This is a genomic window from Flavobacterium sp. 38-13, assembly GCF_001899155.1.
GTDB lineage: Bacteria > Bacteroidota > Bacteroidia > Flavobacteriales > Flavobacteriaceae > Flavobacterium > Flavobacterium lindanitolerans.
In genome coordinates this window covers 1-57,671 of record NZ_MKVG01000009.1, presented here as the reverse complement: position 1 = coordinate 57,671, position 57,671 = coordinate 1, and the positions used below count along the sequence as shown (strand labels likewise).

Annotated in this window: 53 protein-coding genes (1 of these 53 running past the window's edge); 24 read left to right on the top strand and 29 right to left on the bottom strand. The window is 38.2% G+C overall.

What is annotated here, in order from left to right:
• From BGO88_RS06415 to BGO88_RS06380, 9 genes are all read left to right on the top strand, one after another.
• Positions 1-2,758, top strand: part of the annotated coding region (locus BGO88_RS06415) for a DUF6443 domain-containing protein (RefSeq protein ID WP_286706338.1) (this coding region is incomplete at its 5' end). 521 nt of the annotated region lie to the left of the window's left edge; 2,758 of its 3,279 annotated nt are in view.
• Between the two features lie 12 nt (positions 2,759-2,770).
• Positions 2,771-3,613: a hypothetical protein gene (locus tag BGO88_RS06410; protein ID WP_286706337.1), complete on the top strand. Its 843-nt coding sequence runs from the start codon at positions 2,771-2,773 to the stop codon at positions 3,611-3,613.
• Positions 3,614-3,809: 196 nt separating this feature from the next.
• Positions 3,810-3,917, top strand: coding sequence for a transposase-like zinc-binding domain-containing protein (locus tag BGO88_RS17415; RefSeq protein ID WP_502686502.1), 108 nt, complete (start codon positions 3,810-3,812; stop codon positions 3,915-3,917).
• Positions 3,918-4,072: 155 nt separating this feature from the next.
• Entirely contained in the window at positions 4,073-5,419 is a 1,347-nt protein-coding gene (locus tag BGO88_RS06405) for an RHS repeat domain-containing protein (RefSeq protein ID WP_286706336.1), read from the top strand.
• A gap of 14 nt (positions 5,420-5,433) precedes the next feature.
• The gene (locus BGO88_RS06400; RefSeq protein WP_286706335.1) at positions 5,434-5,964 is read left to right on the top strand and encodes a hypothetical protein; all 531 of its coding nucleotides are present in this window, start codon (positions 5,434-5,436) and stop codon (positions 5,962-5,964) included.
• 193 nt (positions 5,965-6,157) lie between these two features.
• Positions 6,158-7,492, top strand: coding sequence for an RHS repeat domain-containing protein (locus BGO88_RS06395; RefSeq protein ID WP_286706334.1), 1,335 nt, complete (start codon positions 6,158-6,160; stop codon positions 7,490-7,492).
• Entirely contained in the window at positions 7,479-7,916 is a 438-nt protein-coding gene (locus tag BGO88_RS06390) for a hypothetical protein (protein ID WP_286706333.1), read from the top strand. Before BGO88_RS06395 ends, BGO88_RS06390 begins: the two co-directional genes overlap by 14 nt.
• A gap of 137 nt (positions 7,917-8,053) precedes the next feature.
• Entirely contained in the window at positions 8,054-8,629 is a 576-nt protein-coding gene (locus BGO88_RS06385) for a hypothetical protein (protein WP_286706332.1), read from the top strand.
• A 209-nt stretch (positions 8,630-8,838) separates the two neighbouring features.
• Entirely contained in the window at positions 8,839-9,399 is a 561-nt protein-coding gene (locus BGO88_RS06380) for a hypothetical protein (protein WP_286706331.1), read from the top strand.
• 31 nt (positions 9,400-9,430) lie between these two features.
• Here the strand turns inward: BGO88_RS06380 and BGO88_RS06375 are convergent, their stop codons facing one another.
• From BGO88_RS06375 to purN, 3 genes are all read right to left on the bottom strand, one after another.
• Positions 9,431-10,006: a DUF2199 domain-containing protein gene (locus tag BGO88_RS06375; RefSeq protein ID WP_286706330.1), complete on the bottom strand. Its 576-nt coding sequence runs from the start codon at positions 10,004-10,006 to the stop codon at positions 9,431-9,433.
• 66 nt (positions 10,007-10,072) lie between these two features.
• A complete protein-coding gene (gene rnhA, locus BGO88_RS06370; RefSeq protein ID WP_277017330.1) occupies positions 10,073-10,549 on the bottom strand; it encodes a ribonuclease HI in 477 nt (158 codons plus the stop codon).
• Between the two features lie 415 nt (positions 10,550-10,964).
• Complete coding sequence (purN, locus tag BGO88_RS06365; protein ID WP_286706329.1) at positions 10,965-11,528, bottom strand: phosphoribosylglycinamide formyltransferase; 564 nt, start codon at positions 11,526-11,528, stop codon at positions 10,965-10,967.
• 175 nt (positions 11,529-11,703) lie between these two features.
• On the opposite strand from purN, the gene BGO88_RS06360 reads away from it, so the two are divergent.
• From BGO88_RS06360 to rnc, 3 genes are all read left to right on the top strand, one after another.
• Complete coding sequence (locus BGO88_RS06360; protein ID WP_007137004.1) at positions 11,704-11,940, top strand: acyl carrier protein; 237 nt, start codon at positions 11,704-11,706, stop codon at positions 11,938-11,940.
• Between the two features lie 178 nt (positions 11,941-12,118).
• The gene (fabF, locus tag BGO88_RS06355; protein WP_056067585.1) at positions 12,119-13,372 is read left to right on the top strand and encodes a beta-ketoacyl-ACP synthase II; all 1,254 of its coding nucleotides are present in this window, start codon (positions 12,119-12,121) and stop codon (positions 13,370-13,372) included.
• 7 nt (positions 13,373-13,379) lie between these two features.
• The gene (rnc, locus tag BGO88_RS06350) at positions 13,380-14,120 is read left to right on the top strand and encodes a ribonuclease III (protein ID WP_056067583.1); all 741 of its coding nucleotides are present in this window, start codon (positions 13,380-13,382) and stop codon (positions 14,118-14,120) included.
• A 490-nt stretch (positions 14,121-14,610) separates the two neighbouring features.
• Here the strand turns inward: rnc and BGO88_RS06345 are convergent, their stop codons facing one another.
• The gene (locus BGO88_RS06345; protein WP_286706328.1) at positions 14,611-15,207 is read right to left on the bottom strand and encodes a hypothetical protein; all 597 of its coding nucleotides are present in this window, start codon (positions 15,205-15,207) and stop codon (positions 14,611-14,613) included.
• 174 nt (positions 15,208-15,381) lie between these two features.
• On the opposite strand from BGO88_RS06345, the gene BGO88_RS06340 reads away from it, so the two are divergent.
• From BGO88_RS06340 to BGO88_RS06325, 4 genes are all read left to right on the top strand, one after another.
• Entirely contained in the window at positions 15,382-15,777 is a 396-nt protein-coding gene (locus BGO88_RS06340) for a helix-turn-helix domain-containing protein (RefSeq protein WP_286706327.1), read from the top strand.
• Between the two features lie 145 nt (positions 15,778-15,922).
• On the top strand, positions 15,923-16,411 hold the full coding sequence (locus tag BGO88_RS06335; protein WP_286706326.1) for an IPExxxVDY family protein: 489 nt from the start codon (positions 15,923-15,925) through the stop codon (positions 16,409-16,411).
• A gap of 2 nt (positions 16,412-16,413) precedes the next feature.
• Positions 16,414-17,844, top strand: a complete 1,431-nt coding sequence (gene pyk, locus BGO88_RS06330; protein WP_056067573.1) for a pyruvate kinase — start codon at positions 16,414-16,416, stop codon at positions 17,842-17,844.
• Between the two features lie 114 nt (positions 17,845-17,958).
• Entirely contained in the window at positions 17,959-18,732 is a 774-nt protein-coding gene (locus BGO88_RS06325; RefSeq protein WP_056067571.1) for a Bax inhibitor-1/YccA family protein, read from the top strand.
• Positions 18,733-19,170: 438 nt separating this feature from the next.
• Here the strand turns inward: BGO88_RS06325 and BGO88_RS06320 are convergent, their stop codons facing one another.
• The 4 genes from BGO88_RS06320 to BGO88_RS06305 all read right to left on the bottom strand — a co-directional run bounded on the left by BGO88_RS06320 (position 19,171) and on the right by BGO88_RS06305 (position 23,447).
• Complete coding sequence (locus tag BGO88_RS06320; protein WP_286706325.1) at positions 19,171-19,686, bottom strand: PAS domain-containing protein; 516 nt, start codon at positions 19,684-19,686, stop codon at positions 19,171-19,173.
• A 120-nt stretch (positions 19,687-19,806) separates the two neighbouring features.
• Positions 19,807-20,895, bottom strand: a complete 1,089-nt coding sequence (gene dinB / locus BGO88_RS06315) for a DNA polymerase IV (protein WP_286706324.1) — start codon at positions 20,893-20,895, stop codon at positions 19,807-19,809.
• A gap of 18 nt (positions 20,896-20,913) precedes the next feature.
• On the bottom strand, positions 20,914-21,363 hold the full coding sequence (locus tag BGO88_RS06310) for a GNAT family N-acetyltransferase (protein WP_286706323.1): 450 nt from the start codon (positions 21,361-21,363) through the stop codon (positions 20,914-20,916).
• Positions 21,360-23,447 carry a transporter-like protein gene (locus tag BGO88_RS06305; RefSeq protein ID WP_286706322.1) on the bottom strand — a complete coding sequence of 696 codons (2,088 nt, stop codon included), beginning with the start codon at positions 23,445-23,447 and terminating at the stop codon, positions 21,360-21,362. Before BGO88_RS06305 ends, BGO88_RS06310 begins: the two co-directional genes overlap by 4 nt.
• Positions 23,448-23,526: 79 nt before the next feature.
• Between BGO88_RS06305 and BGO88_RS06300 the strand changes: the two genes are divergently transcribed.
• Both BGO88_RS06300 and BGO88_RS06295 read left to right on the top strand, forming a co-directional pair.
• The gene (locus tag BGO88_RS06300; RefSeq protein ID WP_286706321.1) at positions 23,527-23,997 is read left to right on the top strand and encodes a CYTH domain-containing protein; all 471 of its coding nucleotides are present in this window, start codon (positions 23,527-23,529) and stop codon (positions 23,995-23,997) included.
• Positions 23,998-24,027: 30 nt separating this feature from the next.
• On the top strand, positions 24,028-24,963 hold the full coding sequence (locus tag BGO88_RS06295; RefSeq protein WP_286706320.1) for an alpha/beta hydrolase: 936 nt from the start codon (positions 24,028-24,030) through the stop codon (positions 24,961-24,963).
• Between the two features lie 5 nt (positions 24,964-24,968).
• Here BGO88_RS06295 and BGO88_RS06290 read toward each other — a convergent pair whose 3' ends face one another.
• From BGO88_RS06290 to BGO88_RS06250, 9 genes are all read right to left on the bottom strand, one after another.
• A complete protein-coding gene (locus BGO88_RS06290) occupies positions 24,969-25,277 on the bottom strand; it encodes a hypothetical protein (protein WP_056067557.1) in 309 nt (102 codons plus the stop codon).
• A gap of 3 nt (positions 25,278-25,280) precedes the next feature.
• A complete protein-coding gene (locus BGO88_RS06285) occupies positions 25,281-25,967 on the bottom strand; it encodes a GNAT family N-acetyltransferase (protein WP_286706319.1) in 687 nt (228 codons plus the stop codon).
• Positions 25,968-26,113: 146 nt separating this feature from the next.
• Positions 26,114-27,514 (bottom strand): efflux transporter outer membrane subunit, encoded by a 1,401-nt coding sequence (locus BGO88_RS06280; protein ID WP_101471108.1) that lies wholly within the window; start codon positions 27,512-27,514, stop codon positions 26,114-26,116.
• A complete protein-coding gene (locus tag BGO88_RS06275; RefSeq protein ID WP_286706318.1) occupies positions 27,504-30,674 on the bottom strand; it encodes an efflux RND transporter permease subunit in 3,171 nt (1,056 codons plus the stop codon). The genes BGO88_RS06280 and BGO88_RS06275 overlap by 11 nt, the downstream gene beginning before the upstream one ends.
• A gap of 6 nt (positions 30,675-30,680) precedes the next feature.
• The gene (locus BGO88_RS06270) at positions 30,681-31,832 is read right to left on the bottom strand and encodes an efflux RND transporter periplasmic adaptor subunit (protein WP_286706317.1); all 1,152 of its coding nucleotides are present in this window, start codon (positions 31,830-31,832) and stop codon (positions 30,681-30,683) included.
• Positions 31,833-31,858: 26 nt separating this feature from the next.
• Positions 31,859-32,338 (bottom strand): GbsR/MarR family transcriptional regulator, encoded by a 480-nt coding sequence (locus tag BGO88_RS06265; protein ID WP_286706316.1) that lies wholly within the window; start codon positions 32,336-32,338, stop codon positions 31,859-31,861.
• A gap of 129 nt (positions 32,339-32,467) precedes the next feature.
• A complete protein-coding gene (locus BGO88_RS06260; RefSeq protein ID WP_286706315.1) occupies positions 32,468-32,848 on the bottom strand; it encodes a septal ring lytic transglycosylase RlpA family protein in 381 nt (126 codons plus the stop codon).
• Between the two features lie 2 nt (positions 32,849-32,850).
• Positions 32,851-33,330, bottom strand: coding sequence for a septal ring lytic transglycosylase RlpA family protein (locus BGO88_RS06255; RefSeq protein WP_273238907.1), 480 nt, complete (start codon positions 33,328-33,330; stop codon positions 32,851-32,853).
• Between the two features lie 84 nt (positions 33,331-33,414).
• The gene (locus BGO88_RS06250) at positions 33,415-33,864 is read right to left on the bottom strand and encodes a hypothetical protein (protein ID WP_056067546.1); all 450 of its coding nucleotides are present in this window, start codon (positions 33,862-33,864) and stop codon (positions 33,415-33,417) included.
• 172 nt (positions 33,865-34,036) lie between these two features.
• On the opposite strand from BGO88_RS06250, the gene BGO88_RS06245 reads away from it, so the two are divergent.
• The 3 genes from BGO88_RS06245 to BGO88_RS06235 all read left to right on the top strand — a co-directional run bounded on the left by BGO88_RS06245 (position 34,037) and on the right by BGO88_RS06235 (position 37,492).
• Positions 34,037-34,450: a hypothetical protein gene (locus tag BGO88_RS06245; protein WP_056067544.1), complete on the top strand. Its 414-nt coding sequence runs from the start codon at positions 34,037-34,039 to the stop codon at positions 34,448-34,450.
• A gap of 75 nt (positions 34,451-34,525) precedes the next feature.
• The gene (locus tag BGO88_RS06240) at positions 34,526-36,766 is read left to right on the top strand and encodes a monovalent cation:proton antiporter family protein (RefSeq protein ID WP_056067542.1); all 2,241 of its coding nucleotides are present in this window, start codon (positions 34,526-34,528) and stop codon (positions 36,764-36,766) included.
• Positions 36,767-36,793: 27 nt separating this feature from the next.
• The gene (locus BGO88_RS06235) at positions 36,794-37,492 is read left to right on the top strand and encodes a DedA family protein (RefSeq protein WP_101471104.1); all 699 of its coding nucleotides are present in this window, start codon (positions 36,794-36,796) and stop codon (positions 37,490-37,492) included.
• A 53-nt stretch (positions 37,493-37,545) separates the two neighbouring features.
• Here BGO88_RS06235 and pgi read toward each other — a convergent pair whose 3' ends face one another.
• From pgi to uvrC, 9 genes are all read right to left on the bottom strand, one after another.
• The gene (gene pgi / locus BGO88_RS06230; protein ID WP_286706314.1) at positions 37,546-39,189 is read right to left on the bottom strand and encodes a glucose-6-phosphate isomerase; all 1,644 of its coding nucleotides are present in this window, start codon (positions 39,187-39,189) and stop codon (positions 37,546-37,548) included.
• Positions 39,190-39,246: 57 nt separating this feature from the next.
• Entirely contained in the window at positions 39,247-40,491 is a 1,245-nt protein-coding gene (locus tag BGO88_RS06225) for a M23 family metallopeptidase (protein WP_056067531.1), read from the bottom strand.
• A 19-nt stretch (positions 40,492-40,510) separates the two neighbouring features.
• Entirely contained in the window at positions 40,511-41,452 is a 942-nt protein-coding gene (locus tag BGO88_RS06220; protein ID WP_180326396.1) for a tryptophan 2,3-dioxygenase family protein, read from the bottom strand.
• A gap of 2 nt (positions 41,453-41,454) precedes the next feature.
• Positions 41,455-42,228: a DUF3108 domain-containing protein gene (locus BGO88_RS06215; RefSeq protein WP_101471102.1), complete on the bottom strand. Its 774-nt coding sequence runs from the start codon at positions 42,226-42,228 to the stop codon at positions 41,455-41,457.
• Positions 42,229-42,525: 297 nt separating this feature from the next.
• On the bottom strand, positions 42,526-43,686 hold the full coding sequence (hppD, locus tag BGO88_RS06210) for a 4-hydroxyphenylpyruvate dioxygenase (RefSeq protein WP_056067524.1): 1,161 nt from the start codon (positions 43,684-43,686) through the stop codon (positions 42,526-42,528).
• A 79-nt stretch (positions 43,687-43,765) separates the two neighbouring features.
• Positions 43,766-44,923 (bottom strand): homogentisate 1,2-dioxygenase, encoded by a 1,158-nt coding sequence (locus tag BGO88_RS06205; protein ID WP_286706313.1) that lies wholly within the window; start codon positions 44,921-44,923, stop codon positions 43,766-43,768.
• A gap of 243 nt (positions 44,924-45,166) precedes the next feature.
• Positions 45,167-46,804: an amino acid permease gene (locus tag BGO88_RS06200; protein ID WP_286706312.1), complete on the bottom strand. Its 1,638-nt coding sequence runs from the start codon at positions 46,802-46,804 to the stop codon at positions 45,167-45,169.
• Between the two features lie 97 nt (positions 46,805-46,901).
• On the bottom strand, positions 46,902-49,106 hold the full coding sequence (locus tag BGO88_RS06195) for a patatin-like phospholipase family protein (RefSeq protein ID WP_101471099.1): 2,205 nt from the start codon (positions 49,104-49,106) through the stop codon (positions 46,902-46,904).
• Positions 49,107-49,114: 8 nt separating this feature from the next.
• Positions 49,115-50,908, bottom strand: a complete 1,794-nt coding sequence (uvrC, locus tag BGO88_RS06190; protein WP_056067516.1) for an excinuclease ABC subunit UvrC — start codon at positions 50,906-50,908, stop codon at positions 49,115-49,117.
• 122 nt (positions 50,909-51,030) lie between these two features.
• Between uvrC and BGO88_RS06185 the strand changes: the two genes are divergently transcribed.
• Genes BGO88_RS06185 through BGO88_RS06175 form a run of 3 tightly spaced genes read left to right on the top strand, consistent with a single transcriptional unit; the run spans position 51,031 to position 52,803 of the window.
• Complete coding sequence (locus BGO88_RS06185) at positions 51,031-52,011, top strand: succinylglutamate desuccinylase/aspartoacylase family protein (RefSeq protein WP_286706311.1); 981 nt, start codon at positions 51,031-51,033, stop codon at positions 52,009-52,011.
• Between the two features lie 12 nt (positions 52,012-52,023).
• Positions 52,024-52,587: a 5-formyltetrahydrofolate cyclo-ligase gene (locus BGO88_RS06180; RefSeq protein ID WP_286706310.1), complete on the top strand. Its 564-nt coding sequence runs from the start codon at positions 52,024-52,026 to the stop codon at positions 52,585-52,587.
• A gap of 24 nt (positions 52,588-52,611) precedes the next feature.
• Positions 52,612-52,803: a hypothetical protein gene (locus BGO88_RS06175; protein WP_273238901.1), complete on the top strand. Its 192-nt coding sequence runs from the start codon at positions 52,612-52,614 to the stop codon at positions 52,801-52,803.
• On the opposite strand, the gene BGO88_RS06170 is transcribed toward BGO88_RS06175, so the two are convergent.
• From BGO88_RS06170 to ileS, 3 genes are all read right to left on the bottom strand, one after another.
• Complete coding sequence (locus BGO88_RS06170; RefSeq protein ID WP_056067509.1) at positions 52,800-53,423, bottom strand: lipoprotein signal peptidase; 624 nt, start codon at positions 53,421-53,423, stop codon at positions 52,800-52,802. The genes BGO88_RS06175 and BGO88_RS06170 overlap by 4 nt on opposite strands.
• 142 nt (positions 53,424-53,565) lie before the next feature.
• The gene (locus BGO88_RS06165) at positions 53,566-53,946 is read right to left on the bottom strand and encodes a TraR/DksA family transcriptional regulator (RefSeq protein ID WP_056067507.1); all 381 of its coding nucleotides are present in this window, start codon (positions 53,944-53,946) and stop codon (positions 53,566-53,568) included.
• 6 nt (positions 53,947-53,952) lie between these two features.
• Positions 53,953-57,354, bottom strand: coding sequence for an isoleucine--tRNA ligase (gene ileS / locus BGO88_RS06160; protein WP_286706309.1), 3,402 nt, complete (start codon positions 57,352-57,354; stop codon positions 53,953-53,955).
• Positions 57,355-57,671 lie beyond the last annotated feature (317 nt).

Genomic DNA, 57,671 nt, shown 5'->3' with positions numbered 1-57,671 from the left:
TTCCTATGTATTCCCTCCATTGGCAGACAACCCGGCCACTCAATTGGACGACCTGTGTTACCAGTACAAATACGACCACCGCAACAGGCTGGCCGAAAAGAAGCTTCCGGGCAGGGAGTGGCAGCTCATGGTCTACGACAAAATGGACCGCCTAGTGGCCACCGGGCCTACGCCTTCCCCTTTTACCGGCACATTAAAGGGCTGGGTGATTACCAAATACGACCCGCTGGGAAGGGTGGCCTATACCGGATGGTACCAGAATACCGATGCGCACACGCGACAGTACCTGCAAAACACGGTCGATTCCTGGCCCAACCAATGGGAAATAAGGACTGCCTCACAGGTAGTCGACAATATTTCCGTAGGCTATTCCAACAAAGCATTCCCTACAAGCGGGATGAAGGTGCTTTCCGTCAGCTGGTATGACGACTATGCCTTTCCAGGGGCGCCAACCGCTTTTCCGGACGTGGAAGGGCAGGCGGTGTTCTACAACAGCACCAAAGCACCGAAAGGGATGCCGACGGGTTCCTGGACTAGGGTGCTCCATGAGGATCCCTCACTCACGGCAGGGGAACTGGCCTATACCTTCTACGATGCCAAGGGAAGGCCCATCAGCACCAGACTGGCAAACTACCTGGGAGGGCATACCATAACCGACAGTAAACTGGATTTTGCCGGAAAGACGCAGTATACCGTCACAAGGCACCAGAGGACAAACCCGGATACGGAATTTACTGTACGGGAGGACTTTGCCTACGACCTGCAGGACAGGATCCTTTCCCATACCCATAAGATTAACAGCCTGCCTGCTGAACTGCTAGCCCTGAACAGCTACGACAAGCTCGGAAGGCTCTCCTCGAAAAAAACGGGCGGAAACGACCTGACGGGAAGCTCCTTCTACCAGAAGGTCGACTACGGCTACAATATCCGCGGGTGGCTCAAGGCAATCAATTCAATAGACAATTTCGCAACCGATGACGCCGGCACGGACCTCTTTGCCTTTGCCCTGCGCTATGACAATACCGAAGGCATCTATGATCCCTCACTTGTGCCGCTCTACAACGGGAACATTTCAGAAACGCACTGGATGTCCAGGAGCGACGGCAAGGAACGCAGCTATAGCTATACCTATGACGCACTCAACAGGCTCAGCAAGGCCGCCTACTTCAAGGACAGGAACTATACAAAGTCCTATGACGAGTCGATGGGCTATGACAAAAACGGGAATATCACGCACCTGGAAAGGTTCGGGGAGCTTGACTATGAGACCGTCTCCATACTGATCGACGATCTGGAATATACCTACCTGGCGGGAGGAAACCAGCTGCTGAAAATAAAGGACAATACGCTGCACCCGTCCGGATTCAGGGACGGGATAGACCGGGAGGCGGAATACAAATACGACACCTACGGCAACATGATTACCGACGACAACAAGGGCATCGTGGCAATCTACAACCACATGAACCTGCCCATCCAGATATCTTTTGTTACGGGAGAAAAAATTACCTATCTTTACGATGCGTCCGGAAAAAAACTCCAAAAGACCGTATGGAAGGGAAGCGACTACACCCCTACCGACTATCTTTCAGGGTTCCAGTACATACATGAAACGCTTGACCTTTTCCCTACCGCCGAGGGCTATGTGAAATACGTCCGCCCCTTGAGGGGAAGGCCGGAACAGTTCAACTATGTGTTTAACCATAAGGACCACCTGGGCAATATCAGGATGAGCTACGCGATGGATAAGGAAAAGGGGAAAATATACATCATGGAAGAGAACCATTACTATCCCTTCGGGCTGAAACATGAGAAGTACAATTCAGACAAGTACGAATATGTAGAAATCAGCAAGGAGGACGGCGGCTATTTGATCGGTATTGAGCCCTTGGGACCGCAGCAGAGAAGGTCGTATCAGTATAAGTATCAGGGTCAGGAACGTCAAGACGAACTCGGGCTTAATTGGGACAGCTTTAAGTGGAGAAATTATGATTATGCAATTGGAAGATTTATGAGTATTGACCCATTGAGTGAACAATATAACACGTGGTCGCCGTATGTTTTTAGCGGGAATCGTGTTATTGATTCAAGAGAATTGGAAGGTTTAGAGCCACATTCGGTTCATGATAATTTACAAGAAGCCGCAAGGAACTTTTCTGAGCAATACAATGGTTATTCAATAGAAAATAGTGTTGAAGTTGCTACTCAGTTTTATAAAACAGAAGATGGAAAATATTCATATGCTAGTCCTCTACAGTTTGGATCAGGATTGGCTAACCCAAGCCAATCTAATGATTTCCCTGTAGGTGCAATTCCTGTAGGTGATGGTCATACACATGGAAGCGAAACTGGAATGGTTGTGGTGCAAGAAAACGTTACAAGTGGTGGCCCACTAACAAGCGAAAAAAATCCGAAAGCAATGGCAAAGTTAACACTTAATGATTTTGGGAATGGACCTAATCAATATAAAGTTATAAATGGGGCTAATGGTCCGAGTGGCGATGATAGTCAAGTGGAGGCACATCCTACAGCGAAAAGTTCCAGTTTTGAGAGGTCGTATATATTTACTCCAAGTGGTTTAGTCTATTCTGGAGCCTTGAGTAAAGATGGAAAAAGTATAAATTATCAAGTGAATTACAATTTGTCAAAAACAAATCCAAGTCAAACGGATTCAAAACTTAATATCAATAATGTTCAATCAGATGAAAAACCTGCTTATATTCCATCGCAAGGAACATTAAATTTAGGTAAGCAATAAAATATATCAAATATGAAAAAAATATTGATTTTGTTATTGGTGTCAAACTTTGCTTTTGCCCATAAAGATAAAATGATTCAAAAGAATTATGGAAGTGTTGGCCTAACAACTTTCTCATCTGATTATGTTGAGGAAATGAATAAAACATTGATTATAGCACAATACACAGAATTATTAGCAAAGGAATTGAATTATACAGGAAAAATTTATTTGCTCTTTTCTGAGGAACAATTGAATCCTTCCTCCATCACATGCTGGATGGACAAAGAGGAAAGTTCACAAGCTGATGTAATTAACGTTATGTTTAGATTCAAAAGTTTCAGTATTTCAGGATGCCTGAATGTTATTGAAAACGCTTTAATTAATGCAAAGAAAATAGAAAGATTTAAGGGTCGAAATTTTGAAATCTATAACGGTAAAAGTTCATCAAAGATTACCAAAGTATTGGAAACCAAGCTATACCGACCAAATGAAGTAAAAGAACTTGAAAAACCATTATATAGTTATTTTGTTCAAAATAATAAATATCATCTAATCATAAAAGAGGATGGTAAAGAGAACAACATAGCAATTGTTGATAATATACTTGATTATCAAATTTTATCGCGAGATATAGTAATTGTTTTCACAAATTTTGATGAGTTTAAAATTTTTCAAACCAAAAATCCTGCAAGGACAGCTCTTATAGATACAATTCCTCGTTTCTATTGGCCTTACAATATTCATCTGTCTGGTAACAATAAAGTTTTAATAGAATTTTCCCAACATTCTGAACAAAAGAATAGGTTAATGATTTATTACTTGGATAAGAATTTGTTCATTCAGGACTTGGATAAGGAATTAGAGAAACATTAAAAAAACAATACTACCCTTTGATAATGTATCAAATTAGGGTATAGACTAAATTTTAAAATTAACCATTGAAGAACAGGATTTAGAGTAAAAACTAAATCCTGTTTTTTGTTACTTAGGTGTTAGTTTTTGAATGAAAATAACTGTTTGAAGCCTATCAAATAAGCTTTTGTTTTTACTACGTGTATTAAATTAGGGCATGGAAAAAGTATATTGTGCAAAATGCAATGGGGTTGCTGTTAAAAATGGCTTTCAATCAGCAATACAGCGATATAAATGTAAATTGTGCCAAAAGAAATTTCGGTAATATAGATGTATTGGCGAGTAATTTTTAAGCTACAAAGTCTTTAAAATCAAAACAACCTTCGGGTTGTTTTTTATTTTACAATGCATTCAATATAAAAAAACGGCTTCAAACCAGACTTGGCATTTCAGATGTGTTGATAAAATCAGCAACATAGATTGTGGACAAAAACAAAGACGCACTTCCATCACCTCAACCACATGAACCTGCCCATCCAGATATCTTTTGTTACGGGAGAAAAAATTACCTATCTTTACGATGCGTCAGGAAAAAAACTCCAAAAGACCGTATGGGACGGCAGCACGTCTACCCCTACCGACTATCTATCGGGATTCCAGTACATAAACGGCACGCTGGACTTTTTCCCAACTGCCGAAGGTTACGTCAAATGCTATCCGGCTGGAGGGGCCAGACCTGCACGCTACAATTATGCCTATAACCTTAAGGACCACCTGGGCAACATCAGGCTGACCTATGGGATGGACAGCGAAAAGGGCGGATTGGTCATCCTTGAAGAAAACCATTACTACCCTTTCGGGCTGAAACATGAGAAGTACAATTCAGACAAGTACGAATATGTCGAAATCAGCAAGGAGGATGGCGGCTATTTTATCGGCATCGAACCTTTAGGACCGCAGCAGAGAAGGTCGTATCAGTATAAATACAATGGCAAGGAGTTCCAAGACGAGTTGGGACTTAACCTGTACGACTACGGGGCCAGGAATTATGACCCTGCGATTGGTAGGTGGATGAATATGGATGCGCTAAGTGAAAAATATCCAAACATTTCTAACTATGTTTACGTCGCAAATATGCCAACGATAGCCTTTGACCCTGATGGTAATGAAATTATACTTTTTACATCTAGTGGAGCTAAATTGCAATACAGAAATGGCAATGCCTACCATTATGGAACTGATAAAATATACAAAGCAACTGGGAGTAGTACAATTGATAGGGTCATTAGAAGTTATCAAAAAATTGAAGCCTCAAATGACAAAGTTCTTGTAAGAACGTTACACCATCTTGAAAACAGTGATTTAAAGCATACAGTAATGGAAGGTCCTGAAGGATCGAATGGGGTTTATCCTGCACAAGGCTCAACATATATTGATGGCAGTGACGAAAGAACTGGCACTGATACTTATTTTGATTTATCACAAAAACGTAAAGATGTTTTAAAAGAAAATAATGGGGTGGAATTTACCGATTTAGACATTGTTGTTCATGAAATGGGGCATCAATATGATTATGATATTGGCAATATGGGGGATAGTGATATGAAATCATCGGCAAAATCACCAACAGAAATAAGAGCTGTTCATTTAGAGAATATAGCCAGGAAAATAGAAGGAAATAAGAAAAGAAAAACATATGGAGGAGAAAAAATTGACCCTACCAAATTAGACAATCCTCCTAGATTTTTTCCGCCAATATATTTTCCTGAAATTAAATTTTCCGAGAATATTTTCGATATTAATGGCAGACATCCTAGTGCTAATTAAAAAATATTAAAATAATGAAAAATGTATTATGTATTATAGCAATATTGGCTTTTTGTTTTTGTAGCAAAAAAAAAGACAAAAACTATTGTCAAGAGACAATAAAGACAACAGAAAAAATTACGGATAGTTTATTTAATGACTACGGAATTATGTTTGTAAAAATAGATGGGAATAAATTTGCATCAACTAATGACAATCATTTAAAACGATTTTATAACAGATATTTTTCTGACAAATACCCAAGTTTCAAAGCTTTTGCCACCGATGCTCTAGCAGAGAAAATTGTTTTTGAAGAAGACAAATTTAAAGGCCGAAACATAGTGATCTTTAATTTAGATAAAAGTATTGAAACTGAATATGGTCATTCTGGCATAACACATTTATTAAACAAGTATTGCGAAAAAGAGAGAGATGACTATGCTATTAAAAATCATAACTTGTCAGATGCAAAATTTTTCACAATATTATACTTTCTATTTATTAACGGTAGTAGAATTTCATTCGATGATGTTGGAGGATTTTATACAATAAAAGTTAAAAATTAGGGAGACAATGTATCCAGATGTGTTGGTAACAATTATCCCATCAGACAATTACAGATATTCAAGGATCTATGGTAATATCATAACTAAATTAAAACAACCTTCGGGTTGTTTTTTGTTTTATAATGCATTCAATCTAAAAAAAACGGCTTCAAACCAGACTTGGCATTTCAGATGTGTTAATAAAATCAGCAACATGGATTGTGGACAAAAACAAAGACGCACTTCCATCACCTACAACCACATTAACCTGCCCATCCAGATATCTTTTGTTACGGGAGAAAAAATTACTTATCTTTACGATGCCTCCGGAAAAAAACTCCAAAAGACCGTATGGGAGGGAAGCGACTACACCCCTACCGACTATCTTTCAGGGTTCCAGTACATACATGAAACGCTTGACCTTTTCCCTACAGCCGAGGGCTATGTGAAATACATCCGCCCCTTGAGGGGAAGGCCGGAACAGTTCAACTATGTGTTTAACCATAAGGACCATCTGGGCAATATCAGGATGAGCTACGCGATGGATAAGGAAAAGGGGAAAATATACATCATGGAAGAGAACCATTACTATCCCTTCGGGCTGAAACATGAGAAGTACAATTCAGACAAGTACGAATATGTCGAAATCAGCAAGGAGGACGGCGGTTATCTTATCGGAATCGAGCCGTTGGGGCCGCAGCAGAGAAGGTCGTATCAGTATAAGTACAACGGGAAGGAGTTCCAGGACGAGCTGGGGCTTAACTTCTACGACTACGGGGCGAGGAATTATGACCCTGCTATTGGAAGGTGGATGAATATTGACCCGCTAGCGGAACAAATGAGACGTTGGTCTCCATATAATTACGCCTACAATAATCCTATCTTCTTTGTTGACCCTGATGGAATGCAAGCCAAATGGAAGCCTGACAGAAATGGAAATTTGATAGCCGAAAAAGGAGACAATGTTGCTACTTTAGCAAAATATTTAGGAACAACTACAAAAAACATATCTAATAGTTTTAAGTTAAATTCAACTGGTAAAAATGTTCCTGAAAATTATCAGTTTACTGAAGGTAAAACAGTAGAATTGAACAATAACGTAACAAGAGCTATTAAAAGGTCGACTGGAGGTAGTGTTGAAGAAATTAATGCAGGAAAGGCATCACAAGACGTTAAAAATGATAACTATATATGCGATGAATGTGCACAAATGGCTACAAATGGGGAAGAAATAAATCCTGCCAATGCTGAAAAATACAAACAATTTCCAAATCCGATGGCCGTAGATAGTACTCCTGGTTTTTCACAAGTTGATAATTTTGACAATGTAGGTTTCAATCAAGGTATTGCTTCCATTGGCGGGCAGCATACCGTTTCTTTTTATGGAAAAAGTAAAGATGGTACAGTATACGTATTAACAAAAGACGGACGTCAGGCTAAACCTCAGATTCTTCCATTAAAGGAAGTTATCAGTGGCTTCAATAGTGACCAAGGAACAAATTTTACGATGAAAGATGTTAAATATTATAAAAAAAATGAAGACAAATAGAACATACCTTTTTCTCATATTTTTACTTATTGCCTGTAAAAAAGAAGGTAATATAAACGCAGAAGTTTACGAAAACAATGAAGTAGCTCAATATAAGGGACTGCTTTATACAACAAAGTATGGAGGTTTAAATTATTATATACCTGAACAAAAAGAAAGAGATAAAATATTTGAATCCAAAAATATTGACAGTATAATCTTTACTATTAATGATAAAAAATTTATAGCTAAATCTTTAAAACGTAAAAAGTATTCAAGGGAAAGAAATAACTCAGATTTCAGCTTTTTTGTCGATAAAGAAACTAATAAGATTGTTGCTGACACGGTAAGTGGTTTAAAAACTATTCTTCTCTTTTCTGAAAGAACTGATATGGAAGTATTAAAAGAAAATGGCTCTATTAAATTTGAATTCATAGAGAAATAATTTGGCAAAGTTAGATATCGGGACAAGTCTCAATAGCAGAATTGAGTCCTATTTTTCAAAAAATAGTGACCGAGAACTTGCTATTGAATTAAAAGAGATTTTATATCCTGACAACCCAAAACCAAAACTGTTGAATTATGCACCAAAAAAATAGCCTTTCAAGCATCATTTTATTTTTGATTATTATTGCCGTATCTTCCTGCCAGAAGAAAGACAATTCTCAAATTGAAATTTATACCATTACTTCGGCAAAAGAAACGAAAGAACCTGCTTATGATTCTTTAAGAAAAGAATTTTTATATGCTCCACAGTTTGAAGCAACGGAGGAAATGCTAGATAGTGTTCCGTTGATTATTAATGATGACATTATATGTCTTGACACTATTTCGGGACAGATAAAATTCTCAGCCAATGCAATTAATAAAATTGTCTCATTAAAACCCTCAATGAAAGAAGGAATAAAGTTTGCGATTTGCAAGAACAAAAAGCCATTATTTACAGGGTATTTTTGGAGCAGTTTGTCTTCTTATGGGAATATGTGGAATTCCATAGAATACAATCATACAGAGAAAGTAAGCCAGCCAACTAAATGGAGTATTTACAAAGGCAATGGCATTGATGCATCAAAACGTGAAAAAATTAGTTTTGCTAATTATAAGGAACTAGTTCAAATCCTAACAGAATCTGATAGGATAGGATGCAAAAGCAATTAATTTTAAAAATAATTTTAGTGAAAACCACCTTACTCAAGGTGGTTTTTTATTCGTCAGGATTGAGCCAGACCGTATTGAATTTCAAAACAAATTCCTTAATGATATTTTCTGCTTCCGTTTTAGATTTTTCTGGATTTTCATCTAGGTAAGTATTAGCGGTCGAAATCAATTCATCTATGAACTCTTCATTAATTTAAGCCTAAAAAACAATGAAAAGAATAATGTTAATATTCACAATAATTTTTGTAGTTTCTTGCCTCAGCCAGAAAACAGTAAAAAAGGATAATAAATGTAAAGTTCTAGAAACCGAAAATGAAATAGCATTTGACAGTTTATTTAAAAACATAGACACGACGGATTTATTTAAAAATAAAATCAAAGACTTTGAAATCCATAGAACAGGAGTCCTTTTGTGTCAATTTCTTCCTAATATGAAATACGGGAAATATACTTTAGTAAAAAAAGTTGATGATAAATTTTTCTGCTATAATAGTAACTCATCACATAACAATGAGGTCGACTTAAAAAACCCTGATATCCAATTGATTTCAAACAATATAAATTCAATAAGGAAAAAGTATTATTACGAAGAATGTGATGAATATATTTCAAATGATGCTTTTTACTTAATGTTTGTAAAAAAAGATGGAGAAATAATTGCTAAATACTTTTCTCATGGAAATATAAGTTTAAAAAAAACTGATGAGAATGTTAATCTAAATATGCTTAAAAGTGTTTTAGAAGTAATGTATAGAAATTCATTTAGGTAGCAACAGTTTAAGTAAGTACTAATCTTCTTTATCACCAAAATTTCCACCAAGCCTTTTTAGAAGTTAAGGCTAATTTGTTGTCTTTAGTTTTTTGAAGCATCACTTTAATCCTGCTCTCAGCTTCTTTTTTACTTATTCCATTATAGTAATCTTTTACAAACGGATGGTCAAAACTCTCATGAGGAAAAATTTCAGGCCTTTGATTCCCCTTTTTTGTTATAACTGTTGTCGGAATACTTTCAGGAAACTTATATTCAGGTATATCATTACAAAGCCAACCAAAATATTGCGTCTCATGATTATCATTATCAAAATTCTCCATATAATCTTGAAAACTTTTCTCGCTTAAAGAAACCCAAAGACCATATTCTAAACCCTCACAATGATCATTAACAAGCTGCGTCAATGTACAACGAATAAACCTATCTGTTTGATTTGGGTGATTGATTATACATGTATCACTTTTTAATTCTGCGATATTTTTCTTATCGTCAGCGGAAAGAAAATCATAATTATCAGGTGAAATAAATGTCAGCGCTGGCCAATTTTCATGTATGTCTCCACAACATTCACAAGTATACTTAATTGGGCCATTCATTTTATCCATCTATAATATATATTTGAAATCAACTATTCTAAACAATTGTGAGAAATCGGACAAATAGCCATAAACTCACAACAATCCCTTCTCTTCCCTCTCATAAAAAGTATCCACAGACAAATTCGGTAATCCTGATGCCATAACCGCCAACTGATCACAACGTTCGTTTTGCGGATGATTGTTATGCCCTTTTATCCATTTAAAATCAACCTGATGTTTTCTGTAAATAATCAGGAAGCGTCTCCATAAATCCGGGTTTTTTTTGTCTTTATAACCTTTCTTTTCCCAGCCAAAAACCCAGCCTTTGGTAACAGAATCCACTACATATTTAGAATCGGAAATAACCAATACTTTGGTATTTGGCAATTTGAGTTTTTCCAAACCTACAATAACCGCCAGAAGTTCCATCCTGTTGTTAGTGGTCAGGCGAAAACCTTCATAAAATTCTTTTCTGTAGGGCCTGCCCACCCATTCCATCACCACGCCATAGCCTCCGGGACCGGGATTTCCTTTGGCAGCGCCATCGGTATAAATATGTACTTGGTGCATAGTAAACTTTTTTAATCGGTGGTATCAGTTATTGCAACCAAAAACCAGGAATCCTTTTTACAGACAAAGGTATACTTAATATTTATTGGGTTATTAATTCCCTTTTTGTAACAAAAAATGCTATCTGTTTTCTTGTCTATACTAATTTCATACGGCTTACCGCTGCTTTTAGCGTTTTTATCAAAATGGATAATTTCAAAACTATCTTCATCCTTTCCATCATATCCAGCGGAAAGTCCTCATCGGAGTAATATTCCATAATTGGAAAATCCACATGTTTTTTTTTGGAACACACTATCATTAGTGAATTTTTCAAAAAAGGAATCGAAATCGGCATTACACGAAACCTGAGCCTTATTTCGGTTTCCGCAACCTGTAAGGCAAACCAAAACTAAAAGCAACAGGCATTTTCATTTTATGGACATAAAAGTTCATTAATTATTTGAGGAAAATGCAAATGTTCCAATTCCTGCACTTTTACCGCTATTTCTTCCGGGGTCGTACAACTGTCAACTGCGACCTCTGCCTGAAAAATCATAGCACCCTCATCATAATTTTCATTGACATAATGAATACTGATTCCGGAATGCGATTCCTTATTTTCTAAAATGGCCCTGTGGACATTCATTCCATACATGCCTTTTCCGCCATATTTTGGCAACAGTGCCGGATGGATATTGATAATTTTATTCGGATATTGAACTACAATGTCGGTTGGAAATTTCCATAAAAACCCGGCCAGCACAATCAAATCCGGATTAAGCGCCATCACCTGCTCCAACACTTTGCCCGTATTGAGTTCTTCTTTGGTAAAAACATAACAAGGCACTCCTAGTTTTTCTGCTTTTTCTAAAACTTTAGCATTCGGATTATTTGAAAAAACCGCTACCGTTTCGGCTGTTTTCTTATCCTGAAAATAGCGGATAATGTTTTCGGCATTGGAACCCGAACCCGAAGCAAACAGGATGATTTTTTTCATGGAAACGTCATTAATTATAGCACAAAAAAAAGAATAATAAATGATATTAAATAGATTTTGAAAGCCTTTGTGAAATATTTTTTTTAAATTAGTACTCACATTTATCAACTAAAACGTTGTTTTAAAATAAAGTTTTTTATTTTTGCCAACAATTAAATTCAAAAATTAAAAGATTATGTCAGACATTGCATCAAGAGTTAAGGCGATTATCGTAGACAAATTAGGCGTTGACGAAAACGAAGTTGTAACAGAAGCTAGCTTCACAAATGATTTAGGAGCTGATTCATTAGACACTGTTGAGCTTATTATGGAATTCGAAAAAGAATTTGACATTCAGATTCCAGACGACCAGGCTGAAAACATTGCTACTGTAGGTCAAGCAATTTCTTACATAGAAGAAGCAAAAAAATAATAACAATTGACATCCCGTGTTTTCTTTGAGAATTCACGGGAGTTATTATTTTTACAAAAGATTCAATTTGATTGCTTTCAATCATTAAGATATTATGCAATACCCCTGTCTCTTTTTTACGACTAAGAAGAAAGCATGGGTATTTTTTATATAAATTTATAACTATAAAATTTTAAGTATGAAATTAAGAAGAGTTGTAGTAACCGGTTTAGGTGCCTTGACGCCCATTGGAAATAACGTCCAGGAATATTGGAATGGACTTATCAATGGTGTTAGCGGCGCTGCTCCTATAACTTATTTTGATACCACTCATTTCAAAACTAAATTTGCATGCGAGCTGAAAAACTTTAATGCAGAAGATTTTATAGACCGCAAGGAAGCCCGCAAAATGGACCGTTATGCGCAGTATGCCATAGTATCGTCTGACGAGGCTGTAAAAGATGCCAATTTCGACTTTGACAAATTAGACAAAGACAGAGTTGGTGTAATTTGGGGTTCCGGAATCGGAGGTCTTGAAACATTCCAACAGGAAGTAATGGACTTTACGAAAGGGAATGGTACTCCAAAATTCAATCCTTTCTTTATACCAAAAATGATTGCCGATATAGCCGGTGGACATATTTCTATTAAATATGGCTTCAGAGGACCTAACTTCACGACAGTTTCTGCTTGTGCTTCCTCTACCAATGCGCTTATTGATGCTTTCAACTACATCCGCCTGAATCATGCTGATGTAATGGTTACCGGAGGTTCTGAAGCTGCTGTAACTATTGCCGGAATGGGTGGATTTAACGCTATGCACGCGCTTTCAACCCGCAACGACGATCCAAAAACAGCGTCAAGGCCAATGGACAAGGACCGTGAAGGATTTGTTTTGGGAGAAGGAGCCGGAGCTTTAGTTCTTGAAGAATACGAGCACGCTATTGCCCGTGGCGCTACTATCTATTGCGAAATAGGCGGTGGCGGAATGTCGGCTGATGCGCACCATATTACAGCTCCGCATCCGGAAGGATTAGGCGCTAAAAACGTAATGTTGAACTGTCTTAGAGATGCCGGTCTAAAGCCGGAAGATGTAGACGGAGTTAACATGCACGGAACTTCAACTCCGCTTGGAGACATTGCAGAATCGAAAGCGATCCAGCACGTATTTGGCGAGCATGCCTATACATTAAATCTGAATGCTACCAAATCGATGACAGGACACTTATTGGGAGCTGCCGGTGCTATTGAAGCAATTGCAGCCATTTTGTCTATCAAACACGGTATCGTACCTCCAACCATCAACCACTTTACGGATGATGAAAATATTGACCCAAAATTGAATTTCACATTCAATAAGGCTCAAAAAAGAGACATGAAAGTAGTAATGAGTAATACTTTCGGTTTTGGAGGACACAATGCCTGCGTTTTGGTTAAAAAACTAGAACTATAATATTCGGATGAACATCATCAGAAAAATATTTCCAAATTCCCGTTCTCATGAAGACGGGATTTTTTTTAGCGACATCTATAAAATACTAGGTTTCAAACCCATCAACCTTGAATGTTACCGCAGGGCTTTCACGCATCGCTCTTCCAACAAACTGGATGCTGACGGAAATCAGATTAACTACGAACGCCTGGAATTTCTTGGGGATGCCATGTTGAGCTCTGTAATTGCCGCTCACCTATTCAATCAGGTTCCTTCAGGAGATGAAGGCTATCTTACTAAAATGCGTTCTAAAATAGTAAGCCGCGAACATCTGAATGAGCTGGGGCGCGACCTGAACCTCATCCGTTTCATCGAAAGCAAAGTTCCGGCCCAACATTTTGGAGAAAACATTCACGGAAATATCTTCGAGGCGCTTATCGGTGCCATATACCTCGACAAAGGTTATACCTACTGCGAAAAATTCATCAAAAAAAGGGTTATCACTCCTTATGTGGATATTGCCAAACTGGAAGGTAAAGTTATCAGTTATAAGAGTCTTCTGATTGAATGGTGCCAGAAAGAAAAAAGAGCTTTCCATTATGACGTCTATGAAGATAATGGCATTGACGGACAGCGTTTCTTTGGAGTCAAGTTAAGTATAGACCATAAAGTAGTTGCAAAAGCCAGGGCTACTTCAAAAAAGAAGGCTGAAGAAAAAGCTTCCCAAAGAGCTTACTTTGCGTTTCAAGGAAAAATTAATGGTAAATAAAACAGGATTATTTATCCGACTTTCTTACCATGACAAAAAATAATATAGGAAAGAGAACCAATAAAAGGCAAAAACAAGACTATTAAAACAGAAAACAAAAACCTAAGCTTCACTTCTCTCCTAAATATTAGAATTAAGGAATATACCAAAAGCGATATATACAACAATAACAAAAAAAGAATTGTGTAAGAACTTACTTTTCCCATATCATTTTATTTAGTTATTAATTATCCCTTTTATATCTTGCTCTCACATTTTCTGCACTATCGAATTTTTATATATTCCACCACACAAAAAGATACATTCATTTTAAATGCCTCCAATACAACAAATAAAACCTTAGTAAACCACAGAAATACAATATACTTATACTAATTTTAACCCCAATATGAATGCCTTTTTCAAAAATGAAATGTGCAAATATAAATGTAGACAAAAGCAGTAATATCATGTAGGTTTTCATACTTTTCGAATTTATATAATACTAAAATTATTTATTACAACCACCCGCACATCCTAACAATATTACACTTGTATAAGTAGCCGCAACTGCTCCGCAAGCCACACACCCAAAACCAGCAGCTACACCCATCCCTATTATCACTCTACCTATCGTAGTATGAGCGCTCAATCCTTTTTCCACACAACTCCCAAAACAGTCACCCCACTTACTTTTTCCTTTTGCAGTCTTATAAACAGAAACTGTATTATTTTTAAAATCAAAACTACCGTTTATTAAAATATAATTCTCCAAAGCTTTAGCATCTTCAATTACCATTAAATATTTAGAATAATCATCTTTTGAGTATTGGACAGCGTAAACATTTATAAGATTTAAATCAAATTTGGAATATACTTCAACATGTGTAACATTATTAATAATGTCTTTTTCTAAACCCATTTGCTCCAAATATGTGGGCAAGTTTATTGGTCTCTTACTATCTGCTTTTAGAAGCTCACCATCCGATTTTATTTTGAAATCTTCTTTAAATACATTTAACTGCCTATTATAATCTTCAAGAGTTTGAGCTACACAAAATGCTGAAACAGACACATATACCAAAATACTAAATAATACTCTTTTCATTTCCAATTGTTTTAAATTTATAAAAATTTTAAAAAACACTATTTTTTTATAAAAACTATTTTTTATAAAATTAAAGAACGTAAACTTTCCATTTTGGAAAAAACAATGTGCAAATCGGAATAAACAATACAAACATGTATTTTTATCACATGTATATTAAAACAATTAAACGCCATGAAAATAGGAGAAAAGCTACGATTATTACGCAAACTGAAAGGGTATACACAAGAAACAATGGCAGGAAAGCTGCACATGGAGCGGCGTTCCTATGCTAATCTTGAAAATAATGTCACTAAAATTGACATGGAGAGAATGACTCAAATTGCAGAAGTCTACGGTATTGGGTTAGATGAATTATTAGCCTTTGACGAAAACAAGATTTTTGAAAAATGCTTTAATAAAAATATTGAAAGCTTTTTTTCGGTTGAAGAATTTAAATCCACCTCGATCGAAGAACGTGAATTTTTTATTCAGCAGATTCAACAATTATTAGAGACCATTGATAAAGTATTTATTGAAACAATTGAAAATCTTAAAGCTGCTATTAAAAAACAAAATAACACTGACTAAAGTTTGTTTTACTTTCCTCAATGCTAAATAATCATAAATCCCTTAAAACTATATCGTTTTCGTTGATAAATTAACGTTAACCTAATTGTATTTTGTATAATTCCTCAGTAAATATAGCTATATTTACGACTTATTTAATTTCAATATGGGCATCCATAAGTTACATCTTGACGAATTTGATGAAGTTGATTATGAGCTTATTGCTATCCACACTTCATTAGAAGATTTCAGATTGGCTTACTTCATCAATCAGCAATTACCTATTCTCTTAAGCCGAAGCAATGACGAGATTGGCATTACGACCAAAGATGGAGAAGCTGCGTTTACAAAATTCAGCTATGATGATGTGGCAAAAGACATACTTTGGAGTCTCGTCCAAAACAAAAACGAAATTATTACCTATAAAAAAAATAACACACAGGATCTTTTCCTGGATGAGAATGTAGAGATTGCCACAAAAGTATATCTGCTTCCTGAACTTAAAAAAGTGGATTACTTTTTGAAAATAGAAAACAACTGCAACACATTTGAAATCGAAGAGATACTGCAAAAACTGAATAAAATAGAATGGATCACAACAGTTTACGAAGTGGTTCCAGACAATATAAAATCTAAAAACAACTTAATTTTCTAATAATGTCGACAAGAAAAAAAACAAAGATCGTAGCTACATTAGGCCCCGCCTGCAGCACCAAAGATGTCCTTAAAGACATGATCGATGCTGGAGTAAATGTGTTTAGGATTAACTTTTCCCATGCAGATTATACCGACGTGAAAGCCCGAATAGATATGATCCGCGAACTGAATGAAGAATTTGGATACAACACCGCTATTTTAGCTGACCTTCAGGGCCCTAAACTTCGTGTTGGTGTAATGAAAGAAGACGTCATTGTAAGCAAAGGAGATATCATTACGTTCCAGACCGCCGAGGATGTTCCGGGGACAGCCGAAAGAGTCTATATGAATTATAAGCAATTCCCGGCTGACGTAAAACCGGGAGAAAGAATCCTTCTTGATGACGGAAAATTAATATTTGAAGCACTTGAATCCAATGGTGTTTCTGAAGTAATCTGCCGTGTCGTTCAGGGTGGCCCTCTAAAATCTAAAAAGGGAGTAAACCTTCCAAATACTAAGGTTTCATTGCCAGCCTTGACACAGAAAGATATTAAGGATGCCCTTTTTGCTATAGAAAACCAGGTAGACTGGATTGCTCTTTCTTTTGTTAGGACATCTGAAGACCTTCAGGAACTACAGGACCTGATTTCTAAAAATTCTGCACATAAAATTCCAATTATTGCCAAAATTGAAAAGCCGGAAGGCGTTGAAAATATAGATAAGATTGTTGCATTTTGTGACGGATTGATGGTAGCCAGAGGTGACCTTGGTGTTGAGATTCCTGCACAGGAAGTACCGCTGATTCAGAAAAAATTAGTCCACAGGGCAAAAACTGCCCGTATACCTGTAATTATTGCTACCCAAATGATGGAAACAATGATTACAAGCCTTACACCTACCCGTGCTGAAGTAAACGACGTGGCCAACTCTGTAATGGATGGTGCTGATGCCGTTATGCTTTCGGGAGAAACTTCCGTAGGAAATTATCCGGTACAGGTAATCGAAAAAATGACACAGATTATTGAAGCTGTGGAGGATTCTCCACTGATTCAGGTACCTCAAAACACGCCACAAATCAGGACTAAACGTTTTATTACAAAATCCATCTGCCATCACGCCGCTCTGATGGCCAACGTAATCAAGGCGAAAGCAATCTGTACGCTAACCAACAGTGGCTATACTGCTTTCCAGATTTCAGCCTGGAGACCACAATCGCATATTTTGGTTTTTACATCCAACAAAAAAATCCTGACACAATTAAACCTTTTATGGGGTGTAAATTCTTTCTATTATGACAAGTTTGTCAGCACAGACGACACTGTAACTGACGTCAATGAAATAGCAAGAGAAAAAGGATATGTTGACAAAGGTGATTTCCTTATCAATCTTGCAGCAATGCCGGTAGTTGATAAAGGAATGGTCAATACTCTGAGAGTTTCCGAAATGGAATAACACCAACTGACAAATAATCAAATCCGTTAGCTCCTCTAACGGATTTTTTATTGCTGCCGCAAGGAAAATAGAAAAGAAAAAATTATATTTGGGCTGATATTAAAATAAACGATTATGAATTTCAAGTCAAATAATCCATTTTTGGGCAATAAGAATTTTAGCAAACCAACTGTTCATTCTTACAGCCCGGACGAAAACTCAACCCTGATTGATTACGGCCAGGAAATGACTGTTTCCGGAACCATCAACAAGAGTTTCTTTATGCTTTTGTTATTAACTGCCACTGCTTCTTTAACATGGTGGCTGGCTTTTAACGGTTTTAATCCGCTTCCTTTGGCAATAGGAGGAGCAATTGTTGGATTTATATTAGTCTTGATTTCATCATTCAGACCTCAATATTCTTCCTATCTGGCTCCGGCTTATGCATTGGTTGAAGGATTATTTATCGGAGGTATTTCTGCCGTATTTGAAGCCATGTATCCTGGAATCGTAATACAGGCTGTTGGCGCTACCTTCGTCACGTTTTTAGTGTGTTTTGGCCTATATAAATATCAGATTGTAAAAGTAAACGAGCAATTCAAATCCGTAGTTATTGCTGCCACATTAGCTGTTGCTACGTATTACTTAATTTCATGGCTGCTTTCAATGTTTACCAGCTTTGTGCCGGTTCACCATGGCAATTCGCTAATGAGTATCGGAATCAGTGTTGTCGTAATTATTATTGCTGCCCTGAACCTGTTCTTAGATTTCGACCTGATTGAAAAAGGAGCAAAAAACCGACAGCCAAAATATATGGAATGGTTTGGAGCTATGGGATTAATGATTACTCTTGTGTGGCTTTATATCGAGTTCCTAAGATTGCTTTCCAAGCTTTCCAGCAGAAACTAAACAATAAACATATAAAATCAAAAAAGGTTTGACTTGAGTCAAACCTTTTTTTTTCCAGATGACTTTTGCAAAAACAGCCACTAACCCTGTTATGCTTGAGTCATACACCCCCATTATAATTCAACGACACATTGTTTGGGAAAGTTTGAGTTTGTGCAATTCATGTAAATTCCCAATGCCTGTGATTATGTTACAAAGCTATGCCGATGGTAAAAACGAAACAAGGGGAAATTTCCCCTTTTTTTCAGGGGAGAAAAACTTTAAAGAATAATATGGTATTTAAATGAACGAAAAATATGCATCCGGAAAAAGACGGCATCCCTACTTAAGTCGGCATCTCTGCGCCTTTGCGTGAAAATTTGCTCAGAAAGATGCATAGAACCTAAAGGTGAAACAGGTTTGAATAAATATTAGAAAAGGTGTGTTATGGTTAAAGATTTAGGCTACTTTTTCAAACGCGATAAAATTCACAACCTGCTTCTTACGGTTAAATATTGGAAAAGCCTTGATATGGCAGAAATAGGTTTCCCCGTTTTTTTTGTAGTTTATGATTGTTTTTTCAAAAGGAATCCTGGCATCAATTGCTTCACGAATCTGTTGCAGTTCTTTTTTAGAAGTTTCGTCGCCCTGAAACATTTTAGGGCTTTTCCCGAGTACTTCTTCTGAAGCATAGCCTGTCATTCCTATAATATTTTCTGAAGCAAATACTATATTCAAAGAAGTGTCCGTCACAACTATAACATGGTCTTTTTGTAATTCTTCTTTAAAATCCCAATTCAACTTCCAGTGATTGGATTTTGAAAGCACCTTCAATTTGGATAAGTCAGAAAGGGAGTTCTTGAGCTGTTCTAAATATTCTCCAAAAAAATTCCACGAATATAACGGCACGGGGATAGCATTCTGCGTATCGGAATACCCCTTTTGTGCGTTTTCATATTCATTTAGGTCAAACATGGTAATATTTTTAGCAAATATAAATCTTTGATAGAAAGTAGTTCAGAAACTTTGCCCTTTCTTATTTGTGATTTTTGATTTCTGATTTTAGGTTTAGACACCATAAGCCAAAATCTTAAATTAAAAATCAAACTTCAACTGTACAACTACCGTCTTTTTTACTTCCGTATTCAAATTCCCAAGTGATATTCCCAGCAGACGAACCGAGTCTTTCATTTTTTCCTGATAGAGCAATTCTTTGGCCACATCCAAAATCAGACTTTTGTCAGAAATAAAATAGGGCATAGTCTTGCTTCGGGTTTGTAATGTAAAATCGCTGTATTTAATCTTTAAAGTGACCGTTTTCCCTGAAATATCATATTTCTTCAGCCTTCGTTCCAAAGTCGCGGCAATCGATTCCAGGCGCTCCATCATAAAAATTTCCGAAGTCAGGTTTTCATGAAAAGTATGCTCGGCTCCTACAGATTTCGCTATGCGTTCCGGCTTTACCGCGCTGTTGTGAATGCCCCGGACTACCGAATAATAAAAGGCTCCCGATTTGCCAAAATGTTTTATTAAAAAGTCTATTGTTTTTTCTTTCAGGTCTTTACCCGTAAAAATTCCCAACTGATACATTTTTTCTGTAGTCACCTTCCCTACTCCATAAAACTTCCTGATGGGGAGTTCTTCCAAAAAGGCAAGCACTTCATCGGGATTGACCGTTTTTTGTCCGTTAGGCTTATTAAAATCCGATGCGACCTTAGCAATAAATTTATTTATGGAAATTCCGGCAGAGGCAGTTAATCCTACTTCATCCCATATCCTTTTGCGAATTTCGCGGGCAATTAGTGTGGCACTGGGATTTCCTTTTTTATTGACAGTAACATCCAGATAGGCCTCGTCAAGAGAAAGCGGTTCAACCAAATCAGTATAATCATAAAAAATCTGGCGTATCTTTTCGGAAATTTCCCTGTAACGTTCAAACCTGGGTCTTACAAATATTAATTCGGGACAATTTCTCTTGGCCTGATAGCCGCTTATCGCACTGCGTACTCCAAATTTTCGGGCTTCATAGCTTGCTGCAGCAACAACACCCCTGTTTCCTCCACCACCAACGGCAATAGGTTTTCCTCTCAATTCCGGATTGTCCATCTGCTCAACAGAAGCATAAAAGGCATCCATATCGACATGGATGATTTTGCGATTTTGAATTTGTTCCTGCTCCTCCATAACCCAACTGCCAATTTATCAAACCGACTCTATATCACAGTCCAATTGATATAAATCAAACCCTTCATCCCAGAAATCTTTCACAACTTCCCTGAGCCTGAGCCCAAATTTTTCATAAAACGGATAAACAAGCTGCGATGTTCTCACAGATAAAGTCTTAACCTGTTTGTTTTCTTTTATCTTCTCAATCCTGAATCGGGTCAAAGCACTGCCAAGTCCTTTTCCTTGATAGCCCGGGTCAAAGATATCCCAGGATATTTTTGCCGTTTTGCCATCTTCTGTCAGATTAAAGCCTCCACATCCAACAATCTTACCTTCCATGACAAGAACAAAATAATTATCCGCCTCATTATCCAAATAATACGACAAGTCCTTCTCTTCATTTGGAGAAAAGAATTCCGGTGTATTCAGTCTTAAAAGTTCCAATATTCTGTTTTTGTCAGAACCGGCATACTCTCTTATTATCATTTTTTATTTTTTGTATCTAAAGCCAAATACTCTTCCTCTGTTTGTGTTTTTATCTTTCTTTCTGATGGAAAAAAGAAACTCATAGGTTTGCTTTTGAAATGTTTCCAGATGGACAAGATAACAAAACGTATTTCACGCAACGGAATATTTCTGGAACGGAAAGCCAACCCCAAAGACAACGCAAAGCTTACGAGGAAATTGACCAACCCGATTACGCCAATTCCAATAACACACCAGATTACCAATGACAAAGTTACCATAAAATCGGCTCCATAAAGCCCTAAAGCCATATTTCCACTTGCAAAAGTAATGTGCCGGATATCAAGATTTAATCCAAAAAACAATCCGATGGATGCGGTCGAGCCCATGAACACCCCAAACCAAAAATTGGAGATAATACCTGCCCATTTCTTTTCATACATATCGGCAATTTTTTTTGTTTTCTCCCTGCCAAAAGTCATCTTCAGTACGGGATGTTCCTGTATTCTGTAATACACCTGATGATGCTTGTCCCTATTGGCAATACTTCCTGAAATGATACCGGAAAGAAAAAGAAACACCCCGGCAATTGCTGCGTGAAAAATAGCCGGCGAATGAACCGGACTTATATCTGTCAGCAGTTTTGTCCATTTCGAAGCGGCAATATTATATTCAAAGGCATAATCAATCAGCCAGATTCCCAACAGCGAAACCGGAAATGCCATAACAATGTTCCCTACAAAAGCAATAAACTGTGACCTGAAAACCCGCGCAAAAAATACCGCAAATGCCTGGTGTTTTTCAGACGAATTTCCTTGTTTTTTCATACCCTGCTCTAACGCCCTGACCAATGCTGATGCTGTCATGGCCGGCTGTTTTGTAGCCAAAGTAAACCCGCAGAGATAAATGGCAATGAATCCAATCGAATAGTTCATACTATATAAAAAAGCATGCCCAAAACCGCTGGTTTCTACCTTGCCCAACATTACTTTGATGATACACAAAAGACCCACTATAAGTCCGCCTCCTAAAGCTGCCCTGAACATCCTGAAATATTCCTGCCGTGTTTCTGTAATGTACTTTTCGCCTGTTTTTGCAGTATGCTGTGTAACTTCATAGGACAAAAGCTGAGTACTTTCGCTTACCAGACCTCTGATATCGTTTTTATAACAGTTGTATTTTATGAGTTTTAACGCAAGCTGAATCTCATTATTTTTTTTGTTTTCTTCTCTATCCACAACCAAAAGCGGAATCAGTACTTTTAATCGGTATAGCTGTTGGCGTATGCGGAGCAGATTTTGGTTAACGCGAAGCGAAATACCGTATTTTGAAGAATTGGCAAAGGCTTTTTCTACAAAATCATTGCATTGCTTGTGCAATATCAAAAGTTGTTTGTAGTATAGGTCTGTAGATGAAATAAAATGATTGCTTTCCGCATTCCTCACCGTATCATCAATCTGATGGAGCTCTTTTTCCAAGGCAGCAAAGGGACTCTCCAGATTGTCATATTCCGGAACCATTTTTATAACGTCCGTTTCCATGGCACGACCACTAATACGTTGCGTAATAATATTCATAGAAAGCAACATTTCGGACAATACGGAATCTTCTTCTACCGTGTCATAAATCGAATTGAAAAGTAAAAGGTCATAAAGTTCTTCGATTTGGGAAACCGGAATTTTGTTTACCCAAATCGTGTCGGTTGCCAGATAAAAAACCTGATTTAAAATATACTCTAATGAATCTTTGCTGGGCTGATAGGGAAGCAATTTGGAAAAAATCCTTTTTCGGACCTCAAAAATAAAATCAACATCACGGAGGATTCCCGCATCTGAAAGAAACTTATTGAATTTTTTATTGTGCAGCAGCTTTTTGACATAGTAAGAAAACTGTAATCGTATGAAATCATTTTGTTGAAGAAACTCCAACAATTCCTGAATATCGACAACTAAGACCGCTTTTGGTTTTTTAGGTCTTATAATACTGACCAGCTGCACCAATAATTCAATTTCGTCATTTGCCTTCGTCCATAGCTGGCTTTCATCAAAATAATGCTTCATAAAAGAAGCAATGGAGATTTTTGGCTTCGATTTTCTAATTTTCATGGGGTTTTAACTTAAGCTTTATCGTAAAAATACAAATAGAAGAGCATTTATCAGTAACTTCGTTAATAAAAAGATACCCATGCTTGAGATTGAAAGAAAATTCCTTGTCAACTCTGACCAGTTTAAGACACTTGCTTTTGCTAAAAATCATATTGCCCAGGGCTACCTCAACAGCCATCCGGAGAGAACTGTCCGTATCCGGATTAAAGGAGAAAGCGGTTTTCTGACCATCAAAGGAAAAGGAAACGAATCCGGGCTTTCCCGTTTTGAGTGGGAAACTGAAATTCCACTTGTGGAAGCCAGACACCTGATTCAGCTTTGCGAAAAGGGTGTTATTGACAAAATACGCTATGAAGTGCGGTCCGGAAACCATGTTTTTGAGGTTGACGAATTTTTTGGAGATAATGAAGGACTCGTTATAGCCGAAGTTGAATTGAAATCTGAAGATGAAACCTTTGAAAAGCCTGATTGGTTGGGAAGTGAGGTTACAAACGATGAGCGTTACTATAATGCTTTTTTAAGCCAGCATCCTTATAAAACCTGGAAATAATTTGTTTTATTATACGTCAATAAACTATAAATGATTACCCCAATTACAATGAAAAAAATCCTGATTGCCTTTTTGTTTCTGTTGTCTTTTCATGTAGGAAATGCCCAAAAAATGACAACATTGACTTATTTCCAAAACGATACAATTAAGTTAGACCTTGATTTATTTCTTCCGGCAAAAACGTCCGGCAAGAAACTACCATTGCTTTTGTATGTGCACGGCGGCGGATTTTCAGGAGGAGAGAGACAATCCGGTCACAGTCTTTGCCGTTATCTTGCCCAAAATGGTTATGCAAGCGCTACGATAACCTATACACTATATGCCAAAGGCAGGAAATTCAGTTGCGACGGTATTCTTTCTGAAAAGATTAAGGCATTTCAATATGCAGTAAACGATTTATGGCTGGCCACTTCCTTTTTTATAAAAAACAGTGAAAAATATGCTATCGATACTTCAAAAATATTTATTGCCGGTTCCAGTGCCGGAGCCGAAACTGTGCTTCATGCTGCATTTTGGGATTTTAAAACGATGAATTTATATGATAATTCACTTCCTGCCGGATTTAAATATGCCGGACTCGTTTCGGGTGCAGGAGCTATTATGGACTTAAATCTGATTACTGAAAAAAACATAATTCCTATGTTTTTCTTTCATGGAAATGGTGATACAACCGTTCCTTATGGTACTGCTCCACATCATTATTGCAAGACTAATGCTTCAGGATGGCTAATGCTCTTTGGTTCCTATTCTATCTATAATCATATCGTGAGCTTAGACGGTTCCGGAGCGCTCTATACGTTTTGTGGTGGCGGACATGAGTACAGCGGCTATCTTTTTGAAAAAGAGCACCACATTGTTTTAAATTTTCTGAATGATGTTTCGTCCGAAAAGAAATTCCAAAAGCATGATATTGTGCCAACCGGAAAAAAGAATGAGCTGTCTGCTACCTATAAATTTTGCGATTAAAGTTATTATTCACCGTTAAAACCATACAACAGGCTTCGGGTTTCGTTATGACTGTCATAGCTATGGTGGTAAACGAAAAACAAGGAGAACGAAGTCAATAACACCGCTAAAAAAACATAAAAAAGAGACTTGCTTATAACTTCCGTTGCTTTTAGGAGGGCTCCAATTAAAAAAGCCACAAAATAAAAGCCGAAGAGCGCCAGCACAAAAATCCCTAGGGAATGTTTATGTCCTGACAACCTTATAGTCACCAATACTAAGACGATTGTGATTATTGCTATGGTTATTTTTCCTATTTTATTTTCTTTCATCATCTTCTATCTTAATTTTACAATATGCCAAAAACTAATCTTTCGTCTTGTTATAAAATCCAGCTTTTCATATAATTTTATGGCACCTTCATTGCTTTCAACCACATGAAGGTAAGGCATCTTTCCCTGTTCTATTATAGCATTAGCCGTATGGGCAACCAACTGTTTTGCCAGGCCTTTTCCGGTGTGTTCAGGATGTGTGACCACAGCGCTGATTTCTACAAAATCATCCATTTTCATCCGTTCTCCGGTTACGGCTATCAATTCTCCTTTTTCAAAGATTCCGTAATAGTTTCCCAGTAAAGCTGTTTTCTCTTTAAAATAACCCGGCTGTACCAGATTAACCAGGTCAAATAAAGCTTTGGTATTGTTTGAGGTCAATGACACAATAGTATTTTTATACTCCATATCTATCTTATTCTCAACAATCATTTGTGCGCAAATCAGCTCATTTTTTAGTAGCAGTTCATCAGACAACAACGGTTTTTCACCAACAACAAAAAAACTATCTGTCAGGTGCGAATAAGAATCAATACTTTCAGAAATATCATCTGGACTTTGAAAACCTCCAAACGGGCAATAATCCGGATGGTAAAACTTTATGTTATTGTAATTAATTGCAAAATCCCGATGGCTTTCTGATAAAGAATACCAAACAGGATTGTCTAATTTTTTATATTTTTCAGGTTTCATAAATAATGTACTGTTTTAAGATTATTCCCAATCGCGCCAAAACCAATGCCTATAGAACCCTTAAAACAAAAAACCACCGAACATCGAAATGTCCGATGGTTTTGAACAAAAACAAAATCAATCATAATCCCGCAAGCGGAACTATATTATTGCCATCCGCCACCTAAGGCTCTGTATAATTGGATAATGGCATTGTACTGTCTGTATTTATTATCAATCAGATTCAGTTCCGTATTCAAAGCATTGTCTTTGGCTGTCAATACTTCCAAATAGTTCACCAAACCATATGTTAATAGTTCGTCTGAATAATCAGCCGCTTTTTTAAGTGCGTCAACTTGCTTTTCGCGGATTGTTATTTTAGCCGTTTCGTTGTTGTATTGCGCCAAAGCATCCGAAACTTCTTTTCCTGCAGTTAACAGAGATTGTTCAAATTGCAGATAGGCTTTTTCCTGGTTGGCTTTTGCCACTTCAAAACGCGTTCTGATTTGTCTCTGGTTAAAGATTGGCTGTGTTAATCCGGTAACTACATTTGAAAAGAACGAATTGGCACTGAACCATTGTTGCAAATCGATACTTTGGAATCCGCCTGTAGCCGTTACTTTTAGTGTAGGATAGAAATTACTTCTTGCAACATTAGTCTGCTCAAAAGTAGAAATCAGGTTATATTCTGCCGCAATAACATCCGGTCTGTTTCTTAACAGGGTTGCCGGAACGCCAAGTGTAATTTCCGGCTGCATTACCTGAGACTCGAAAGTACCTCTGGCAATTTTCTTAGAACCTTCACCCAAAAGATTGTTCAGGGCATTTTCTAAGATGATTACATTGTTCTTTAAATCTGCAATAATGATTTCTGTCGCATATTTCTGTGCTTCGGTCTGCTTTACACCCACTTCATTTACATTTCCTGCATCTTTAAGCGCAATAATCGTTTCGATACTTTCATTTCTGTTAATCAACGATTCTTCAGCTACCTTAATCTGGGCATCCAGAGAAAGCAATTGATAATAGGTAGAAGCAATGCTGGCAATCAACTGTGTCTTAACCGCCTGATTGGCTGCTATTGACTGCAGATAAGCCGCATTTGCCGCACGCTTGTTACTTCTGATTTTGCCCCAGATATCCGCTTCCCAGGAAAGTGTTCCTGTCAACTGATACTGGTCTGTGCTTCGGTCCTGCAGGAAAGCTCCCAACTGGCTGTTTTTAGAAAGCTGCTGGTGTGTCCAGTCAGCATTTCCTGAAAGTGTTGGAAAGTAACCTGCTTTGCCTTGTTTCATTGTAGCTTCTGCGGCTGCAATATTCTGCATCGCAATACGGATATCCAGATTGTTCTGCAATCCTTTTTTGATATAGTCCTGCAAGATAGGGTCAGTAAATATCTTATCCCATGAAACATTCGCAAGCGAGGTAGAATCCGCAGAAACGACCTCTGTTCTGTAAAGGTCTTCTGTTTTTAGTTCCGGCCTTTCGTATTTTTTTGCGACGAAACAAGATTGCATTACGGCTGCAGCGAAAACGAGCAAACCTATTTTATATATCTTATTCTTCATATTCTTCGTTTAAAAGTATAACATCAGACTCTTTTTCTTCAAATGGCTTGCCTGAGATTCTTTCCTGCAATGATTGGAAGATAACGAACAATACCGGAATTACGAATACTCCAAATACGGTTCCAATCAACATTCCTCCAACAGCTCCCATACCAATAGAACGGTTACCTACTGCTCCAACTCCGGAAGCAAGGGCTAATGGCAACAGACCAAAAATAAAGGCCAATGAAGTCATTAAGATTGGTCGAAGACGCGCTTTTGCACCTTCGATAGCTGCCTGCATCAGGTCCATTCCGTGGCGTCGTCTCTGTATGGCGAATTCCACAATCAGGATGGCATTCTTCGCGAGGAGACCAATAAGCATGATTAGTGCTACCTGGAAGTAGATGTTGTTTTCTAATCCGGCAAGCTTCACAAATCCGATAGCTCCGGCAATACCAACAGGTAATGATAACAATACCGATAATGGCACCAGATAACTTTCATATTGCGCACTCAAAAGGAAGTAAACAAATATCAAACTTAAAAGGAATACGCCTGCTGCCTGTGATCCTGCCAAAATCTCTTCACGGGTCATACCTGAAAATTCATAAGTATAACTTTTTGGCAAGTGCTGTGCTGCAACTTCCTGAATTGCCTTAATCGCATCACCTGAACTGTAACCCGGTTTCGCTTTTCCGTTAACGTTTACAGCTTTTAGCATGTTAAATCTCGCTACAGCTTCCGGTCCGTAAATTCTCTTGAAGTCAATGAACTGGCTGATTGCTACCTGCTGGTTATTGGCATTTCTGACATAAATATTGTTAATCGATTCTTCAGTAGCCCTGTCAGACGGTTTTGCCTGAATCATGACACGGTACTGCTTCCCGAATTTATTGAAATCTGTTGTATACAATCCTCCGTAATATCCCTGCATGGTGTTGAAGATATCCGAAATAGATACTCCGGCATCTTTTGCCCTTTCCACATTAATATCCATTTGGTATTGTGGGAAGTTCGGGTTAAAGTTGGTCATCGCATACTGAATTTCCGGTCTTTTCATCAATTCGCCCAGGAACTCGTTGCTGACTTTACTAACTGTTGCCCAGTCATCATCACCTTTATCCTGTATTTTGAATTCAAAACCATCGGCAGTACCAAAACCTTGTACACTCGGAGGTGTAAAGAATAAGGCTCTTGCATCTTTAAAGTGGGCTGTTCTTCCAAAAAGTTCTCCCACTACTGCATCAACCTGCTGGTTAGCCTCTTTACGATAAGCCCAGTCTTTCAGTTTGATTACTGTAAAGGCATAGGAACCACCATTTACGTTGTTCAACAAACTAAATCCTACAACGCTCATTCTGGCTTCAATAATATCCATCGAGGCTAAAATAGAATCTAATTCGTTTACTGCTTTTTGTGTTTTTTCTAATGTAGTTCCAGGAGGCAGTGTCAAATCCGCCATGATGATTCCCCTGTCTTCGTTAGGAATAAATCCCGACGGAGTAGACTGGAACAAGAAATAAGTAATACCACAGAAAACCAAAAGAGCTACTCCTGTTACCCATCTTTTTCTTACCAGGAATCGCAACGAGCCTGTATATTTCTCGTTCATCTTATTAAAGCCTGTGTTGAAGGCCAGGAAGAATCTGTCTTTCAGGTTCTTTTTATGATGGTCTGAATCTTTATGCGGTTTCAGGAACAGGGCACACAAAGCCGGACTCAACGTTAACGCGTTTACTGCCGAAATCAAAATCGATATCGCCAACGTAATTGCAAACTGTTGGTAGAATACTCCCGAAGGTCCGCTTAGGAACGATACCGGAATAAATACGGCTGACATTACCAATGTAATCGAAACAATCGCACCAGAGATTTCGCTCATCGCAGACAACGTAGCTTCTTTCCCGGACTTGGCTCCTTCGTCGAGTTTGGCGTGTACCGCCTCCACGACGACAATGGCATCATCGACCACAATACCAATCGCGAGAATCATAGCAAACAGGGTCAACATGTTAATTGAGAATCCGAATAATTGCAGGAAGAAGAACGTTCCGATAATGGCTACCGGTACAGCGATAGCAGGAATCAGAGTAGAACGGAAATCCTGTAAGAATAGGAATACTACAATAAATACAAGAATGAAAGCTTCTACCAAAGTAGAAATTACTTTGCTAATGGAAGCATCAAGGAATGTTTTGGTGTTGTATGGAATTACATAATCTACTCCCTGAGGGAAATCAGGTTTTGTTTCTTCCAAAATCGACATTACTTCTGTGATGATATCCTGTGCATTGGAACCCGATGTCTGGAACACCCCTACGGCAACACCTTCCTGCCCCATAGCAATGTTTTTGGTACCATAATTGAAGCCTCCCAATTCTACGGTGGCCACATCTTTCAGGTGAAGGAAGTTTCCGTTTCCTGTAGACTTGATTACGATGTTTTCATAATCTTCAATTACAGAAAGTCTTCCTTTGTATTTGATTACATATTCATAAACTCCATCTGCATTTTCACCAAATTTACCCGGTGCCGCTTCTACGTTTTGCTCTTGTAGCGCTGCCTGAATATCTTTTGGCAATACGCCATAAGTTGCCATTTTCTCCGGATCAATCCAGATTCTCATCGAGTAATCTTTTGCTCCGAATACGTTAACCTGTCCAACACCTTTTACACGTTGCAGTTTTGGAACCAGGTTGATTTTAGCGTAGTTCTGAATATACGTTTCGTCGAATTGCTTGTTTTTAGAATAAAGCGCAAAGAACATCAAGGCACTGGTCTGGCTTTTTAGCGTGGTAACCCCTGTCTGAACAACAGCCTGAGGCAATTTGCTGGTAGCACGGGAAACCCTGTTCTGAACGTTTACGGCAGCAATGTCCGGGTCAACCCCAAGTTCAAAGTAAACTGAAATTTTTGCTGAACCGTCATTCGCAGCAGAAGACGTCATATAGGTCATTCCTTCTACTCCGTTGATTTCTTCTTCTAGTGGCGTCACGACACTGTTCAATACCGTTTCGGCATTCGCTCCAGTATAGGTCGCATTAACCTGAACCGTCGGTGGGGCGATTTCAGGATATTGTTCTATCGGCAGGGACATCAATCCCAGAATTCCTAAAATGGTAATCAGGATCGATATTACGGTCGAAAGAACCGGTCTTTCTATAAATGTCTTTAACATTGAGAATTATTTTTTAGCTGATGGTGTGGTTGTTTTTGCAGCATCTTTTGCCGCAGTATTTTCTGCCGGAGCCGCAGCTTCCGGTTTTCCTTGCTGTGGCACGATTTCCATATCGTCTTTTAATTTAGAAGCCCCTTCGACTACGATTAACTCGCCTTCTTCAAGTCCTCCGCTCACGATGAAATTCAATCCTGATGTTCCTTTTGTCTCGATGATTCTTGATTTTACCTTGTTGTCTTTTCCAACTACATAAACCATCTGTTTTCCTTGTACTTCAAATACGGCATTCTGTGGCACAAGCATTACGTTTTTCTCATCAATTGGCAAACGAATGATACCACTGCTACCGCTTCTAAGAATTCCTTGCGGATTTTTGAATTCGGCTCTGAACTGCGTTGTTCCTGTTTGTGGATTAACCAATCCATTCATTGTTGCCAATCTTCCTTTTTGGTCGTATTCTGTATTGTCAACCAAAAGCAGGGAAACTTCCGGAGCTGATTTCAGCTTTTCTGCCGTTGTAGCTCCTTTAAAGGTTTTGTTGAAAAACAAAAGTTGTTTCTCGTTCATTGAGAAATAGGCACGGATAACTCTCGTATCAGAAACGGTTGTCAAAGGCATTTCACTGGTTGAGCTAACTAAACTACCTTCTCTGAATGGAAGACCGCCAATTACTCCATCAACGGGCGATGTGATTGTTGCAAAACCTATGTTGGCAGCAATAGCTCCATAAGAAGCTTTAGCCTGCGCTAACTTAGCTTTGGCCGTTTCCAATTGTACGTTGCTGATGATTTTTCTGTCAACAAGCGGCTTCAATCGGTCTACTTCAACCTGAGCTGCCTGTACGGCTGCCTTTGCTGCTGAAGCATCCTCGTTTTGAGTTTGGGTTTCTAATTTGAATAACAATTGTCCTTTTCTGACAACCTGTCCTTCGTCAACAAATATTTTTTGGATAAATCCGTTAACTTTTGGACGGATTTCGACATTCTGTTGTCCCTCAAGATTGGCTGTATATTCCTGATAAACAACCGCATCCTGTTTCGCAACAGCCTGTACCGGAAACGGCATTGGTCCCTGAGGAGGCATCTGCTGTTCTTTTTTACCGCAAGAGTAAAGTGTAATTATTGCGATTACAATACTGAATAGTGATTTATTCTTCATCTGCATTTTTATAAAGGTTGATTGATTTATTTGTTCTCTACTTTTTCTAACTTCTGAATCGTTTTATTTAAAAATTTTTCGAATTCCAGGATGTGTTCCTGATAAATCTTAATTAGTTCCAAATTGGCACAGTCGCCGTCACTCACTGTCTTTTTTCGGTACTCTATTATTCTCTCTACCATTTTCTTTTCGTCAAGAACCATCTGCAGATGATTTTGCATCCTGTCGCCAAAAGAAGATGGCCTGTAATATTTCTTTCTGTCACCGGGAAAAGTATAATATTCTATTTTTCCTATCTTCAGCAACAGGTTTAAATTGGTAGAAACCGAACTTTTGCTGGCTCCTAGTGTGGAAACTAAATCGTCAAACGTCAATCCTTTGGCGTCATTCCAAACAATAAGGCAACCTAATATTCGTCCTGACAAAGGTGAAAAGTTCCAATACTTTTCAAAATGAACACCAAACATCTCCACCAATCCTTCTCTTTCTTTCGCTATGTCTGTCATTTGATATGTTAATTTTGGCGCAAAGTTAAATCAGGTTCGGTAATTACCGAACTAAACGAACTTAAATTTATGTTAATTTTTAATTGTCCGTTTTTAAGCAATAAAAAAGCCAGCATAATGCCGGCTTGGTTAGTTTATAATTTCAATGTTCACTCTTAATGAACCATGATTTTTATTATCTGCAATTTCCATAAAGGCTTTTTTAGTGAGGTCGATTTCCCTGCCCGGCACAAATGGCCCCCTATCGTTTATTTCAACCAAAACCGATTTTTCATTGGCGATATTGGTTACTTTGACTTTTGTTCCGAATGGTAGTTTTTTATGGGCGGCTGTATAATTGCTATTGTGGAATTTTTCCCCACTTGCTGTTTTTCTACCGTTGAATTTGTCGGCATAATAGGACGCATGGACATTCTTCTTATATACTTTTCCGGATACCGATTTGGCAGACGAGCAGCTTGCCTGCAGGCTTCCAAGTACTCCGATAAATAAAAATATCCTGGCTTTCATGATTACTGTACAATTTCAATGGTTACTTTTAAATGACCTCCGTATCGGGAAGAAGCAATGTCCATAAAGGCTTTTTTGGTAAGGTCAATTTCTTTTCCTTTGGTAAACGGGCCCCGGTCTGTCACTTCTACTATAACCGATTTTCCATTGGCTTCATTTGTTATACGGAGCTTGGTTCCAAAAGGAAATTTTCTATGGGCTGCGGTATATTTCTTATTGTCAAAAATTTTTCCGCTTGCTGTGCGTCGTCCTGTAAATTTGTCCGCATAATAAGATGCATGAGCATTTTTCTTATGGAGCTTATATTTTTTTGATTCTGCTAATTTTAAGCTATCTTCTATTGCAACTTTCTTTACCGAATCCTGAAATGCCTGGTTTTTTTCCGGGGGTGTTTTTTGAAAATTTCTATCCTGTATGGAAAAACCGCTCGAAAAGACCAAAGCAATAAAGGCCAGCAACAGAATGGTAGTCTTATACTTCATGATAAATTTTTTTATGTTTGGCCAATTCATCTCACAATTACTATACCTAAAATGAAAAAAGCTCAAAAAATTGAGCTTTATTTTTTATGAGAACCACACATTCCAAGGAATTCTTGACAACAGCAACAGGAATCCCAAAGCATAGAATATGGCTATTTTCTTGAATTTTTTATTGGAATCATCTACTCTTTTGTGTGTGCTCCACCCAATAGTTATCAGCACAATTGCCAGAATATTTACGAAAGGATGTTCTACGGCCATCATACGAAGCTCACTATTTCCCATAATTTCTTTCATACCTGCCTGTCCAAACAGGGCAATTCCTTTTGGAGAAACAAAATACAGTATCAGTCCAAAAACAAATTGGAGATGAGCAGCTATCAGACCAAAAAGGGCAATCCTTCTGTCTTTTGGTTTGAATTCGTTTTTAGCAGATAGCCCTATCAGGGAATTAATTGTTGCAACGCCAATTGTAAAAAGGGCTACATAGGCAATACCGGAGTGGGCTTCAAGAATAATTTTGTAAGTATCCATGGTCAAAAATTGTTTTTTACAAATATATCAAAAAATGAAATGCTCCAAAATTATGGGAACACGGCAGACCAATAAATAATGAATCCAAATTACGAAATAAAATCTTAATAATTAACATTTCTTTAATTGAATTGGTCACTGTTTTAAAATCCAATATCATAAATTTGCGGAAATGATGAAAAAAGCCGTACATATTACTTTTTTGTGCTTATTCTTTCTGCTTGGTATGCGTTGCGATGCCGGCAATAAGAAAAACTTGTCATTGACTTTTCCTGAAACCAATTGCACACCGCAATTAAAAACATGCCAATACGGTCTTTCAAAAAAAGAATTTTCGGTTGTGCGTGACACATTGGATAAGCTCCATAAAAAGAAGAAATTTTCTAACCCCTATCGTTATAGTATGGCCAGGCTTTCAAAATGCCATGGTTTGACTTTACTTTTTGGAGCCGTTTCTTCTTCAAAATTTGTTTTCCATACTTATTTTGCTTTGGCAAACCCTTTTGAAAAACATTCCCTGTTTGGTTCTTTCTGCCATAAAGGAAAACTACTATCCATCTTCTATCCCTTTCAGGCTTTTTGGTAATAAATAATTGATTTTCTTTTTTAAGATTCTCTACCTGAATCTTCCTAAACATTGTCCAATTAAATTATTACAGATATGAACGAATTAGAAAATACGGCAGCAGCCTCACATCACCTTTATCCACTTATAAGTGATTTGGGACTAATTCTTATGACTGCCGGTGTTGCCATTTTACTTTTTAAGAAAATCAGACAACCTTTAGTTCTTGGATATTTAATTGCGGGATTTCTTGCGGGCCCTTATTTTACGTTATTCCCTTCTGTAAAAGACGTACAAAACGTTGAAGTCTGGGCAGAAATCGGGGTTATTATATTGCTTTTCAGCCTGGGCCTCGAATTTAGCTTTAAGAAATTGATGAAAGTCGGCGGAACGGCCTCCATTACTGCCCTGGTACAAATTTTCTCTATGGTATTTTTGGGATATTGGTGTGGTCAGCTCATGGGCTGGTCTTCTATGGACAGTATCTTTTTGGGTGTTATCCTCTCCATTTCGTCAACTACTATCATACTTCGGGCTTTTGATGAATTGGGTGTAAAAGGCCAGAAATTTGCCGGCATTGTTTTTGGCGCGCTGATTGTTGAAGATATTGTAGCTATCCTTATGATGGTTCTGCTTTCAACCATTGCCGTAAGTCAGCAATTTTCAGGAATGGAACTTTTTGAATCAGTATTAAAACTTTTGTTTTTCCTTATACTATGGTTTGTAGGTGGTATCTTTTTCATTCCTACCTTACTAAAAAAGGCTAAGAATCTTTTAAGCGATGAAACCCTGTTGATTGTTTCCTTAGCTTTATGCCTTATGATGGTAATTCTGGCTACTATGGCCGGTTTTTCACCTGCTTTGGGTGCTTTTATCATGGGTTCTATTATTGCTGAAACCACCAAAGCGGAACGCATTGAACACCTCGTTAAACCTGTAAAAGATCTTTTTGGAGCCGTTTTCTTCGTATCTGTAGGAATGCTTATCAATCCTAGTACATTGGCAGAATATGCCGTTCCGGTAATTATTATCACCTTGCTGACCGTTTTTGGAAAAACTTTAAGTTCCACTATCGGAACCCTTATTTCCGGACAGCCCTTAAAACAGTCTGTACAAACCGGGATGAGTTTAGCTCAAATTGGTGAGTTTTCGTTTATCATTGCTACTTTAGGGATGACATTGGGCGTAACCAGCAATTTCCTTTATCCTATTGTAGTTGCCGTTTCTGCCATATCAACATTTACGACTCCTTTTATGATTAAGCTTTCTATTCCGGTTTCCAATATGCTGGAAAGAAAACTCCCTAAAAAATGGATTAAGGCAATCGACAGCTACAGTTCCAGTTCGCAGACTATAAAAGCCACAAGCAACTGGGTTTTATTTTTAAGATCCAGCATCATTCAGATTATAATCTATTCTGTAATTATAATTGCCATTATTCTGCTTTCTTCAAGAGTAGTACTTCCTCTTGTAAACGGTTCGCAATGGGCCAATGTCGCGATAGCTGTTCTAACACTTTTATGTATTTCACCTTTCTTATGGGCCTTGTCGTTCAGAAAAGTTGCGCCTACCGCTTATGAGGAATTGAAACGGGAAAGAAAATTTTTAGGACCAATAAAAATTGTCAATATTATCCGAATACTGTTTACCCTGTTTTTTATTGGATTATTGCTCAACAGTTTCTTTTCTAATTTCATTGCCTTTACTGCTTTGGTTATTTTTGCCGTGGCTTATATGGTTTTCCCTAAAAAGCTGCAAACATTATATGACCGAATCGAAAACCGATTTATGCAGAATCTTAACGACCGGGAAAATACGGAAGCTTCAAAAAGCAAGCGGGAGCTTTCTCCCTGGGATGCGCACATGACTACTTTTGAAATCAGTGCCGAATCCAATATTGTTGGGAAACCGCTACACCAGCTGGAACTCCGTGAAAAGATAGGAATCAATATTGCGGCAATCAAACGCGGAAATATTACAATTAATGTTCCTAACCGAAATGAGCAGATTTATCCAAATGATATTCTCTATGTCATAGGAACAGACCGACAGATAGAGAAATTCAAGACCTATCTGCAGCAGAGTTTTGTGGCAGTTCCTGAAAACAATTCTGAAACTGTCCTGAAAAATTTCGAATTGAAAAACGAAGATTTTATTGGCAAAACCATACGCGAATCACAGCTTAGAGAAAAAACAGATGGCCTGGTCGTGGGAATTGAACGGGAAGGCCGCCGAATGATGAATCCGGAATCCCACGTCGTACTTGAAAGAAACGATATTATCTGGATTGTAGGCGATAAGAAAAAAATGAATTCTATTACACTAAATGCTTCTTAATAATTATTTACTTAACTAAATTCTAAAATGGATAATTTTGATTGGAAACAGCTCATTAACCCTGAATTCTACATTGCAATGGAACTTGGGGGCGTTAGCGTTGGACTGTATGTTGTGCTTTTTATTGTTTTTGCAGAAACAGGATTGTTTGCCGGGTTTTTCCTTCCGGGTGACAGCCTTCTTTTTCTTGCCGGAATCTACAGCCGTGAACTTGTAGAAAATCTTGTTATCATTGAAAGTGACTTTGGCAACGTTGCTTTACTGGCTACATTGGTTGCTATTTCCGGAATTATCGGAAATACGGTGGGTTATTGGTTTGGTGCAAAAAGCGGATGGTATCTTTATAAAAAAGAGGACAGCTTCTGGTTCAAGAAAAAGTATCTGGAGCAGTCGCGCGTATTTTTTGAAAAATACGGCGGGAAAGCGATTATCATTGCACGTTTCATGCCTATCCTGAGAACCTTTGCCCCGATTATTGCCGGAATCGTGCAAATGGACAAAAAACGTTTCATATTCTACAATATACTAAGTTCTTTCTTATGGGCTTTCAGCTTAATTATGGCTGGACATTATCTTTATGGTTTGTTTTTAAGCAAATTTGACATTGATTTGAAGAGCCATATTGAAATCATTATCCTTATCATCGTAGCGGCTACTACCATTCCGCTAGTGGTGAAATTCTTGAAAGGAAATAAAGAAACTCCGGAAAACAATACAGAAGAATAATAAAAAGCCTCTCGATTTAGAGGCTTTTTCTTTTAGACTAAACTCATTAGTTCTTATTTCTTATCTAAAAAATAACGCAGCAAAAGAGCCGTTGAACTGTCATGTTGTTTTACAACGCCTGAATTGATTTCATCAAGAATTGAATTCGCTAATTGTTTGCCAAGTTCAACACCCCATTGGTCATAACTGAAAATATTCCAGATTACGCCCTGTACAAAAATCTTATGTTCATATAATGAAATCAGTGAACCTAAAGCTTCTGGCGTTAGCTGTTGGATTAGCAATGTATTGGTTGGCTTGTTCCCCTGAAAAATCTTAAATGGTGTCAGGAATTCTGCTGCTCCTGAGGAGAAATTTGTTTTTGTAAATTCTGCCCTTACCTGGTCTTCCGTCTTTCCATTCAGCAAAGCTTCTGTCTGGGCAAAGAAATTCGACATTAGTTTATTGTGATGGTCTTCATCGCCATATAGAGGTTTTACAAAACCAATAAAATCAGTAGGAATCAATTTGGTTCCCTGATGGATTAGTTGGAAAAATGCGTGCTGTGAATTGGTTCCCGGTTCGCCCCAAATGATTGTTCCTGTCTGGTAGTTTACCGGATTGCCGTCTCTGCCAACACTTTTTCCATTACTTTCCATGATTGCCTGTTGAAGGTAGGGAGCCAGTTTCTGGAGGTATTGTGTATAGGGAATCAGCGCTTCGCTTTCTGCGCCAAAGAAGTTGTTGTACCATATGCTCAAAAGTGCCAGAACTACAGGAATATTCTGGTTGAATTCTGCCGATTTGAAATGTTCATCCATTTCATTCGCACCTTTCAGCAGTTTATTGAAATTGTCGAATCCTACAGCCAAACTGATGGACAGGCCTACAGCACTCCACAAAGAGAATCTTCCTCCAACCCAATCCCACATAGGAAAAACATTATCCGGATTGATTCCGAATTCTGTTACCTTCTGGATATTTGTAGAAACAGCCACAAAATGCTTGGCAACGTCTTCCTGTCTTGCTGATTTTAAAAACCACTTACGTACCGTTTCAGAGTTTGAAAGCGTTTCCTGGGTGGTAAATGTTTTTGAAACCACTACAAAAAGTGTCGTTTCGGGATTTAGGTTTTTGATTTTTTCCTGTACGTGATCACCATCAACGTTAGAGATAAAATGAACATTCAGGTGGTTTTTATAAAACTGAAGGGCTTCTACTACCATTGCCGGTCCTAAATCTGAACCCCCAATTCCAATGTTTACTACATCTGTAAAAGCTTTTCCGGTGAAACCTTTTCTTTGTCCGTTAATAACCTCGTCACAAAAGGCCTTAATCTTGTTTTTTACGCGATATACCTCCGGCATCACATTTTGTCCGTCTGCGGTGATTACAGCAGATTCAGGAGCGCGTAAAGCAGTATGAAGTACCGCCCGGTTTTCGGTTTCGTTGATACTATCGCCATTAAAATATTTGGCAATGGCGTCTTTCAGATTTACTTCCTCAGCCAAAGACAAAAGCAAGCTTATTGTTTCTTCTGTGATAATATTTTTAGAATAATCTACAAGAAAGTTATTCCATTGAAGATTAAATTTTTCTGCTCTGGAGCTATCGTTTGCAAACATTTCCTGCATTGAAGCATATTGCATTTCAGCGAAATGTTCACGCAGTTTTTGCCAAGCAACTGTTCCTGACGGATTGGTTCTGCCTAAAGCCATGGTAATAAAAAATTAGATTTGTAGTCTTTTGAAGGCTCAAATTTAGGCAATAATGAATTACTTTTTGAATTTAATTGCAGCGATGCTGTCTAATTCTTTTTTGAGAGGCGCCATTTCAGCCATGAATCTAGGCTTGTATTTCGCATCCATCGGGATTGAATTCGGGAGTTTCTGTTTAAGGGCATCAACCTGTACGCCGTTTTTCCAGAAACGGTAACAAACGTGCGGTCCGGTTGCCAGACCTGTACTTCCTACTTTTCCAATAACATCCCCCTGAGAAACCCGTTGTCCTTTTCGAACCAATATTTTAGACATATGGAGGTATTGCGTCGAATAGGTCGAATTGTGTTTGACTTTTACAAAGTTTCCGTTTCCGGCGGTATATCCGGTTTTTTCAACCACACCGGTTGCCGTCGTTATAATTGGGGTTCCCGCCGGCGCTGCATAATCAGTACCGTTATGGGCTTTGAATCGCTGTTGTACGGGATGGAATCTTCTTGTTGAAAATTTTGAGGAAATCCTGAATCCGAATTTTAAAGGTGCTTTCAGGAACATCGTCTTGAGCACTTTTCCTTCCTCGTCATAGTAATTTACTTTTTTTGCCGTAGTATCCTGCTTGAACGGAAAGGCATAGATTTTTTTTCCTTTGTATTCAAAAAAGGAAGCTTCCAGGCTTTCTACACCTGCATAAATTGTGTCGCTGATGTATTTCTCATTAAAAGTAACAGCAAACTTATCGCCTTTCTGAATTTTGAAGAAGTCGACAGAATAGGCATAAATATCGGCAAGATTTTGAGCGAGTGAAGCGTCAACACCTGCCTTGCTTAGAGTTTCAGACAATGAACTTTCGATTTCCGTAGCTATTGTTCTTCTTTTAATCGTTATTGGTTTTTTATTTCTATAGGCCACAATAGAATCTCTTAAATCAATAACGTTGTAATGAATATTATCCGGTTGGTAAATAAAAACCTGAACCGTATTGGGTGCTGTTTTTGTTTTTAGGATGGTATAAGGTCTACCGGCACGGATATCTCTGAAGTTAAAAGAATCTCTGGCTTTTTCTGTTATTTCGTGTACTTTGTATTTGCCCAGATTATGTTTGTCCATCAATGTTCCAAACGTATCGCCACTTTTGACTGTATCATTCACAACCAAAAAATCATTTAGTGTAAAACCAAATTCAACAACAATCGGCTCTTTTACAGGAACTTCTTTAATATTATTTTCTTTTTCGGACTTTTCTTCCTTGTTACAGGAAACCAGGGTAAATAGCAATAGTAAGGTTAAAACAGCGTATTTCAAATCGTATTCTTTAATCTAATTAGACGTTTTTTTCTTCTCCCCAAGAGGCCAGCTCTTCCGGAGACCATAATTCTGGAAAAAATATCCTTCTTTGGTATTTTGGATGCATGTATTTTTTCCAATCGCTTCCGCCGGTGGCTTCTCCGTCACCTTTGCCGCTTCCGTCAATATATTTTTTTGCGGTATTCAAATGCTGCATGACCCATGTAATGTTGACCGTATGGTCATAATGGCGCATGGCTTTGATTAATTCTTCATTTTTCTGGTCCTGTTCCGGCAATTCTTTGAATTTACGCCATACGTTTATCGTATTGTATTCTTCCATATAGCTTAAGAATTGAGGTTTGTATTTTCTTTCAAATTCTTTAAGCAGGTATGATTTTTCGCCGGTATGATAATCTTTTCCTGCGGCCTGCCAATAAAGGTGTTCTAAGGCATGCTCATAAGGCGTATTTCTGTCAATTGTTTTTCTGAAACGATAATCAATCAGGTTAATCAGGTCTGTAGAACAAAACTCAATCAATCTGTATTGTGCACTTTGGAAACCGCTGGCCGGAGTCAGCGTATTTCTGAATTTCATATATTGTTCAATTTCCATTCCATCACCCATAATATCGAATGAAGTGGTCAGCATATCGAAATAACGGCTGATTCGCATCAGCTTTTCTGTAAAATATGATGTTTCCGGTTTTGGGGTATGGCAGAGCTGTTCCATTTCCCATAAAATCATCTTGAACAATAACTCGTTTACCTGATGGTACATGATAAAAACCATTTCATCTGGTAATGTTGTTCTTTGAATCTGTAAATTTAATAAGGCATCCGTTTGAATATAGTCCCAATAGGTTATTGGTTTGGACCAAAGCAACCCTTCGAGGTGCGTTTCGGTTTTTTGATTTATTGCCTGAAATTTTTCTTCTAGTTGATCTAACTGATCTTTAATATTGGGAGTAATATCCATTTTTATTTATCTGCTATAATTTTGAAAGGATGTATCAATCCTTTATATCCGTCCAAATCGGCTTTAAGAGAACCTACGGCCAGACTGGCCTTGATTCGTAACGGAATTCTATTCTCATCGTCTGAAATCCAGACCGTTAAACTTTCTTCTTCTTTAAAAACGCGACCTGCCTGAACATAAGGTCTGAAGATCATCGTATTTACTTTTCCAAATTTAGTTTTTAAAACTTCTCGACCCATAAATTTTAACTTAAACTTTGTGGTTTCGTCGTCAAAAAACATATCAATAACAATTGACTCGCCTACTTTTAATTTGTCAATTGTTGGATGGTTTCTTAAAAAATAGAATGAGGAAACTATGTCCTGAACGTTCTCAGGAACAGAAATGGTTTTTTCTGAATTTTTCTTGTAGTCTTTAACCAGTACGTTATTTGCTGACTGGTTAAAAAAACCTTCCTGATTTTTGGTATAGCCGCCTTCATTAATCTTTCTGACAAATTGGTAAGGCTGTCCGGTTTTCTTATCGAAATAACTCTGGTAATCGTCATTTACCTTAAAGAAAAATTTTGTCATACCGGTCGTATAACCGTTTCCTACAGCATGGAAAACTTTTTTCCCGTTTTTGGTAGCTTCTTTGACTTCAAGCGTGGCGTAACCCGCATTGACCAAGCCGTAATGTATTCTGAATTTGAACCATTCACCAACATCAAAAGCTTTATTGTCCTGGGCCTGAAGGTTCGCAGTTGCAAACAATAATAATATTATAATCTTTTTCATAATTCAATTTTATATGTCTTCCAACTGTTAATACAATTTCTATTCCAAAAGTATTAAAACAAAAAAACCCAGTCAAAGATTATGACTGAGTTTTTATGCTATTAACCAACCAAAAAACTATAAATTATGAAAAATTTACATAAAAATCGAAGGAAACCACTCCCTCTCTTTTTGCGGGTGCAAAGGTATGCAATAATTAAATTATTGCAATTAAAAAATCAACTTTAACACAATATTAGCAAAAAATAGTTTTTTGAAAGGTTTGATTTTGCATTATTCTCAGAAAATTATACCATTCTATAAAGTTCCTCTTTTTTCTTGCTCTCTTTCGATAGATTCGAATAAAGCCTTGAAATTTCCTGCTCCGAATCCGCGTGCTCCCATTCTCTGAATGATTTCAAAAAACAGCGTAGGACGGTCCTGAACCGGTTTTGTGAAAATCTGAAGAAGATACCCTTCCTCATCAGCATCAACCATGATTGCCAGTTTTTCAATTTCATTCAGGTCTTCCTTCATCATTTTCATATGCTCGCCCAATCTTTCCGGAACCGCTTCATAATAGGCTTTTGGCGGAGCCGATAAGAACTCTACTCCACGAGCTTTCAATTGAGAAACCGTTTTGATGATATCGTCTGTTGCTATAGCGATGTGCTGTATACCAGGACCGCCATAGAATTCCAAATATTCTTCAATCTGTGATTTTTTCTTTCCTTCAGCAGGCTCGTTGATAGGGAATTTGATTCTTCCGTTTCCGTTTGACATTACTTTACTCATCAAAGCAGAATATTCCGTATTGATTTGCTTGTCATCAAACGAAAGGAAGTTTACAAACCCCATTACATCTTCATACCATTTCACCCACGTATTCATTTCGCCCCAACCTACGTTTCCAACCATGTGGTCAATGTATTTGAAACCTGTTGGCTCCGGGTTGTAATCTGATTTCCATTCTTTATATCCCGGCAGGAATACGCCTGTATAGTTTTTTCTTTCTACGAACATATGGACTGTTTCGCCATAGGTATAGATTCCGGCACGAACCACTTCTCCGAATTCATCTTTTTCAACAGTTGGCTCCATGAAAGGTTTTGCGCCTCTTTTTGTAGTTTCTTCAAATGCACTTCTTGCATCTTCTACCCAAAGCGCAGCCACTTTCACACCATCTCCATGTTTTCTGAGGTGGTCATTCAATACTGAATCTCCGTTTAAAGGTGTAGTCAACACCAAACGAATTTTATCCTGTTTTAAAACATAGGAAGCCCTGTCGCGAACTCCTGTTTCCAAACCGGCATAGGCCAATGACTGGAAACCGAAAGCTGTTTTATAATAATGTGCGGCCTGTTTTGCATTGCCTACATACAATTCAACATAATCTGTTCCTAACAGCGGAAGGAAATCCTGTGCTCCTTCAAATATTTTTTCTAATCCGTATTCTACTGATTTTACTTCTTTACTCATTTTAGTATGTTTTTTCTAACCCTGGCAGGGTTTAGAATCCTGCCAGGGTTGTTAGTTGTTTTTTGTTTTATTTGTTTTTTTATTCTACCCAGGACTTATAGTATTGCCCGTCGTCCAATCCCATTGCTTCTTCGGTTACCATCAGCGGACGGAATGTGTCTACCATAACTGCCAGTTCTTCGGTTTCTGTTTTTCCAATACTTCTTTCCATCGCACCCGGTGCCGGACCGTGAGGAATTCCTTTCGGATGCAGCGTAATGTGACCCTGCTCAATGTTGTTTCTACTCATAAAATCACCGTCAACATAATACAGCACCTCATCACTGTCAATGTTACTGTGGTTATAAGGAGCCGGAATTGATTTTGGGTGATAATCATACAGTCTCGGACAGAAAGAACAAACAACGAAAGTTGATGTTTCAAAAGTCTGGTGTATTGGCGGCGGCAAATGCACGCGTCCTGTTATTGGTTCAAAGTTATGAATACTGAAACCGTAAGGAAAGTTATATCCGTCCCAGCCTACTACGTCAAAAGGGTGAGTAGCATATACTACTTCATGAATCATTCCTTCTTTTTTGATTTTAATCAGGAAATCACCTTTTTCATCGTAGGTTTCCAGTTCGGATGGCAGTTTGAAATCTCTCTCACAGAATGGCGAATGTTCCAAATGCTGTCCGGATTGGTTCTTATATCGTTTTGGCGTATAAAAAGGCGCAAACGATTCTACATAGAACAAACGGTTATCCGAAGTTTCAAAGTCGATTTGGTAGATAATTCCTCTTGGAATAATAAGATAATCCCCATATTCGAAAGGTATATTTCCCATCATCGTACGCAGGGTCCCTTTTCCTCTGTGGATGAAAATCATTTCATCAGCATCGGCATTTTTATAGAAATAGTCGCGTAATGATTTTTGCGGAGCCGCCAAACCTATGGTGCAATCCTTATTGACAAGCATTGCTTTTCTGCTATCCAGAAAATCTTCCTGAGGCTTCAATTCGAAACCTTTGAATAGTAATGACTTGATATTTTTACCAATGGCAATTTTAGGTTCAACCGAATACGAAGCTTTGATTTCCTTCACTTGTGTTGGTCTGTGAACATGATATAACAGAGAAGAATGCCCATGAAAACCTTCTGTACCAAAAAGCTGCTCGTAGTAGAGTCCGCCATCCGGTTTTTCAAATTGCGTATGTCTCTTTTGGGGGAAATTCCCCAATTTATGATATAGTGGCATAATTATTAGATTTATGAATTATGAATTTAGTTTTTGGATATAGAATCCAAAAACTCATTCCGGGTTTCTCTTAATAAGAAACTTCAAATGTGCCAATAAACCTTCCCAACTCGTATTCATAGTCACAAATATCGGAAAAATTAATTTTTTCACATTATTTCTTGTGAAATATTTATAAAAAGGAAAAAGGCATTACTGATTGTAAATTTTTTCAGTAATGCCTTTATTTATTTTAGAAAAAAACTATCTGCTTTTTTTATAGCTGTAAGCATAAATCAGGGCATGAATTGCCGCGAAAATCAATGAGAAATAATACAAGAAAGTATCATCTATGTTCGGGTCTCTATGGTGGATGATTGCCACTATCACTAAGGCTACAACCATTCCTAATCCGGAACCGGCTACTACTTTAAAGCTGTCTAAGTTGAAGTTCCCTTTATTCAGGATACTATGTTTCATTCCGTAAAACAGGTAAAGGTCAAAGCCAATCATCATCCAAACGATTAATCGAATCCAGGTATCCAATGGTAAAAATACCATCATAAACAAGCAAACCAGTACACCGGCAATAGGCACAAAAGGAACCAAAGGTGTTCTGAACGCTCTTGGCGCATCCGGCATTTTTTTACGCATTATCAATACGCCAATACAAACTAATATGAAAGCGAATAATGTTCCGATACTTGTCATTTCTCCTACAACCCTGGCAGGCACAAAGGCCGCGAAAAGGCTCACGATTACCATGAAAAGGAAGTTGTTTTTTGCAGGAGTTCTGAATTTTGAATGTACTTCAGAAAACACTTTTGGCATCAGACCGTCTTTACTCATTGAGAAGAATACACGGCTCTGCCCCATAAGCATCACCAGAATTACCGAAGCATAACCTCCTAAAATTGCCAAAAGAATGGCGTTGTTCAACCACGGATAGGCTGGCGTAATCATTCCGTCTGCTCCGGCAGGCCCCATTGCTTCAACTGCAATCGCCACAGGCGCGATACCATCTTTTCCGGCAAATGCCTGATAATTTACCACCCCTGTCATGACGTGGGCAAAAAGAACATACAAAACCGTACAGATTGCTAAAGACAATAATATTCCTATAGGCATGTCTCTTTTTGGGTTTTTAGCCTCCTGGGCTGCCGTAGAAACAGCATCAAAACCAATATAAGCAAAGAATACAATAGCTGCTGCTCTGATAATTCCGGAAAAACCAAATTCACCAAAAGTTCCTGTATTTTTAGGGATATAAGGTGTATAGTTTTCAGGTCTGATATATTGCCATCCAACAGCAATAAAAATCAATACGACACTAACTTTTAAGAGTACAATGATTCCGTTTACGAGAGCCGATTCTTTGGTACCTCTGATCAATACCAGCGACATCACCATAACAATCAATACGGCAGGAAGATTTATTATTCCTCCTTCAAATGGCGAAAGCATATAGGATTCATCCAGATGGATGCCGTAACTGCTTAGAAATTTTCCGAGATATCTGGACCAGCTAATCGAAACCGTAGCGGCACCAACCGCATATTCCAGTACCAAATCCCAACCAATAATCCAGGCAACAAATTCTCCCATTGTCGCGAAGGAATAGGTGTAGGCACTTCCGGCTACCGGAATCATTGAAGAAAATTCCGCATAGCATAAACCGGCAAAAACACAGCCAAATGCGGCTACTAAAAAAGAAATCGTAATTGCAGGACCTGCATTCATTGATGCGGCAAGACCTGTTATCGAAAATAATCCGGCTCCTATTATCGCCCCTATTCCTAAGGCTACTAATCCTGGTGCGGTTAATGTTTTCTTTAAGCCTTTTTCATCTTCCGATGCTTCTGCCAGTAATTGTGGTAATGATTTTCTTTTCCAAATAGACATAAATTTGATTAGTTTAGTGTTTATTGGTTCCAAATATAGTTTTTTTATGGAATAATTAACACATAAACAAGAGATATAATTTTTTGGAACCGATTCTTTAAAACCAGAATCCTATGCTAAACCATGTCTGATGGTCTTTGGTTTCCGGCGACCAGGAGTGCTTGATTTCTACCGGGCCAATGATTGTTTCCAGACCATATCCAAAAGCATATCCTGAAAAATTTGGCCTGTCAATCCAATTGCTTGTATCAAAAATCTTATTGCCAATGTTGGCATAGTTTGCCGTGAAGTTGAGGTGGTTTTTTCGGAATATCTCGTAATCAACACCAACAGCTCCTTTGATATAGCTATTTCCGGAAAGGCTTACAAAATCATATCCGTAGAAATGCCTGAAATTATTAATCATATTGTAGCCATAGCCTCCCAATACGAAATCAAAAAACGGAACGGTTTGTTCGCCTACCGTAAAGCCGGCTTCTGACTGCAGGTTTAACGTAAATCGGTTAAAGAAGGTTTTGGAGAAAGCCATTTCTCCTTTCAGTATGCTGAAATTCTGGTATTCTTTCGTATAATCCGACGAATACACAAAAGACTGGAAATCACCACAAAAAAGGAATCCGTTTTTCGGAAAATATTTCTTGTCAAAAGAATCGTATTTCAGATAGGCAATAATGCTTACATAATCACTGTTTTCCAAAATAGGGTCTGTTGCTTCAAATGTTTTTGTCTTGATCTTCAGATGTTTAAATTCAGCCCCGGCACCAATAAGAAACTTCTGCGCAAAAATAGTCTGGAAATAGGCCTGATTGGTAAAATCAGAGTAATCGATATTGATAGAACTCAAGCCAAAAAGATTCAGGAGTTCCCCATTATTAAAATCGGTAAGTATGTTACGGTTAAAGGTATTGTATCGGGATTTAAGACCAAAACTCCAGTAAAACCCATTATCAATATAATAGTCCAGATAATATCTGAAATTATCACCCAATCCTATGTCTAAAGAAACAATATCGTTCTTAAAAAGAAGTTTTTTTTGGGTAACGTTCAACAAAACGGCACTTTTGTACAAGCCATCATAATGAAGCCCGAACTTCAGATAAGTTTTTATAGGATTTTCTACCAAAGTCATGCTCAATACATCATTTCCGGATGCCGATTTGGAAAACGAATAGCCAATACCGCTAAAGTTTTGGGTAGCGCTCAATGTATTGATTCCCTTATCGAGGTCCTCATAGCTAATTTTAGTTCCTGCCTTAAACCCAAGTTTCCCGATTACATAGGTGCGGTTATAATTTTCAAGCTGATTCGTTTTAATTTCACTTACAAACAGGCTGTCTCTTTGTAACGGAACCATTCTTTTTACAGGTTTTTCCGCATTTCCTACTTTTTGAATCTGGTCGATTACTTTTCGCGCAGCATCTTCTCCTGTTTTAATAATCTCATTGCCTTGAGAGAAAGAAATAACAGAATAGGCCGTAATATCGGGTTTTATGTAAATATCCGTCGCTTTCCTTTTGCGGTCCATTTTCTGAATCATCTGCATATTTGATATCTGGACCAGGATTTTTGTAGCATCTGTCAAGGCATCCCTGTCTTTCAAATCGTCCTGAACATCAACCCCAATAATGACATCTGCCCCAAGATTTTTTACTTCCAGAATCGGATAATTATTGGTTACACCTCCATCAACCAGCAATTTACCGTCAATTTCAACAGGCATATATAAGGATGGCAGTGCCGCACTTGCTATCATTGCCTGTGGCAGTGAACCTTTGTTCAGCAGAACTTGCTGCCCGGTTTCAATATCTGTGGCAATACACAAAAACGGAATGGGCAATTGGTTAAAATCCCGTATATGCCTCACATTGTGAGTCAGCTTGTTGAGCATATTGAAGTTATACAGTCCTTTTGACAAGGCTCTCGGAATACCAATCTTCATTTTTTTGAATGGTAATGTGAGCGCATACAGCTCATCATTCCTTTTTTCGTAGAAGTTTTTAGTCGACCTTGGAATATAATCCTGAATCAGGGCATCGTAATCTGTCGTCTTGAAAATGGAGTCAATTTGGGTTGCGCTGTATCCCGATGCATAGAGCCCGCCAATAATCGCTCCCATGCTGGTTCCCCCAATATAAGAAATCTCCACTCCCGATTCTTCCAACACCTTTAAGACGCCTATGTGGGCCAGTCCTTTTGCTCCTCCCCCGCTTAAAACCAATCCTACTTTTGGTTTTTTCTGCTCTTGTGAAAATACAACCGAGACAGAAAACATCAGCAGAAGTATAAGAGCTATTTTTTTCATAGGATAAGTTACTTGGTGGAATTGTAAAAGTCGGTAATTTTTTTGGCTTTTGAAACACCTACAACGTCAGAAATTTCTTTTTCTGTTGCCTGAGACAATCTTTTAACAGATTTGAAGTGTTTTATAAGCGTAATCATGGTTTTTTCACCTATTCCGGGTATAGTTTCTATTGATGTTTTTAAGGCACCTTTGCTTCTTTTATCGCGATGGTGTGTTATTCCAAAACGGTGTGCCTCATTTCGCAATTGCTGTATTACTTTCAGGGTTTCGGATTTCTTGTCCAGATACAACGGAACCGAATCACCCGGATAGAACAATTCTTCCAGACGTTTTGCAATACCAATAATGGCTATTTTGCCTCTTAAATCCAATTCTTCCAGACTTTTTAATGCGGAAGACAGCTGGCCTTTTCCTCCGTCAATAATGATGAGTTGTGGCAATGGCTGATTCTCATCCAACAGCCGTTTGTATCTTCTGTATACGACTTCTTCCATAGAAGCAAAGTCATTGGGCCCTTCAACGGTTTTGATATTAAAATGGCGGTAATCCTTTTTGCTTGGCTTCCCATCCTTGAAAACCACACAGGCAGCGACCGGATTGGTTCCCTGAATATTGGAGTTATCAAAACATTCGATATGTCTTGGTTCGACAGAAAGACGGAGGTCCTTTTTCATCTGTGCCATGATTCTGTTGGTATGGCGATCCGGGTCGACAATTTGTAATTGTTTCAACTGGTCCATACGATAGAATTTCGCATTTCGGATGGAAAGTTCCAGAACCTGCTTTTTATCACCCAATTGCGGAACCGTTACTTTTATATTTTCTCCCAAATCAACTTCAAAAGGCACAATCACTTCTTTTGACAGCAGTCTGAAACGTTCTCTCAATTCCACTATAGCCAATTCCAACAGTTCTTCGTCTGATTCGTCCAGCTTTTTTTTCAGTTCCATTGTATGGGAGCGGATAATGGCGCCATGGGAAATCTGCAAAAAGTTGATATAGGCCATGCTTTCATCTGAAACGATAGAAAAGACATCCACATTTGAAATCCTCGGATTGACAATTGTAGACCTTGACTGGTAGTTTTCCAGGGTTTCAATCTTGTCTTTTATTTTTTGCGCCTCCTCAAATTTCATTTCTGCTGCGAGATTTTTCATCAGCGTCTTGAAATCTTTCAGGCTTTCTTTAAAATTTCCTTTCAATATTTCACGGACAGCCTCAACATTGCCTTGATATTCTTCCAAAGACTGATATCCTTCGCAAGGTCCTTTACAATTTCCTATATGATATTCGAGACAGACTTTGTATTTGCCTGAATTGATATTTTCACGCGAAAGGTCATAATTGCAGGTCCGTAACGGATAGAGCTCCTTAATCAAATCCAAAAGCGTATGGACTGTTTTAAAGCTTGTATACGGACCGAAATACTCCGATCCGTCCTTTATCATATTTCTTGTGGTGAATATCCTTGAAAACGGCTCTTTCTTGATACAAATCCACGGATAGGTCTTATCATCTTTGAGCAAGACATTATATCGTGGCTGGAGTTTTTTTATCAGGTTGTTTTCCAGCAGCAGCGCATCTGTTTCTGTAGGCACCACTATATGCCTGATGGAGACAATTTTACGAACCAACACATTGGTTTTTCCGTTGTCGTGCAGCTTATTGAAATAGGATGAGACACGTTTGCGAAGATTTTTTGCTTTTCCTACATACAGAATCTTATCATCCTTGTCATAATACTGGTATACGCCCGGTCCGTCGGGCAAAGTCTGAATCTGAAGTTCAAGAGGAGTTCGCATCTTACAAAGTTAGTTTCAAAAATTCCGAATTGCAAGCGCCCCATTTCAATTTTTATATCGTTTTGGGAAATATTTAGCGTTCTGAATCCCAATTTTTATACATTTATATTTTTAAACATAACATGGCGCAACCTACTTATAAAAGCCTTACTATTTTGGGCGAAACCATACTTCCCGGCGAGAGCCGGACCCTGAATATGGAAATTGCAAAACTCCATACGATGACGAAGCTGAAAATTCCCGTAATTATCGAACGCTCCGAAATCGAAGGTCCGACTGTTTTATTTTCGGCAGGACTCCATGGCGACGAAATTAACGGAATCGAAATTGTAAGGCAACTTATCGTTCAAAAAATCAACCGACCAAAAACAGGCACAATTATCTGTATTCCGGTCATCAATGTTTTTGGCTTTTTGAACCGAAGTCGGGAATTTCCGGATGGCCGAGATATGAACCGGGTTTTTCCCGGCAGTAAAAATGGTTCACTGGCCAGTCGTTTTGCTTACTATCTGCTGAAAGAAATCATACCAAATGTTGATTATTGTATCGATTTTCATGCGGGAGGCGCCAGCCGTTTTAATGCACCGCAAATACGCATTGTTCCCAACAACCGTGAACTAAAAGCATTAGCCGATGTATTCCATGCGCCTTTTGCCCTGTATTCCAAAAATATTTCTGGTTCCTTCCGAAATTCCTGTGACCGACTGGGTGTAAAAATGCTGTTGTTTGAAGGCGGAAAATCACTTGACATCAATGAATCAATCACACAGCAGGGTGTTGAAGGAACCAAACGTTTTCTCGATTATTTCGGAATGCTGAATCCCAAACGAAAGGCAACTAATGCTGAGCAAAAAATTATTTATATTGAAAAATCAGCCTGGGTACGCGCCAAAGCATCGGGTTTGTTTCATGGTCTGACAACCATAGGCTCTTATGTAGAAAAAAGTCAGGTACTGGCTACCATTTCTGATCCTTACGGAAAAGTTGAATATAAAGTAAAAGCGCCAAACTCAGGATATATTATCAATGTTAATGATGCTCCTATTGTATACCAGGGTGATGCCATTTTTCATATTACAACGGCATTGGAAAATCAGGGCTGAAAAACAAAACAAATGCACAAGAAAGAATTACGATCAAAATACAAGGCTTTACGCGCTGAACTTTCACAAGAAGATATAGAGGAACGAAGTCTGGCCATTGCCAATCAGGTTGTCCGGATGGATATCTGGGATAAATTATACTATCATACCTTTCTGCCTATTAGCGAACACAAGGAAGTAGACACCGAATTCCTATTACAGGTACTGGCCGGAAGGGACAAAGAAATTGTAGTTTCAAAATCAGATTTCGAGACCCGAAAAATGACCCATTTTTTATTGACTGACAATACCCGATTCCAAAAAAACGAATACAATATTCCGGAGCCTGTGGACGGAATCGAAGTACCTCCTTCAAAAATAGATGTAGTTTTTGTGCCGTTACTTGCTTTTGATAAAAAAGGACATCGTGTGGGTTACGGAAAAGGATTTTACGATCTTTTCTTATCCGAATGCAAAAAAGACGTGCTGAAAATCGGATTATCATTTTTTGAAGCGGAAGAAGAAATTACCGATGTCTTTGAAAATGACGTCAGGCTTGATTTTTGCGTAACACCTAATACCATTTATAAATTCTAAAATCGTAACTTTAAAACAAAAAAGATGAAAACTACTTTAAAACTATCTATCGGATTGCTTTTGCTTTGTTTTGCCTTTTCAATTTCAGGATGTAGTGCAAGCGTTAGCACCGGAACATCGAGCAGATCCAGTAAGTCAAAACCGTTACCTCCTGGACAGGCAAAAAAAGTGACTGGCGAAAAAAGTGCTAAAAAATATGCTCCGGGACAGAACTAAGCCAGTTCCGAACGTTTGTTAGAGCCTGAAAATGCTTTTTTATTAAAAACAATCAATATACCTACTCCGGTAGATATGGCCATGTCTGCTATATTAAAAATAGCATTAAAAAAGGTAAAATGTTTGCCTCCCCAGATTGGAAGCCATGTTGGAAGATTGCCTTCCCAGATTGGAAAATAAAGCATGTCAACTACTTTTCCGTGAAACCAGGTACCATAAGGCTGATCCGAGAAAAGCGTTGCGGTCTGACCTGTACTGTGATCGAAGATTACTCCGTAAAAAACAGAATCGATAATGTTTCCGAAAGCTCCTGCCAGAATAAGCGAAATAGCTACAATCAGGTATCGGGAACTGTTTTTTCTGACCGAATCCCAAAGCCACCAGCCAATTCCTGTCACAGCTACCAGCCTAAAAAGCGTCAGAATCAGTTTTCCATAATCTCCAGGGATTTGTGTTCCCCAAGCCATTCCTTCGTTTTCAATCAACAAAATCTTAAACCAGCTGGCTACGTTTATCTGTCCTTCTTCACCATAGATAAAATTGGTTTTGATATATATCTTGGATATCTGGTCAACGATAAGAATTAGGATAACTAATAAATATGCTTTTTTTAATGACATTTTCTTTACTTTATTGCGCAAAAATAGAAATATTATTTATAAAATCACTTGCCGTGATGAGTTCGTTTTGACTCTGCTTTTAAATATTAAAAAAACGCTCCTTATATGGGAGCGTTTTTGTTATCTGTTATTTTAAAAGCAACTATCGCTGCAGGTTTTTGGCTTCGATACTCATTGTAGCATGAGGAACGATTTTAAGCCTTTCTTTGCTGATCAGTTTTCCTGTCACTTTGCAAACACCGTAGGTTTTGTTTTCTACTCTGAAAAGTGCATTTTTCAAATCGCGGATAAACTTTTCCTGACGGATCGCCAATTGAGAGTTCGCTTCTTTCGACATCGTTTCGCTTCCTTCTTCGAATGCCTTAAATGTAGGAGACGTATCGTCTGTTCCGTTGTTAAGGTCATTCATATAGGCGCTTTTGATCAAATCTAAGTCTGCTTGTGCTTTTTGTATTTTTTTTAAAATAATTTCTTTGAACTCTGCTAGATCAGCGTCTGAGTATCTTGCAACTTCATCTACCATATTATATTATTTTGAAATTAATATACTTGTTTTTATATCGTCAAACTCAATTTCTATACCGTTTTCTACTTTATCCAGAATTATCAGCTCTTCTGTCAGCGTTTCAGCTTTGATATAATCCTGATTTGCCTGTAACGCTTCTTCGATAATTCCGTCTTTCTGGACCTGTACCTTAATCTTGTCCGTTACCTCAAATCCAGAGTCTTTCCTGATATTTTGAATACGATTGACTAATTCCCTTGCAACTCCTTCTTTTCTCAATTCATCCGAAATGGTAATATCCAAAGCTACAGTAATTCCGTTTGCATTGGCTACCAGCCATCCCTCGATATCCTGAGAGGAAATCTCTACGTCTTCAGAGGTTAAATTAATACTTTTCCCTGATATAACAATATCCAGCGATCCGTTTTTATCCAATTCATTGATCTGCTCCTGAGAGAAATTTTGTATTTCTTTGGAAATCAGACCCATATCTTTACCAAAACGCGGCCCTAATGCTTTAAAATTAGGCTTAATCTGCTTCACTAATACACCGGAAGCATCATCAAGCAACTCAATTTCTTTTACATTTACCTCTGCTTTTATCAGGTCAGACACCGCTTCAATCTCTGCTTTCTGTTTGGCGTCAAGCACCGGAATCATTACCTTTTGCAGGGGTTGACGCACTTTTATCATCTCCTTTTTACGTAGTGACAACACCAATGATGAAATCGTTTGTGCTTTCTCCATTCTGCTTTCTAACGATTTATCAACAAAGTTATCAGCATACTCAGGAAAATCGGCCAAATGTACGCTATCGAATGTTTCCTTATGTGTTGCCTGTGTTAAATCTCTGTAAAGCCTGTCCATAAAGAACGGAGCAATAGGAGCGCTTAGTTTGGCAACCGTTAAAAGACAGGTATACAGTGTCTGGTAGGCCGCAATCTTGTCTTGTGCGTATTCGCCTTTCCAGAATCTTCTTCTGCACAAACGAACGTACCAGTTGCTCAGATTTTCCTGAACAAAGTCCGAAACAGCTCTTGCTGCTTTGGTAGGCTCATAATCCGCATAATAACTGTCTACATTTTTAACCAGGGTATTCAATTCAGACAATATCCAACGGTCAATTTCCGGCCTTTCCTGTAATGGCACTTCGGCTTCCGAATAAGAGAAACCGTCAATGTTTGCATATAAGGCGAAGAACGAATACGTATTATATAAAGTTCCGAAGAATTTACGGCGTACTTCGGCAACTCCTTCAATATCAAATTTTAAGTTATCCCACGGATTGGCATTTGAAATCATGTACCAACGCGTAGCATCAGGACCGTATTCTGCCAGTGTTGTAAACGGATCTACGGCATTGCCCAAACGCTTAGACATTTTTTGTCCGTTTTTATCCAATACCAAACCATTTGAAACCACATTTTTATAGGCTACCTTATCAAAAACCAAAGCAGCTATAGCATGAAGCGTATAGAACCATCCGCGGGTCTGGTCTACTCCTTCTGCAATAAAATCAGCCGGAAAGTCTTTGTTTCCATCAATTTTGTCTTTATTCTCAAAAGGATAGTGCCACTGTGCATAAGGCATCGCTCCCGAATCAAACCATACATCAATCAGGTCGGTTTCACGTTTCATCGGTTTTCCGGAAGGTGAAACCAAAACAATTTCATCCACCACGTTTTTATGCAGGTCTACCAAATCATAATTCGCTTCCGACATGTTTCCGATTTCAAATCCTTTAAATGGATTTTCTTTCTGGAAGCCTGCTTCGATTGATTTTTCAATAGCGTTATACAGTTCTTCAACAGAGCCAATGATTACTTCTTCTCTTTTGTCTTCGGTTCTCCATATTGGCAACGGAATTCCCCAGTATCTTGAACGTGAAAGGTTCCAGTCGTTGGCATTTTTCAACCAGTTTCCAAAACGACCTTCTCCGGTCGATTTCGGCTTCCAGTTGATCGTTTCGTTCAGGTCGAACATCCTGTCTTTTATATCCGTAACCTTGATAAACCAGGAATCTAACGGATAATATAACAAAGGTTCGTCTGTTCTCCAGCTATGCGGATAACTGTGTACGTATTTTTCAACCTTAAAGGCTTTATTTTCTTCTTTTAAACGGATCGCAATTTCCACATCTACCGATTTCTCCGGAGCCTCGCCTGCATTATAATATTCATTCTTTACATATTTGCCGGCAAACTCACCCATATGCGACGTGAATTTTCCTTGCAGGTCTACCAGCGGAACCGGCGAACCATTTTCATCCAAAACTAACATTGGTGGGACTTCCGGTGTTGCCTCTTTCGCCGCTTTGGCATCGTCTGCACCAAATGTAGGAGCCGTATGAACGATTCCGGTACCATCTTCTGTGGTAACGAAATCTCCTGAAATTACTCTAAAAGCATTTTCAGGGCTCTGATATGGTAATGCAAACGGCAATAGCTGCTCATAACGGATACCTACCAGGTCAGCACCCAAAGCCTCGGCTACTATTTTATACGGCAATTGCTTGTCTCCACTTTTTACTTTATCAAAATCAGCTTCTTCCGTACTTTCAAAATAACCTTTACCAAATTGTTTTCCAACCAGTTTCTTTGCCAGAATAACGTTTACCGGTTCAAATGTATATTGGTTAAATGTCTTTACAAGAACATAGTCAATTTTTGGCCCTATAGTAAGTGCCGTGTTCGATGGCAATGTCCAGGGCGTAGTCGTCCATGCCAGAAAGTGGATATCGCCAAAACCTTGTAAAAAGGACGGTAATGTTTCCGAAAGAGCTTTGAACTGTGCTACTATGGTAGTATCAGTCACATCACGGTAAGCTCCCGGCTGATTGACTTCGTGAGAGCTTAATCCGGTTCCAGCTTTTGGAGAATATGGCTGGATGGTATAACCCTTATAAAGCAAGCCTTTATCATAAATCTGCTTCAAGAGCCACCAAACAGTTTCCATGTATTTTGACTTATAGGTCACATACGGATCCTGCATGTCCACCCAATAACCCATTTTTTCGGTCAGGTCATTCCATACATCGGTATAACGCATCACCGTTTTTTTACAGGCTTCGTTGTATTCTTCAATAGAAATTGTCTTTCCTATATCTTCTTTGGTAATTCCCAATTCCTTTTCGGTTCCCAATTCTACCGGCAGTCCGTGCGTATCCCAGCCTGCTTTTCTTTTTACCTGAAAACCTTTTTGAGTTTTATAGCGACAGAAAATATCCTTAATAGCACGCGCCATTACGTGGTGAATACCCGGCAATCCGTTTGCTGAAGGCGGTCCTTCAAAAAACACATACGGGCTATTCCCTTCACGTGTGGTTACGCTCTTTTCAAATATTTCTTGTTTTTTCCAGAAATCAAGTACTTCAGATGCCACTGTTGGCAGGTCAAGTCCTCTGTATTCAGTAAATTTTGTACTCATTTTTATCGCTTTGTAAAATCAATTTGCGAAAGTAATGAATTTTTTAATTAGTTATACCGTATCAGATGTTCGTTTTTCAGAAGATTCCGCTGACTATCAGGACTACTTTTCATGTTATCATGATTTAGAAATCAAAATAGTTCCCACCATAAACTTTAATATTTTTTACAGATTTTCTGTAATGGGAGTTTTCCGCATGGACCTAGATTTGCCAAGAAATATGTTTTTATCCGTAAAATGTTACATTTCTATACTAAAAATCTATTTCTTTGCGTTTTAAGACAAATTAACAGGACTTAACTTAAACAATTACAGGC

Bases quoted from the DNA above. Each gene is read 5' to 3' on its own strand.
- BGO88_RS06410 (WP_286706337.1), top strand. From the start codon at position 2,771: ATGAAAAAAATATTGATTTTGTTATTGGTGTCAAACTTTGCTTTTGCC.
- BGO88_RS17415 (WP_502686502.1), top strand. From the start codon at position 3,810: ATGGAAAAAGTATATTGTGCAAAATGCAATGGGGTTGCTGTTAAAAAT.
- BGO88_RS06400 (WP_286706335.1), top strand. From the start codon at position 5,434: ATGAAAAATGTATTATGTATTATAGCAATATTGGCTTTTTGTTTTTGT.
- BGO88_RS06395 (WP_286706334.1), top strand. From the start codon at position 6,158: ATGGATTGTGGACAAAAACAAAGACGCACTTCCATCACCTACAACCAC.
- BGO88_RS06390 (WP_286706333.1), top strand. From the start codon at position 7,479: ATGAAGACAAATAGAACATACCTTTTTCTCATATTTTTACTTATTGCC.
- BGO88_RS06385 (WP_286706332.1), top strand. From the start codon at position 8,054: ATGCACCAAAAAAATAGCCTTTCAAGCATCATTTTATTTTTGATTATT.
- BGO88_RS06380 (WP_286706331.1), top strand. From the start codon at position 8,839: ATGAAAAGAATAATGTTAATATTCACAATAATTTTTGTAGTTTCTTGC.
- BGO88_RS06375 (WP_286706330.1), bottom strand. From the start codon at position 10,006: ATGGATAAAATGAATGGCCCAATTAAGTATACTTGTGAATGTTGTGGA.
- rnhA (WP_277017330.1), bottom strand. From the start codon at position 10,549: ATGCACCAAGTACATATTTATACCGATGGCGCTGCCAAAGGAAATCCC.
- purN (WP_286706329.1), bottom strand. From the start codon at position 11,528: ATGAAAAAAATCATCCTGTTTGCTTCGGGTTCGGGTTCCAATGCCGAA.
- BGO88_RS06360 (WP_007137004.1), top strand. From the start codon at position 11,704: ATGTCAGACATTGCATCAAGAGTTAAGGCGATTATCGTAGACAAATTA.
- fabF (WP_056067585.1), top strand. From the start codon at position 12,119: ATGAAATTAAGAAGAGTTGTAGTAACCGGTTTAGGTGCCTTGACGCCC.
- rnc (WP_056067583.1), top strand. From the start codon at position 13,380: ATGAACATCATCAGAAAAATATTTCCAAATTCCCGTTCTCATGAAGAC.
- BGO88_RS06345 (WP_286706328.1), bottom strand. From the start codon at position 15,207: ATGAAAAGAGTATTATTTAGTATTTTGGTATATGTGTCTGTTTCAGCA.
- BGO88_RS06340 (WP_286706327.1), top strand. From the start codon at position 15,382: ATGAAAATAGGAGAAAAGCTACGATTATTACGCAAACTGAAAGGGTAT.
- BGO88_RS06335 (WP_286706326.1), top strand. From the start codon at position 15,923: ATGGGCATCCATAAGTTACATCTTGACGAATTTGATGAAGTTGATTAT.
- pyk (WP_056067573.1), top strand. From the start codon at position 16,414: ATGTCGACAAGAAAAAAAACAAAGATCGTAGCTACATTAGGCCCCGCC.
- BGO88_RS06325 (WP_056067571.1), top strand. From the start codon at position 17,959: ATGAATTTCAAGTCAAATAATCCATTTTTGGGCAATAAGAATTTTAGC.
- BGO88_RS06320 (WP_286706325.1), bottom strand. From the start codon at position 19,686: ATGTTTGACCTAAATGAATATGAAAACGCACAAAAGGGGTATTCCGAT.
- dinB (WP_286706324.1), bottom strand. From the start codon at position 20,895: ATGGAGGAGCAGGAACAAATTCAAAATCGCAAAATCATCCATGTCGAT.
- BGO88_RS06310 (WP_286706323.1), bottom strand. From the start codon at position 21,363: ATGATAATAAGAGAGTATGCCGGTTCTGACAAAAACAGAATATTGGAA.
- BGO88_RS06305 (WP_286706322.1), bottom strand. From the start codon at position 23,447: ATGAAAATTAGAAAATCGAAGCCAAAAATCTCCATTGCTTCTTTTATG.
- BGO88_RS06300 (WP_286706321.1), top strand. From the start codon at position 23,527: ATGCTTGAGATTGAAAGAAAATTCCTTGTCAACTCTGACCAGTTTAAG.
- BGO88_RS06295 (WP_286706320.1), top strand. From the start codon at position 24,028: ATGATTACCCCAATTACAATGAAAAAAATCCTGATTGCCTTTTTGTTT.
- BGO88_RS06290 (WP_056067557.1), bottom strand. From the start codon at position 25,277: ATGATGAAAGAAAATAAAATAGGAAAAATAACCATAGCAATAATCACA.
- BGO88_RS06285 (WP_286706319.1), bottom strand. From the start codon at position 25,967: ATGAAACCTGAAAAATATAAAAAATTAGACAATCCTGTTTGGTATTCT.
- BGO88_RS06280 (WP_101471108.1), bottom strand. From the start codon at position 27,514: ATGAAGAATAAGATATATAAAATAGGTTTGCTCGTTTTCGCTGCAGCC.
- BGO88_RS06275 (WP_286706318.1), bottom strand. From the start codon at position 30,674: ATGTTAAAGACATTTATAGAAAGACCGGTTCTTTCGACCGTAATATCG.
- BGO88_RS06270 (WP_286706317.1), bottom strand. From the start codon at position 31,832: ATGAAGAATAAATCACTATTCAGTATTGTAATCGCAATAATTACACTT.
- BGO88_RS06265 (WP_286706316.1), bottom strand. From the start codon at position 32,338: ATGACAGACATAGCGAAAGAAAGAGAAGGATTGGTGGAGATGTTTGGT.
- BGO88_RS06260 (WP_286706315.1), bottom strand. From the start codon at position 32,848: ATGAAAGCCAGGATATTTTTATTTATCGGAGTACTTGGAAGCCTGCAG.
- BGO88_RS06255 (WP_273238907.1), bottom strand. From the start codon at position 33,330: ATGAAGTATAAGACTACCATTCTGTTGCTGGCCTTTATTGCTTTGGTC.
- BGO88_RS06250 (WP_056067546.1), bottom strand. From the start codon at position 33,864: ATGGATACTTACAAAATTATTCTTGAAGCCCACTCCGGTATTGCCTAT.
- BGO88_RS06245 (WP_056067544.1), top strand. From the start codon at position 34,037: ATGATGAAAAAAGCCGTACATATTACTTTTTTGTGCTTATTCTTTCTG.
- BGO88_RS06240 (WP_056067542.1), top strand. From the start codon at position 34,526: ATGAACGAATTAGAAAATACGGCAGCAGCCTCACATCACCTTTATCCA.
- BGO88_RS06235 (WP_101471104.1), top strand. From the start codon at position 36,794: ATGGATAATTTTGATTGGAAACAGCTCATTAACCCTGAATTCTACATT.
- pgi (WP_286706314.1), bottom strand. From the start codon at position 39,189: ATGGCTTTAGGCAGAACCAATCCGTCAGGAACAGTTGCTTGGCAAAAA.
- BGO88_RS06220 (WP_180326396.1), bottom strand. From the start codon at position 41,452: ATGGATATTACTCCCAATATTAAAGATCAGTTAGATCAACTAGAAGAA.
- BGO88_RS06215 (WP_101471102.1), bottom strand. From the start codon at position 42,228: ATGAAAAAGATTATAATATTATTATTGTTTGCAACTGCGAACCTTCAG.
- hppD (WP_056067524.1), bottom strand. From the start codon at position 43,686: ATGAGTAAAGAAGTAAAATCAGTAGAATACGGATTAGAAAAAATATTT.
- BGO88_RS06205 (WP_286706313.1), bottom strand. From the start codon at position 44,923: ATGCCACTATATCATAAATTGGGGAATTTCCCCCAAAAGAGACATACG.
- BGO88_RS06200 (WP_286706312.1), bottom strand. From the start codon at position 46,804: ATGTCTATTTGGAAAAGAAAATCATTACCACAATTACTGGCAGAAGCA.
- BGO88_RS06195 (WP_101471099.1), bottom strand. From the start codon at position 49,106: ATGAAAAAAATAGCTCTTATACTTCTGCTGATGTTTTCTGTCTCGGTT.
- uvrC (WP_056067516.1), bottom strand. From the start codon at position 50,908: ATGCGAACTCCTCTTGAACTTCAGATTCAGACTTTGCCCGACGGACCG.
- BGO88_RS06185 (WP_286706311.1), top strand. From the start codon at position 51,031: ATGGCGCAACCTACTTATAAAAGCCTTACTATTTTGGGCGAAACCATA.
- BGO88_RS06180 (WP_286706310.1), top strand. From the start codon at position 52,024: ATGCACAAGAAAGAATTACGATCAAAATACAAGGCTTTACGCGCTGAA.
- BGO88_RS06175 (WP_273238901.1), top strand. From the start codon at position 52,612: ATGAAAACTACTTTAAAACTATCTATCGGATTGCTTTTGCTTTGTTTT.
- BGO88_RS06170 (WP_056067509.1), bottom strand. From the start codon at position 53,423: ATGTCATTAAAAAAAGCATATTTATTAGTTATCCTAATTCTTATCGTT.
- BGO88_RS06165 (WP_056067507.1), bottom strand. From the start codon at position 53,946: ATGGTAGATGAAGTTGCAAGATACTCAGACGCTGATCTAGCAGAGTTC.
- ileS (WP_286706309.1), bottom strand. From the start codon at position 57,354: ATGAGTACAAAATTTACTGAATACAGAGGACTTGACCTGCCAACAGTG.